Annotated in this window: 51 protein-coding genes, 1 tRNA gene and 1 pseudogene (2 of these 53 only partly in view); 25 read left to right on the top strand and 28 right to left on the bottom strand. The window is 68.5% G+C overall.

The window, feature by feature from the left end; genetic code table 11:
* The 6 genes from CRP45_RS21750 to CRP45_RS21725 form a co-directional block, all read left to right on the top strand.
* Positions 1–54, top strand: the final stretch of a protein-coding gene (locus CRP45_RS21750; protein ID WP_097246574.1) for a DUF397 domain-containing protein. 153 nt of this gene lie to the left of the window's left edge; the window shows 54 of its 207 coding nt (coding positions 154–207); the start codon falls outside the window, past its left edge; the stop codon is at positions 52–54.
* 194 nt (positions 55–248) lie between these two features.
* Positions 249–752 carry a DUF3558 domain-containing protein gene (locus tag CRP45_RS21745; protein ID WP_169810923.1) on the top strand — a complete coding sequence of 168 codons (504 nt, stop codon included), beginning with the start codon at positions 249–251 and terminating at the stop codon, positions 750–752.
* Between the two features lie 16 nt (positions 753–768).
* Positions 769–1,149, top strand: a complete 381-nt coding sequence (locus CRP45_RS33480) for a hypothetical protein (RefSeq protein WP_143861515.1) — start codon at positions 769–771, stop codon at positions 1,147–1,149.
* Positions 1,149–2,477 (top strand): hypothetical protein, encoded by a 1,329-nt coding sequence (locus tag CRP45_RS21735; protein ID WP_097246572.1) that lies wholly within the window; start codon positions 1,149–1,151, stop codon positions 2,475–2,477. The genes CRP45_RS33480 and CRP45_RS21735 overlap by 1 nt, the downstream gene beginning before the upstream one ends.
* A gap of 22 nt (positions 2,478–2,499) precedes the next feature.
* A complete protein-coding gene (locus tag CRP45_RS21730) occupies positions 2,500–3,273 on the top strand; it encodes an ESX secretion-associated protein EspG (protein ID WP_097246571.1) in 774 nt (257 codons plus the stop codon).
* Between the two features lie 160 nt (positions 3,274–3,433).
* On the top strand, positions 3,434–4,591 hold the full coding sequence (locus tag CRP45_RS21725) for a zinc-binding dehydrogenase (protein ID WP_097246570.1): 1,158 nt from the start codon (positions 3,434–3,436) through the stop codon (positions 4,589–4,591).
* A gap of 29 nt (positions 4,592–4,620) precedes the next feature.
* Here the strand turns inward: CRP45_RS21725 and CRP45_RS21720 are convergent, their stop codons facing one another.
* From CRP45_RS21720 to CRP45_RS35310, 6 genes and pseudogenes are all read right to left on the bottom strand, one after another.
* On the bottom strand, positions 4,621–4,995 hold the full coding sequence (locus tag CRP45_RS21720) for a hypothetical protein (protein WP_143861514.1): 375 nt from the start codon (positions 4,993–4,995) through the stop codon (positions 4,621–4,623).
* 54 nt (positions 4,996–5,049) lie between these two features.
* Positions 5,050–5,685 (bottom strand): HhH-GDP family DNA glycosylase, encoded by a 636-nt coding sequence (locus CRP45_RS21715; protein ID WP_097246568.1) that lies wholly within the window; start codon positions 5,683–5,685, stop codon positions 5,050–5,052.
* Between the two features lie 134 nt (positions 5,686–5,819).
* Positions 5,820–7,388: a dynamin family protein gene (locus CRP45_RS21710; protein ID WP_245910283.1), complete on the bottom strand. Its 1,569-nt coding sequence runs from the start codon at positions 7,386–7,388 to the stop codon at positions 5,820–5,822.
* Positions 7,389–7,482: 94 nt separating this feature from the next.
* Positions 7,483–9,345: a dynamin family protein gene (locus tag CRP45_RS21705; protein WP_097246567.1), complete on the bottom strand. Its 1,863-nt coding sequence runs from the start codon at positions 9,343–9,345 to the stop codon at positions 7,483–7,485.
* Positions 9,346–9,362: 17 nt separating this feature from the next.
* On the bottom strand, positions 9,363–10,475 hold the full coding sequence (locus CRP45_RS34705) for a hypothetical protein (protein ID WP_143861513.1): 1,113 nt from the start codon (positions 10,473–10,475) through the stop codon (positions 9,363–9,365).
* Between the two features lie 3,315 nt (positions 10,476–13,790).
* A pseudogene (locus tag CRP45_RS35310) lies at positions 13,791–13,889 on the bottom strand (hypothetical protein); the annotation flags it as partial.
* Between the two features lie 298 nt (positions 13,890–14,187).
* Here CRP45_RS35310 and CRP45_RS21690 point away from each other — a divergent pair.
* From CRP45_RS21690 to CRP45_RS21665, 6 genes are all read left to right on the top strand, one after another.
* Positions 14,188–15,990 carry an Hsp70 family protein gene (locus CRP45_RS21690; RefSeq protein WP_179830955.1) on the top strand — a complete coding sequence of 601 codons (1,803 nt, stop codon included), beginning with the start codon at positions 14,188–14,190 and terminating at the stop codon, positions 15,988–15,990.
* A complete protein-coding gene (locus tag CRP45_RS21685) occupies positions 15,983–18,544 on the top strand; it encodes a LuxR C-terminal-related transcriptional regulator (protein ID WP_097246563.1) in 2,562 nt (853 codons plus the stop codon). The genes CRP45_RS21690 and CRP45_RS21685 overlap by 8 nt, the downstream gene beginning before the upstream one ends.
* Before the next feature lie 42 nt (positions 18,545–18,586).
* Complete coding sequence (locus tag CRP45_RS21680) at positions 18,587–19,717, top strand: hypothetical protein (RefSeq protein ID WP_179830954.1); 1,131 nt, start codon at positions 18,587–18,589, stop codon at positions 19,715–19,717.
* A gap of 176 nt (positions 19,718–19,893) precedes the next feature.
* Positions 19,894–21,249: a S1 family peptidase gene (locus CRP45_RS21675; protein ID WP_067787155.1), complete on the top strand. Its 1,356-nt coding sequence runs from the start codon at positions 19,894–19,896 to the stop codon at positions 21,247–21,249.
* Positions 21,250–21,388: 139 nt separating this feature from the next.
* Complete coding sequence (locus CRP45_RS21670) at positions 21,389–22,633, top strand: S1 family peptidase (protein ID WP_245910282.1); 1,245 nt, start codon at positions 21,389–21,391, stop codon at positions 22,631–22,633.
* Between the two features lie 247 nt (positions 22,634–22,880).
* Positions 22,881–23,762 carry an NRDE family protein gene (locus CRP45_RS21665; RefSeq protein WP_097246562.1) on the top strand — a complete coding sequence of 294 codons (882 nt, stop codon included), beginning with the start codon at positions 22,881–22,883 and terminating at the stop codon, positions 23,760–23,762.
* 168 nt (positions 23,763–23,930) lie between these two features.
* Here the strand turns inward: CRP45_RS21665 and CRP45_RS21660 are convergent, their stop codons facing one another.
* Positions 23,931–24,638, bottom strand: coding sequence for a DUF8020 domain-containing protein (locus CRP45_RS21660; RefSeq protein ID WP_179830953.1), 708 nt, complete (start codon positions 24,636–24,638; stop codon positions 23,931–23,933).
* Positions 24,639–25,108: 470 nt separating this feature from the next.
* Between CRP45_RS21660 and CRP45_RS21655 the strand changes: the two genes are divergently transcribed.
* The 3 genes from CRP45_RS21655 (at position 25,109) to CRP45_RS21645 (ending at position 29,563) form a co-directional block, all read left to right on the top strand.
* On the top strand, positions 25,109–28,345 hold the full coding sequence (locus CRP45_RS21655; RefSeq protein WP_097246561.1) for a (Fe-S)-binding protein: 3,237 nt from the start codon (positions 25,109–25,111) through the stop codon (positions 28,343–28,345).
* Between the two features lie 127 nt (positions 28,346–28,472).
* Positions 28,473–28,994, top strand: coding sequence for an excisionase family DNA-binding protein (locus CRP45_RS21650; protein ID WP_097246560.1), 522 nt, complete (start codon positions 28,473–28,475; stop codon positions 28,992–28,994).
* Positions 28,994–29,563, top strand: coding sequence for a PIN domain-containing protein (locus tag CRP45_RS21645; RefSeq protein ID WP_097246559.1), 570 nt, complete (start codon positions 28,994–28,996; stop codon positions 29,561–29,563). The genes CRP45_RS21650 and CRP45_RS21645 overlap by 1 nt, the downstream gene beginning before the upstream one ends.
* 6 nt (positions 29,564–29,569) lie before the next feature.
* On the opposite strand, the gene CRP45_RS21640 is transcribed toward CRP45_RS21645, so the two are convergent.
* The 5 genes from CRP45_RS21640 to CRP45_RS21615 all read right to left on the bottom strand — a co-directional run bounded on the left by CRP45_RS21640 (position 29,570) and on the right by CRP45_RS21615 (position 33,656).
* A complete protein-coding gene (locus CRP45_RS21640) occupies positions 29,570–30,718 on the bottom strand; it encodes an acyl-CoA dehydrogenase family protein (RefSeq protein ID WP_097246558.1) in 1,149 nt (382 codons plus the stop codon).
* Positions 30,718–31,947 (bottom strand): acyl-CoA dehydrogenase family protein, encoded by a 1,230-nt coding sequence (locus tag CRP45_RS21635; protein ID WP_097246557.1) that lies wholly within the window; start codon positions 31,945–31,947, stop codon positions 30,718–30,720. The genes CRP45_RS21640 and CRP45_RS21635 overlap by 1 nt, the downstream gene beginning before the upstream one ends.
* Before the next feature lie 35 nt (positions 31,948–31,982).
* The gene (locus CRP45_RS21630) at positions 31,983–32,501 is read right to left on the bottom strand and encodes a hypothetical protein (protein ID WP_097246556.1); all 519 of its coding nucleotides are present in this window, start codon (positions 32,499–32,501) and stop codon (positions 31,983–31,985) included.
* 259 nt (positions 32,502–32,760) lie between these two features.
* The gene (locus CRP45_RS21620; protein WP_097246555.1) at positions 32,761–33,018 is read right to left on the bottom strand and encodes a CopG family transcriptional regulator; all 258 of its coding nucleotides are present in this window, start codon (positions 33,016–33,018) and stop codon (positions 32,761–32,763) included.
* A gap of 101 nt (positions 33,019–33,119) precedes the next feature.
* The gene (locus tag CRP45_RS21615; RefSeq protein ID WP_097246554.1) at positions 33,120–33,656 is read right to left on the bottom strand and encodes a YdcF family protein; all 537 of its coding nucleotides are present in this window, start codon (positions 33,654–33,656) and stop codon (positions 33,120–33,122) included.
* A gap of 138 nt (positions 33,657–33,794) precedes the next feature.
* On the opposite strand from CRP45_RS21615, the gene CRP45_RS21610 reads away from it, so the two are divergent.
* Both CRP45_RS21610 and CRP45_RS21605 read left to right on the top strand, forming a co-directional pair.
* Positions 33,795–35,117, top strand: coding sequence for a UDP-glucose dehydrogenase family protein (locus CRP45_RS21610; RefSeq protein WP_067787129.1), 1,323 nt, complete (start codon positions 33,795–33,797; stop codon positions 35,115–35,117).
* 146 nt (positions 35,118–35,263) lie between these two features.
* A complete protein-coding gene (locus tag CRP45_RS21605) occupies positions 35,264–36,694 on the top strand; it encodes a DUF7159 family protein (protein ID WP_483869974.1) in 1,431 nt (476 codons plus the stop codon).
* A 718-nt stretch (positions 36,695–37,412) separates the two neighbouring features.
* On the opposite strand, the gene CRP45_RS21600 is transcribed toward CRP45_RS21605, so the two are convergent.
* Both CRP45_RS21600 and CRP45_RS21595 read right to left on the bottom strand, forming a co-directional pair.
* On the bottom strand, positions 37,413–38,693 hold the full coding sequence (locus tag CRP45_RS21600) for a YibE/F family protein (protein WP_097246553.1): 1,281 nt from the start codon (positions 38,691–38,693) through the stop codon (positions 37,413–37,415).
* Between the two features lie 147 nt (positions 38,694–38,840).
* Positions 38,841–39,776 (bottom strand): AraC family transcriptional regulator, encoded by a 936-nt coding sequence (locus CRP45_RS21595; RefSeq protein WP_067787125.1) that lies wholly within the window; start codon positions 39,774–39,776, stop codon positions 38,841–38,843.
* A gap of 131 nt (positions 39,777–39,907) precedes the next feature.
* Here CRP45_RS21595 and CRP45_RS21590 point away from each other — a divergent pair, with 131 nt between their 5' ends.
* Positions 39,908–40,600: an NAD(P)H oxidoreductase gene (locus tag CRP45_RS21590; protein ID WP_097246552.1), complete on the top strand. Its 693-nt coding sequence runs from the start codon at positions 39,908–39,910 to the stop codon at positions 40,598–40,600.
* Between the two features lie 282 nt (positions 40,601–40,882).
* Here CRP45_RS21590 and CRP45_RS21585 read toward each other — a convergent pair whose 3' ends face one another.
* The gene (locus tag CRP45_RS21585; protein WP_067787124.1) at positions 40,883–42,130 is read right to left on the bottom strand and encodes a pyridoxal phosphate-dependent aminotransferase; all 1,248 of its coding nucleotides are present in this window, start codon (positions 42,128–42,130) and stop codon (positions 40,883–40,885) included.
* A 108-nt stretch (positions 42,131–42,238) separates the two neighbouring features.
* Positions 42,239–43,576: a helix-turn-helix domain-containing protein gene (locus CRP45_RS21580; RefSeq protein WP_097246551.1), complete on the bottom strand. Its 1,338-nt coding sequence runs from the start codon at positions 43,574–43,576 to the stop codon at positions 42,239–42,241.
* A gap of 277 nt (positions 43,577–43,853) precedes the next feature.
* On the opposite strand from CRP45_RS21580, the gene CRP45_RS21575 reads away from it, so the two are divergent.
* A complete protein-coding gene (locus CRP45_RS21575; RefSeq protein WP_067787164.1) occupies positions 43,854–44,303 on the top strand; it encodes a hypothetical protein in 450 nt (149 codons plus the stop codon).
* An 89-nt stretch (positions 44,304–44,392) separates the two neighbouring features.
* Here CRP45_RS21575 and dcd read toward each other — a convergent pair whose 3' ends face one another.
* Positions 44,393–44,992: a dCTP deaminase gene (gene dcd, locus CRP45_RS21570; protein WP_097246550.1), complete on the bottom strand. Its 600-nt coding sequence runs from the start codon at positions 44,990–44,992 to the stop codon at positions 44,393–44,395.
* Positions 44,993–45,084: 92 nt separating this feature from the next.
* Here dcd and CRP45_RS21565 point away from each other — a divergent pair, with 92 nt between their 5' ends.
* Both CRP45_RS21565 and CRP45_RS21560 read left to right on the top strand, forming a co-directional pair.
* Positions 45,085–45,813: a phosphatase PAP2 family protein gene (locus CRP45_RS21565; RefSeq protein ID WP_097246549.1), complete on the top strand. Its 729-nt coding sequence runs from the start codon at positions 45,085–45,087 to the stop codon at positions 45,811–45,813.
* A complete protein-coding gene (locus CRP45_RS21560) occupies positions 45,759–46,262 on the top strand; it encodes an SRPBCC family protein (RefSeq protein WP_097246548.1) in 504 nt (167 codons plus the stop codon). Before CRP45_RS21565 ends, CRP45_RS21560 begins: the two co-directional genes overlap by 55 nt.
* A 65-nt stretch (positions 46,263–46,327) precedes the next feature.
* Here the strand turns inward: CRP45_RS21560 and CRP45_RS21555 are convergent, their stop codons facing one another.
* Positions 46,328–47,017, bottom strand: a complete 690-nt coding sequence (locus CRP45_RS21555) for a TetR/AcrR family transcriptional regulator C-terminal domain-containing protein (RefSeq protein ID WP_245910280.1) — start codon at positions 47,015–47,017, stop codon at positions 46,328–46,330.
* A 69-nt stretch (positions 47,018–47,086) separates the two neighbouring features.
* Here CRP45_RS21555 and CRP45_RS21550 point away from each other — a divergent pair, with 69 nt between their 5' ends.
* Both CRP45_RS21550 and CRP45_RS21545 read left to right on the top strand, forming a co-directional pair.
* Positions 47,087–48,574, top strand: a complete 1,488-nt coding sequence (locus tag CRP45_RS21550; RefSeq protein ID WP_097246546.1) for an FAD-dependent monooxygenase — start codon at positions 47,087–47,089, stop codon at positions 48,572–48,574.
* Positions 48,575–48,928: 354 nt separating this feature from the next.
* A tRNA-Gly gene (locus CRP45_RS21545) sits at positions 48,929–48,999 on the top strand.
* Between the two features lie 1,090 nt (positions 49,000–50,089).
* Here CRP45_RS21545 and CRP45_RS21540 read toward each other — a convergent pair.
* From CRP45_RS21540 to CRP45_RS21525, 4 genes are all read right to left on the bottom strand, one after another.
* Positions 50,090–50,605 carry a hypothetical protein gene (locus CRP45_RS21540; RefSeq protein ID WP_143861512.1) on the bottom strand — a complete coding sequence of 172 codons (516 nt, stop codon included), beginning with the start codon at positions 50,603–50,605 and terminating at the stop codon, positions 50,090–50,092.
* Positions 50,606–50,693: 88 nt separating this feature from the next.
* Positions 50,694–51,734 (bottom strand): ParA family protein, encoded by a 1,041-nt coding sequence (locus CRP45_RS21535; RefSeq protein ID WP_097246544.1) that lies wholly within the window; start codon positions 51,732–51,734, stop codon positions 50,694–50,696.
* Positions 51,735–51,924: 190 nt separating this feature from the next.
* A complete protein-coding gene (locus CRP45_RS21530) occupies positions 51,925–52,275 on the bottom strand; it encodes a hypothetical protein (RefSeq protein WP_097246543.1) in 351 nt (116 codons plus the stop codon).
* Positions 52,276–52,300: 25 nt separating this feature from the next.
* Positions 52,301–52,855 (bottom strand): flavin reductase family protein, encoded by a 555-nt coding sequence (locus CRP45_RS21525; protein WP_097246542.1) that lies wholly within the window; start codon positions 52,853–52,855, stop codon positions 52,301–52,303.
* A 139-nt stretch (positions 52,856–52,994) separates the two neighbouring features.
* On the opposite strand from CRP45_RS21525, the gene CRP45_RS21520 reads away from it, so the two are divergent.
* Positions 52,995–53,297 carry a DUF1905 domain-containing protein gene (locus tag CRP45_RS21520; protein ID WP_067787103.1) on the top strand — a complete coding sequence of 101 codons (303 nt, stop codon included), beginning with the start codon at positions 52,995–52,997 and terminating at the stop codon, positions 53,295–53,297.
* A gap of 242 nt (positions 53,298–53,539) precedes the next feature.
* On the opposite strand, the gene CRP45_RS21515 is transcribed toward CRP45_RS21520, so the two are convergent.
* The 3 genes from CRP45_RS21515 to CRP45_RS21505 form a co-directional block, all read right to left on the bottom strand.
* Positions 53,540–53,917: a hypothetical protein gene (locus tag CRP45_RS21515; RefSeq protein WP_143861511.1), complete on the bottom strand. Its 378-nt coding sequence runs from the start codon at positions 53,915–53,917 to the stop codon at positions 53,540–53,542.
* A 359-nt stretch (positions 53,918–54,276) separates the two neighbouring features.
* On the bottom strand, positions 54,277–54,573 hold the full coding sequence (locus tag CRP45_RS21510) for a hypothetical protein (protein WP_067787099.1): 297 nt from the start codon (positions 54,571–54,573) through the stop codon (positions 54,277–54,279).
* A complete protein-coding gene (locus tag CRP45_RS21505) occupies positions 54,560–54,784 on the bottom strand; it encodes a hypothetical protein (protein WP_067787098.1) in 225 nt (74 codons plus the stop codon). Before CRP45_RS21505 ends, CRP45_RS21510 begins: the two co-directional genes overlap by 14 nt.
* 92 nt (positions 54,785–54,876) lie before the next feature.
* Here CRP45_RS21505 and CRP45_RS21500 point away from each other — a divergent pair, with 92 nt between their 5' ends.
* Positions 54,877–55,668, top strand: coding sequence for an alpha/beta fold hydrolase (locus CRP45_RS21500; protein WP_097246540.1), 792 nt, complete (start codon positions 54,877–54,879; stop codon positions 55,666–55,668).
* Positions 55,669–55,834: 166 nt separating this feature from the next.
* On the opposite strand, the gene CRP45_RS21495 is transcribed toward CRP45_RS21500, so the two are convergent.
* The 3 genes in view from CRP45_RS21495 to CRP45_RS21485 are tightly spaced (at most 4 nt apart) and all read right to left on the bottom strand, a layout consistent with a single transcriptional unit that may run on beyond the window.
* Complete coding sequence (locus tag CRP45_RS21495; RefSeq protein ID WP_097246539.1) at positions 55,835–56,476, bottom strand: TetR/AcrR family transcriptional regulator; 642 nt, start codon at positions 56,474–56,476, stop codon at positions 55,835–55,837.
* 4 nt (positions 56,477–56,480) lie between these two features.
* Complete coding sequence (locus tag CRP45_RS21490; protein WP_097246538.1) at positions 56,481–57,245, bottom strand: crotonase/enoyl-CoA hydratase family protein; 765 nt, start codon at positions 57,243–57,245, stop codon at positions 56,481–56,483.
* Positions 57,242–57,671, bottom strand: partial view of an acetyl-CoA acetyltransferase gene (locus CRP45_RS21485; protein WP_097246537.1) — the final stretch only. The gene runs 1,103 nt beyond the window's last position; the window shows 430 of its 1,533 coding nt (coding positions 1,104–1,533); its start codon lies off the right edge, out of view; the stop codon is at positions 57,242–57,244. Before CRP45_RS21485 ends, CRP45_RS21490 begins: the two co-directional genes overlap by 4 nt.

Raw genomic sequence — 57,671 nt, 5'->3', positions numbered from 1 at the left:
TGGGAAGCCTTCACTATGGCGGTCGTGGACGGTCGGTTCACCCGGCCCGCCTGATCATTCGGGCGCCGAGCGGCCCGCAGACGGCGACCCCGACATCGGCTTACCAAGTCACAGCCCAGGTCCTCATGCTCATGAGCGCAAGTCACGTGACAGTCGGCGTAGCAGGTCGGGCAGTCCGGCATCTGCTACCGTTTGACCAAACCTGAGTCCGGGGCGAGAGGGTGGGGATGAGCCGTCGAATCACGTTGATGTTGCTCGGGGTCGTGCTCGCGTCCGGCGCGGTCGGGTGTGTGGACAACACGAGCGGGTCGCCAACGACTACCAGCACGGCGGCAGCGGCTCTGTTCAATCCGTGCACAGGCATTTCCGATGACGTCGTGCGAGCGGCGGGAGCCGATCCAGCCACCGAAGAGTCAGGCATCGCCGGAGTACATCAGCCAGGCTGGGAAATCTGCGGGTGGACAGCGAAAACGTACTTCATAACTGTTTTCTCGACCGGCCGCACCGTTGAAGAGTTCGAGCGCAAGCCCGGGAATGTCGAATTCCAGGATGTGACGGTCGCAGGTCGTCAAGGTCGGCAATTCAAAGTCGAGGGCGCCTCGAAGGACGACCTGTGCGACGTCCTCTTCCCCGCCACTCAGGGCGTCGTGCAACTGCGGGTCCAAAACATGGCCAGAATGGATGGCGTCGAAGACCCGTGCACTGTGCTGTACCGCGTCGGCGAGTCGATGGTGCCCACGTTTCCGCGTTGATCAGGGAGGGGATCGTATGAGTGACAATGCATTGAAGTGGAGCCAGCTTGCCAGCCAAGCCCGAGCGGGAGAGCTGTACCTTGACGACCAGAATGCCGCGTATCTGTGCGCAAAGGCATGTGACCAGCGACTAGCCGATCTACGGGATCTGCTCAGATTGACCGCTAATGCGCAGAACGTCTCCGGATTCGGAGACTTCAACATGGGCAACGACCTCGTCCAGAAGTTCCTGAAACAGGCCACCGGCGAAGACAATTCGATCGACAAGGTCATCCTCGAACACATCGAGACCGTGCAGAACATGCGCGAGGTCATGGCCATCTCCTTCAAACGCATCACCGGCCAAGACGTCGAGAACGCCGCCCCGATCACCAACGCCACCGAGCAGGTCGGCTGATGGGCAACCCTGCCGCCAGCCTGCAAATCTTCGACCCGGGACAGCTGGGCTCGGCCATGCTCCGCAGTCTCACCAACTGGATATCCGGTGAGGAGCTGCAGCCCGAGGTCGACCCGTACTCGGTGCAGGACAAGTACAACCGCCAGCGCACCGACGTGCGCGACCGGGCAGGCGACGTCGGCTTCCAGGGCGCATACCGGCCCAAGGAGGTACGGGGCACCGACGAGTTCGACCGCGACGATCTCGCCACACTGCGCCGTAGGGTCGATCAGATCAGCATCGAGACCGTCAGCAGCCTGTCCACCACCTGGAACACCATCGCCCAACGGCATCAGACCTCGCTGGACACCTTCTCCCAGGCGATGGCCAAGGCCACCGACGACAGCGTGTGGAAGGGGTCGGCGCGCGACGCGGCGCTCGGCGCGGTCAACGGCTACACGGCGGAGGCCGCTCAGGTCACCAACGCGGCGAAGCTGACCGGCAACAAGCTCGCGGAATTGCAGACCGGGCTGGAACCGACCAAGCAACTGGTGCCGCATCCGCCGGAGCACCGCAGCGGCATCGACAATGCCCGGGCCTGGATCGCCGGGCGTGGCTGGCGCAACGACGATGTCGCCGAATACAACGCAAGGACCGAGGCATTGCGTGTCCTGAAGACCGTGTACGCCCCGGTGGTGCTGGAGACCGACACCAACGTGCCGCAGATTCCACGCCCGGCGCAGACCACCAAGCCGGGTGACCCCAAGGTCGGCCCCGGCCCAGGTGACGGTGGTGGCGGCAATGGTGGCGGTGGCGGCGGAACCGGCACCGGTAACAACGGCGACCAGAAACCCACGGGCACCGAGAATCCCGAACAGGGTTCGCCCGTCGAGGAGAACCCGGACGAGTCGACCAACCCGTCGGGCACCGACAACCCCACCTCGACGCCGCAGTCCACCGACACGACGCCCGCGTCCACCACGCCCGCCTCGACTCAGACGCCGACCACACCCGGCTCCGGCACACCGAGCAGCCCGGGCCCCGGCCCCGGTGGCCCAGGACCGGGGCCCGGCAACCCGAACGCGGCGACGCCGGGTCCTGGCCGCTCGATCCCCGGCACACCCGCCACGGGCGCTCCGGGTGCTCCGGCCGCCGCGAGGTCCAGCGCACCGGGCGCCGGGCGTGCGGGCATGCCCGGCATGGGTGGCATGGGAGGCGCGCGACCCGGCGGCAAGGACGACGAATCCAGCAAGGGCATCCCGGATTACCTCATCAACCAGGAGAACGGCGAAGCCCTCACCGGACTCGACTCGATCGGCAAGACCGTGCCGCCGGTGATCGGCGAATAACCGGACGGACAGGGACATTTCGATGCTCGAGGTACGGAGCTGGCGGTTCACCGCGCTCGAATTCCGGACGCTGTGGGAATCCACCGGCCGTGACGTGCTGCCCTACCCGCTGCGACACCGGCACACCACCGAATTCGCGGAAGACACCATGCGGCTGCGGCAGGCGGCGGCCCGCTCGCTGCACTCGCAGCTCGACGACGGCCTGGTGCGCGCGGTGGAAGTGTTGCTTGCCCCGCAAGCGCGGGTGGAACTCGCCGGGTTCGCGGGCCCGCGCCGTGAGCGCAAGCTGCGCGCCCACGCCGGTGTCCATCACGAACACGGTGCGATCGCCGTCCAAGAGCCAGGCCAGGACCACGACCACGGCGGCGATGTGACGCTACGGCTGCTGCCCGCCGGTGACGTCGCACGCGCCGTGGTCGACGCACTCCCCGACCGCGGACCAGGACGCGGCCGACAGCTCCAGGTCAGCGCGACCGAACTCGAGCAGCCACGCCCGCACGTCCGCGACGCCTGGAAACCCACTCCGCGCGAAGAATTCGAGAAGTTCTTCACCAACGCCATGACCCTCGTCGCCCACGTCGGGGTCTACGCGATGGGCAGCCCTGACAACCGGCACCTGCACGGCCGCAAGGATTTCCAGATCAACGATGTCGAAAATGACGGTCGCTATGTCACTTTCGGCTCTGACTTGCTCACCGTCAAACCCAGCACCGCCGACCGTATCACCGCCACGCTGCGACAGATGATCGCCCGCACCGTCGACGAAGTACGCGGCGGGGTCCACCTTCCGTTCTGAGCGGCGGCGCGACTGCCCACCCTCGACGCGTCGCCGCCGCGCTCGCCGTGGTGGCCTGCACGGTGTGGGGTCGCTGGACGCGTCCCAACGGGCCGGTATCGGTCCGGGGTGGGTGGAGCGGTGATAGGTTCGGCGCGGGGTGGTTCGAGAGGAGTTTCGGATGCGAGCCGCTGTCGTGACGAATACGAAGTTCCAGGTCGAGGAGTTGCCGACGCCCCGGCCGGGGCGCGGGCAGGTTCTGCTCAACGTGGTGCGGTGTGGGATCTGCGGGTCCGATCTGCATGCTCGCACGCACGCCGACGAGATGGCGGACTTGGCGAGCGCGACCGGGTACGACGGGTTCATGCGGTCCGAGCAGAGTGTGGTGCTCGGGCACGAATTCAGCGGAGAGGTAGTCGAATACGGTCCCGACTGCCGGAAGCGGTGGAAGCCGGGGACGAAAGTGGTCGCGCTGCCGATCATTCGGCACGACGGACAACCGCACCTCACCGGACTGACTACGGCCGCGCCCGGCGGCTACGCCGAGCAGGTGGTCGTGCAGGAGTCGATGACCATGCCGGTGCCGAACGGGCTTTCGGCGGAATTGGCCGCGCTCACCGAACCGATGGCGGTGGCCTGGCACGCGGTGCGCAAGGGTCGGGTCGGCAAGGGGCAGACGGCTTTCGTAATCGGGTGCGGGCCGATCGGTCTCGCGTTGATCAGCATGCTCAAAGCGGCGGGCGTTCGCACGGTGATCGCGAGCGACTTCTCGCCGCGCCGCCGCGAGCTCGCCACCGCGTGCGGTGCGGATGTCGTGGTGGATCCGGCCGCCGAATCCCCTTGGGAGGCAGCGCCGAAGAAGGGGATCGGTAGCGTCACGGATCTGCTCGGTCTCGGTTTCGACACCATGCAGCGCCTGCGGCGGGTCCCGAATCTGCCGTGGTGGTACGTCTTTCGGCTGGCGCACACGTTCGACGCCGGACCCGCCGGGCCGGTGATCTTCGAATGCGTCGGTGTTCCTGGCATCATCGACCAGATTCTCACCGCCGCTCCGCCGCTTTCTCGGGTCGTCGTGGTCGGCGTGTGCATGGAAGCCGATCGCTTCCACCCGGCGATGGCGATCAACAAGGAGATCGAGCTGCGCTTCGTGCTCGGCTACGACCCTGGCGAGTTCCGCGACACCCTGCACATGATCGCCGACGGCAAGGTCGACCCGGCGCCGCTCATCACCGGCACCGTCGGCCTGGAAGGCATCGACAACGCCTTCACCGCGCTCGGCAACCCGGAGCGGCACGCCAAGATCCTGATCGACCCGACCAGCTCGGCGGTCACTCCCTAAGTGACCGTCCGAGAACTCGGACTCGGTGCTCAAAGCGTCGATAAGCGGTTGGCATTCCTGGTGTAGGCCTCATCGAACAGGTCCCAGCCGTCGCGGCGTCCGGCTGTGCGTGTCTCGGCCATCCAGCCCGCCTCGACGGCCGCGTCTACGAACGCCCGGACCACGCCGGGCATGTTCAGGTTCAGAAAACGGTTACCGACCCAGATCTCACCGGCAGTGGACACCCCGCCGTCTGGGATATGCCGCTCCCCGTCGGGGCGGAAGATCAGTGACAGGCCTGTCACCGACCCGATTCGCCGCAGCCGAAGTACTTCCTCGCACCCGTCCACATGTCGGTGGTAGGTCTTCCACAGGTACTGCTGCTCACCCACCGTAAGCACCCGGCGGCGAAGCTGTTTCGTCATCACGCGATGCTAAATGTGGGTTCATGGATCCCGCTATCGGTTTATCGAGCGGGATCAAGTCGGGAGATCCTCGGCCATTTTGTCGTCCAAGGTGACGCGGACCAAGGCGGCGGCGAGATCGGCGGCGCGGTCGCGCGGCGCCAAGTCGGCGAGTTTCTCCGGGGCGGTGGGGAGGCCGACGCGGCGGGCGCCGCGGAGGGCGCGGTCGTCGAAATGAGGGCGTGCCCATGGCCAGGTGTCCTGGACTTCGCGCAAGAAGATGTCGCTGCCGGTGGGGCCGATGCCGTCGAATTCCTGGAGGAGGTCGGCGGCGCGGTCGGCGTCACCGTCGGCCGCGGAGGCCAGTTCGCGCAGGTCGCCGTGGTACTGGTCGATGACGCGGTGGGCGTTCGCGCCGAGGCGGGTCGCGGTGCTCTCGTCGTAGCGCTTGTAGTGGGCGCGACCGAGGGCGTCGACCAATTCCTGCCAGTCGGCGTCGGCCACCTTCTGCGGCGTGCCGTAGCCGCTGTCGATCAACTCCTTGGCGGCGGCCACCGCGATATCCGCGGAAATCCGGGTGCTCAGCAGTTCGGCCAGCATTAGCAGTTGGAACAGCGGCGCGGGTTTGTCGGCGAGCTTGATGCCCGCCTCGGCGGCGTATCCGGTGCCCGCCCGGTCCAGCAGGGTCCGGACGACTTCACGATCGCTCATCACGGCCTCCTCGTTCGGGATACCGGTGGCCTACCCGGGACTGCCGTGTCCATGCGCGGGGAGAGGAGACGACCGAATGTCACCCCAACCACGGTGAACGCGGTCGCGGTCACCGTGGGTCGGGTGAGCGCGGGTCAGCGGCGACCCATGCGCATCTCCGGGGCCGGGGGCAGCATGCTCAGCGTGCCCTCGGCGCTGCGGGCGGCGGTGAGGCAGGCGAGGGTGGTGAGCTGGTCGGCCATGGGGTGGCGGGCGCGTTCGCGCCATTTGCGGACAGCGGCGACGGCCTGTGCGCGTTGCGCCTCCGGGCCCGCGTTCGGTGGGAGGCCGAGGCGCAGGTGGGGTGCGATGCCGGAGCCGCCGATCAAACGGTGCAGTTCGGCGAGATCCGCTGGGGGCAGGGTCAATTCGTCGGTGCGCAGGCGGCCGAGCAGGCGCAGTTCGGCGAAACCGTGCACGTCGGCGAGCAGGGTGCGGACTCTAGGCAGCAGCTGGTCGGCGGAGGTGCCCGGATAGGCGGTCAGCACCCTCGCCAGTGCCGTCAGCGCCGAATGCGCCTTGAGTTGGTCGGCGCGCTGGCCGAACTGGACGTCGAGCACCGAGCGCAGCTCGTCGACACCGCTGCGGCTGGTCAATTCCGCGGCGAGCGTCGCGGAGTCGCGGACGCCGAGCCGAATCAGGGTGACGGCCATGCGAATACCGAACATGCCGAAACGCTCGGCCAGCTGGGCGCGCAGTTCCGGCGCGACGGGGAGCGGAATGTCGGGGCGCGCGAAGCGATCCGCCGACAACATCGCCGCGGTCAGCTCGTCGACCGGGACGCTCGCCAAGGCCTGGAACGCGGTGAACTCCTGTTGACGCAGTGTCTCCGCGGCGAACGCGAGCAGTCCCGCGACGGGAATCACCGCCTGGCACAACCCGGTTCGCTCCAGCTCGGTGGCGAAACGGGAGGCGACGTCGCGAGCCGAATGCAGTGCGTCGATGCGTCCCGCGCCGATCTCGTCGGCCCGCGAGACGACGCCGACCACGCCGAGCGGGCCGGACAATCCCGAAGCCCCTTGCCGCGCAGCGGTTCCCGAGCCGATGCGCTCCAGGAAGCCGATGTCGGTGGCGTCCAACCTGCGCAGCAGGTAGACGACCGCGTCGGCGCCGGGGACGGAGACGCTGGCTTCGGCTTCTTCGTCGTCGGGGGTCAGCAGGCGGGCGGTGCGGCGGGACACCTCGCGCGAGAGCGAGGAGGTGCCCGGTGTGTCGATGATGGTGGTGTGGGTCAGCGCCGCGGCGGGCCATTCGACCTCGAGGTGGTCGACCTCGCGCGGGCCCGGCGCGTTCCAGTTCAGCCGTTCCAGGTCGAAGGTCAGGCCGTGCGCACCGCCGCCGCGGCGCACCACGACGTTCGCGGTGGCGCCGTCGGGCGCGTACGCGGTGACGCTCGGGGTCGGGCCGTTGCGATACCAGGTGACCACCCTGGTGCACTCGGTCGCGTCGGTCGGGGCGATGTCCTGGCCGACCAGCGAGTTCAACAGCGTCGACTTGCCCGCCTTCAACGACCCCGCCAGCGCGACACGCAGCGGCTGATCCAGCCTGCGCGCGCAGTCAGCGAGCAGCGCCCTGGGGCGCGGTTCGCGCGCGAACGCCTGCCTGGCCGCGTCCACCAGCCGGTGCGCCTCGACGACGATGCCGGGCGCGACTCTCGTGGTCACCGGCGCCCCGCGGCGCGAACGCCGATTCGGGCCTCGACGGACGTGCACCGGAAGGACGCGGCGCCCCTGGTCGAGCGCGAGTGGGGTGTCGTGATCACCCCGATACCGTACCGAGAGCTCCTCGGACGGGCGCGGCGGCGATGGGCTGTTGCATCGCGTCGGCGTAGCGGCGCAGTTCCGCGACGAAGCGCAGCTGCCGTTCCAGCACGGTGCACCGCTCGGTGCGGCGCGCGGTCTCCATCGTGGCCGCCTCCTGCGCGGCGCGCAGCGAGTCATCGAGGGAGCGGAGGCTGCGCTCGGCGACGCCGCTGTAGTGGTCGCGCAGGGCACGGTGGATGCGGTGCAGGCGGTCCTTGGACTCCTTGCCCGCCTGGAACGCGACGTCGTCGACGAAGCGGCGCACCGCGTTCTTCGCCTCCACCCGGCGGCGCGCGAGGCGGGCCTGCTTGTCGTCGCGAAATGCCTTGCCGCCCACGATGACACCGGCGCCGATGGAGATCGGATTGAGCATGGCCAGCCCTGCGAAGGTGCTGGCGAGACCGACCATGAGCACACCGCCGTAGGAGCCGCGCATGCCGACGAGCAGCTTGCTGGCGAACCCGATGTCCGGTTCCAGATCGGCGAGGGTGCCGGTGATCGGGTTGTCCTCGGCGTTCAATCCGCTCTTCACGTCGGGCAGGTCGACCGCGCCGAAGTGGACGAAGTGTTCGGCGACGTCCTCGGCCAGCTCGATCGCGCGCTTGTGTGTCCACAGCAGGTTGTCGGCGAGCGCGCTGTCGACGGTGCCGGTGAGCCATTCGGAGATTGCGTCCCAGTGCCTGCCCGGATCGTGCTCGTCGATCCACTCCTCGCCGGTTCGGGTCAGGTGGCGCAGGCGATCTCGCAGGTCGTGGTCGACATCGCTTGCGAGGTCGGTGATTCCGTCGGAGAGCGTCTGCTGCCAGGCGGCGGTGCGCCGATGCAGGTCTTCCGCAGCGGCTTTCGCGGCCTGGAGTTCGCGGATCGCGGCCGCGCCCTGGTTCGGATCGCGCAGCGCGACGAGTTCGCTGCCCAGCGCGAGCGCCAGATGCTCCGCGGCGGACTGGATATCGCGTGCGACGGCGGCGCGGGTCGCGGCCTGATCGCGCGCCACCACCTGCTCGCGCAGAAACTGGTACAGCACACCGAAACCCGACTCTTGGCCGAGCTGCGCGTCCTGTAAACGCATGGCGTGCTCGCGCAGCAGCGCGGAGACCGGGATGATCGGCACCTCCAGCCCGGCGCGGTACAGGTGGCCGAGGTTCGCCTCGTGGACCTGACGCCAATGCGGGTACAGATCGGTCTTGGTGAGCAGCAGCGCGACCGTCGGGCACAGCTCGCGGACCTGACGCAGGAAGGCGAGCTCGGGTTCGGTGATCTCGGTGGAGGCGTCGGACAGCACGAACACCGCGTCCGCCGCCGGGACCATGCCGAGAACCGTTGTGGTGCTCGCGTTTCCGTGTCCGCCGACACCTGGGGTGTCGACAAGGACGATGCCGTCGGCGAGCAGCGGGTTCGGCAGTTGGATTTCGAGGCGCATCATCCGCCTGCCGTCGGCGAGCGGGCTGCGGGAATCGATCGTCGGGATCTGTTCGATCGGGACCGGCACCCGGGATTCGCTGCCGCCGCGCGGTTCGGTGAGCAGGAACTGCGCTTGCGCGTATTCGCCGTGCGACAGCGTGGCGGGAACGACCGTTGTCGCGTCGTCGCCGACCGGGCAGATGTCGACGTTCAGCAGTGCGTTCACGAAACGGCTCTTGCCCTGGCCGAGTTGGCCCGCGATCACGATGCGACGCCGCGGGTCGCGGACCCGGTCGGCCGCCGTTTCCAGACGGCCGACGAGGTCGGTGCGACCCGCGGCGCGCGCCGCGGCGATGGTTTCACCCAGTACCGACAGCAGCGGCACTGCGGGCGCGGAAGCAGGTACTGGTGTCCCCATCGCGTTGTCGTCCTCTCTCAGTGCAGGAACGCATCACCCGACAGGTCCGTCGACCCGCCGATCTCGGTGCTCGACTCGCCCTCGGCGAACAGCGAGGTCTCGCCGGTCGCACCGAGGCCGCTGTCGAAGCCCGAACCGAATGCGCTCGAAACGTCCAGCGACGACCAGGTGTTCGCCGTGGTCTCCGCCGTGGATCCGATGCTGCCACCCAGGTCCGAGCCGCCGCCGAGCGCACCCTGCGCGCCGAGCGATCCCGTTGCGTCCGCGGCGCCCTCGTATGCGCCGGACGCCCCGGAGGACAGGTCGCCGCCGAGACCGGTTTCCAAGCCGGCACCGGCGTTGCCCGCGGCACCGAGACCGGTCTCGAGACCGCTGTTCAGGCCCGCGCCCGCATTGCCCGCGGCGCCGATGCCGGTCTCCAGGCCGCTGGACAGACCGGCACCGGCGTTCCCGGCGGCACCCAGACCAGCTTCGAGACCGCTGTTGAGGCCCGCGCCCGCATTCCCCGCGGCTCCGATGCCGGTCTCCAGGCCGCTGGACAGACCGGCACCGGCGTTCCCGGCGGCACCCAGACCAGCTTCGAGACCGCTGTTGAGACCCGCGCCCGCATTCCCGGCGGCGCCGAGACCGGCTTCGAGGCCACTGCTCAGACCGGCGCCCGCGTTGCCTGCGGCACCCAGTCCGGCCGACAGGCCCGACTCGAGTCCGGCACCCGCCTGACCCGCCGCGCCGATCGCACCCTCGAGTCCGGCCGTGAGACCCGCGCCCGCCTGCGTGGCAGCGTCGACGCCTGCGGACAGACCCGCCTCGAGTCCGGTCACCGCCTGGCCACCCGCTTCGAGTGCGCCGCCGAGGCCGCCCGCCAGGTCGGCGCCTGCCGTCGCGCCGGACTCGATGCCGCCGGAAAGGCCTGTCTCCAAACCGGTTCCGAATTCGCCGCCCGCCTCGACGGCGGTTTCGGCGCCGCCGGACACGTCGAACCCGGAAACGCCGCCGACCAGGCCCTGCAAGCCGCCGCCGAGTTCCGCGCCGCCCTGCGCGCCGCTGGCGAGCACACCGCCGAGTTCACTGTTCAGGCCGGCGCCGATCTCGTGCTCCGCGCCGAGCACGGTGCCCAGACCGGCCGACATGCTCGACTCCAGGCCGGTGACGGTCTGGCTACTCGCGTTCGCCCCACCGGACACACCGGACCCGACGCCCGCTCCGGCTTCCACCGCTCCCTGCAACCCGCTCTCCAGCCCGGCGCCCAGCCCCGAGCCTGCCTCGACAGCTCCGCCGATGCCGCCCGCGAACTCACCGCCGAACTCCGCCGCGGTCCCGAGCCCGGCCGCCGCTCCGGCCGCGGCACCCGCACCCAGCGCGCCTTCGACGCCACCGGCCAGTTCGCCGCCGGCTTCGAGCGCGCCGTTCGCCGCGCCTTCCAGACCACCGGCAAGATCGGCGCCCGCGTCGAGCGCGCCCTCGAGGCCGCCCGAGAGGTCAGCGCCGAACCCGGCACCGAGGCCGGTCTCCAGACCGGTCCCCGCGTCGAGCGCGCCGCCCAAACCGGTTTCCAGACCGGCCGCGGCTTCCGCACCCGCACCCAGCGCACCCTCGAGGCTGCCGCCGAGACCCGCGCCCGCATCGAGCGCGCCGCCGAGCCCGGTCTCGAGGCCACCGGCCAGTCCGGCACCGGCTTCCGCGCCAGCACCGAACGCACCTTCCAGACCCGCACCAGCACCCGCGGCCAGATCGCCACCGAAGTCCGCACCCGCGTCGAACGCACCGCCGAGCTCGGTCTCGAGGCCACCGGCCAGTCCGGCACCCGCACCGGCAGCACCTTCGAGGCCCGCTGCGAAATCACCACCGAAGTTCGCGGCCGCGTCGACTGCGCCACCGAACCCGGTCTCGAGGCCGCCAGCGAGATCAGCACCCGCGTCGAACGCGCCCTCGAACCCACTCGACACCGCACCACCCGCTCCGAGCGCACCCTCTACGCCCGCAGCGAGATCCGTCCCCGCGTCCAGCGCACCATCGAAACCGGCGGCGAGGTCACCACCGAAACCGGTCCCCGCGTCGACCGCACCGCCGACACCGGCCGCCAGATCACCGCCGAACCCGGCGCCGGCATCGACGGCACCGCCGAGCCCGGCACCGAAGTCGGCGCCCGCCTCGGCACCCGCGTCGATCACGCCACCGAGACCAGCGGAAAGGTCACCACCCAGCCCGGCGCCCGCGTCGATCGCGCCATCCAGACCGGCCGACAGATCACCACCGAACTCGGTCCCCGCGTCGACGGCACCTTCCAGACCCGCACCCAGACCAGCGCCGGCACCGAGCCCAGCATCCACCGCACCGTCCAGACCACCGGCGAGCTGACCACCGAAGTCCGCACCCGCGTCGATCGCACCGCCCAGACCCGCGCCCAGATCGGCACCCGCCTCAGCACCCGCACCCAGCGCACCATCGAGACCTGCGGAAAGGTCACCACCCAGCTCGGCGCCCGCACCGAGGCCCGCATCCCACGCGCCTTCCAGACCACCGGCCAGATCGCCGCCGAACTCGGTACCCGCGTCGACCGCACCGCCCAGGCCAGCACCCAAACCGGCACCCGCCTCGGCACCCGCGTCGATCGCGCCACCGACACCAGCGGACAAGTCACCGCCGAACTCAGCGCCGGCGTCCAGCGCACCGCCTACGCCCGCGCCAAGATCGGCACCGGCCTGCGCACCCGCACCGAGAGCACCATCGAAACCAGCCGACAGGTCACCACCGAACTCGGTGCCCGCGTCCAGCGCACCGTCCAGACCACCGGCGAGCTGACCGCCGAAGTCCGCACCCGCGTCGATCGCGCCGCCCAGACCCGCGCCCAAGCCCGCGCCGGCTTCTGCACCCGCGTCGATCGCGCCGCCGACACCAGCGGACAAGTCACCGCCGAACTCGGCACCCGCGTCCAGAGCACCGCCCAAGCCCGCGCCCAGACCAGCACCGGCTTCCGCACCGGCGTCGATCGCACCACCGACACCAGCGGACAGGTCGCTGCCGAACTCGCCGCCCGCATCGAGTGCACCGCCGAGACCTGCACCGAGGTCGGCACCCGCCTGAGCACCCGCGTCGAGTGCACCACCCAGTCCGGCCGACAGATCGCCGCCGAGGTCGGCACCCGCATCGACGGCGCCCCCGAGTCCCGCGCCCAGCCCGGCGCCCGCGCCGAGGCCCGCGCCCAACGCGCCGTCCAGACCACCAGCCAGATCGCCACCGAACTCGGCACCCGCATCCAGCGCACCACCCAGGCCAGCGCCCAATCCGGCACCGGCTTCGGCACCCGCGTCGATCGCACCGCCGACACCAGCCGACAGATCACCACCGAACTCACCACCCGCACCGATGGCGCCCTCGAGTCCCGCACCCAGCCCGGCGCCCGCGCCGAGGCCCGCATCGAGCGCACCACCCAGACCACCGGCCAGATCGCCGCCGAGCTCGGCACCGGCGTCCAGCGCACCACCCAAACCCGCGCTCAGATCGGCACCGGCCTGGGTACCGGCGCCGAGAGCGCCACCGAGACCGGCCGACAGGTCACCACCGATTTCGGCGCCCGCGCCGAGGCCCGCATCCAGCGCGCCACCGAGGCCAGCGCCGAGGTCGGCACCCGCCTGAGCACCCGCATCGAGCGCGCCACCGATTCCGGCCGACAGATCGCCGCCGAGGTCGGTGCCCGCGCCGAGTGCGCCTTCGAGGCCCGCGCCAAGATCGGCGCCGAGGTCCGCGCCCGCGTCCACGGCGCCCCCGAGGCCGGCACCCAGACCGGCGCCCGCGCCGAGCGCACCCTCCAAGCCCGCGCCGACCGAGCCTTCGAGGCCCGCGCCCGCGCCGAGGCCCGCATCGAGCGCACCACCCAGACCGGCACCCGCACCGGCAGCGATATCACCGACACCGTCCAACACACCACCGACGGCACCACCGAGACCAGCGCCGACACCCGCGCCCAGACCAGCGCCCGCACCGAGAACCCCGTCGAGCACGCCGCCCAGACCCGCGCCCGCACCGGCAGCGATGTCACCGACACCGCCCAACGCACCGCCGACAGCACCACCCAAACCAGCGCCGAGCGCGCCGCCCAGATCGAGGCCCGCGCCGAGGTCGCCGTTCAGCCCGGTGCCGAGGCCGAGGTCGATGTCCGTGTTCAGGCCCGCACCGAGGTCGATGTCGGTGTTGACGCCGGCGCCGAGGCCGATGTCCGTGTTCACGCCCGCACCGAGATCGATGTCGGTGTTCACGCCGGCGCCCACGTCGACACCTGCGTTGGCACCCGCCGAAGCGCCAAGACCGACACCTGCGGCGGCACCGGCCGACGTGCCCGCCGCGACGATCGCCGACAGCTGCGAGCCGCCGGCGACCAAGGCCGACTCGGCGACCATCGGCGCCACCGCGGCGATGTCCTCCGGCGTCACCGCGGAGAGTCCCGCGGCAGCGAGCGCGCCTTCGGGGTTGGCGCAGTAACCCACCGCGGCCTCGCGGTCGCGCAGCAGGCCGAGGATGAACTCGAGAATCACATTGGGGGTCATCGAGGATCGTCTCCTGGGATCGGCGGACCACGCGATCCGCACTCGTTGGAATGCATTTCACGCTAGGCACGCCTCGCGTTACGGGGGAACGGGGCGGACCCCCACCAATCGCCGGAGCGACCCATTAGGGGCGCGCACGCCATTAGGGGAATATCCCCGCTCTTTCCCCAGCCCCGGTAACGGCGGCCCCTCAGCAACCGACAGATCTGACAGGCCGGATCACACGGCTATCTCGCACAATCGAACAACACAGCAGCGACTACCGGATCCCACGGTTTTCCCCATACGAGGTTCACCAATGACACAGCGTCTGGCGCTCGGCATCAAGGTCGGAGCGTCGAATTCGGTCGCCGTGGCGACGACGGGTGAGATCGGCGACACCCAGGCAGGCCCGGCAGCGGGCGGAGCCGTCGTGAGCCACCCGAGTGTGTTGCGCCTGAGCCAGGGCGCCCCGCCTGCCTTCGGGTCCGGCGCGGGGCGCACCGGAAGACACTCCAGTGACGCGGTGCTGGAAGGGTTTCTGGCTCGGGTCGGCGATCCGGTCGACATCCTGGCCGAAAACGGTTCCGCGCACGCGGCAGAGGACTTGGTCGCCACGGCGGTCACCTGTCTCATCGACGAAATCGCCGATGTCACAGGGGAACAGCCCGGGGCGGTCGTCGCCTGCCACCCGGCGTGGTGGTCGCGGCACACGATCGACGTGCAGCGCGCCGCGTTGGACGCCGCTGGCCTACACGAAGTGACGCTCGTCCCAGAGCCGACGGCAGCGGTGCAGTGGCTCGAGGCCGCGCACGGTCCGCTCGGCGAGGGCGCGCTGGTCGTCTACGACCTCGGCGCGACCGGGTCGACAGTCTCGGTGGTGCGCACCGGAAGCCAGACGGCTCTGCTCGCGTCGCTGCGCTCCACCGACGTCGCCGGTTCGGAATTCGATCTGCTGACCATGCGTTACGTGCTGGCAAACGCATTGCGTGGAAATGATTTCGATCCGTTCGACCCGGTCGTGGAACGCGAATTGTCGGTATTACGAGAGCGCTGCAAAAATGCGAAAGAAGAGCTTTCCATAAATACCGCCACGGTCGTCCCTGTCCGCCTCGACCCGACTTCTCCGGCGGGCGACCAGATCCGCCTGGTTCGCGGCGAGCTGGAAGAGCTGATCCGCGGTCCGCTGCTCACCTCGATCGATCTGATCCGCGACACCGTGCACCGCGCCGGACTCGACATCGGCGATATCAGCCGGGTGCTGTTGACCGGCGGCGGCGGCGCGATTCCGTTGGTCGGCGAGCTGATCTCGAGCGAGTTCGGTCTCCCGCTGGTCGCCGCGCCCGAGCCCGCCAACACCAGTGCGCGCGGTGCGGCCGCATTGGCCGCCGATCTGCTGGACAGTGCGATCGACACCGCCCCGGTCGCGGCGTTCGCCCAGGATCCGGCGACCCCCGCCGCTCCGAAGACCAAGGAGCTGCCCGCCCTCGAGCGGCCCGGCCGTCCCGGCGGCAAGGAGAGCGCGCTCCCGGTTTCCCGTATCCGCAGGCTCACCGGCCGTCAGCGCGCCGCGATCGTCGCGGGCGCGGCCCTGGTCATCGGCCTGCTGGCCACCGGAACCGTCGCGATCGGCACCGGTGCGCACTCCCCGGCGAACTCGCCGACCGCCGAGCAGTCCACGTCGACCGGACCCGCCGACGTCGCGGCCCCCGGCGGCACGGGCGCACCCGGAACGGACGCCCCCGTAGCCGATCCCGGCAACGGCACCCCGCAACAGCCGAAACCCGTTGCGTCGCAGCCTGGTTCGGCACCCAACTCGATCCCCGGCTCCAGCACCGTCGCGGTGGTGAACAACCAGCCCGCGCCCGGGCAACCCGCGCCGGGACAGCCCGCGCCCACCGCACCCGGAGAACAGGCAGCGCCGCAGCCGGCGCCGCAACCCACCCCCGGCCCCAATCCCCCTGCGCCGCAACCGCTGCCGCAGCCCCAACAACCGCAGGCGCCGGACCTCCCCACCGAAGTGCTGACCGAACCGCTCGGTGAGGTGGTGGACGGAGTCGGCGGCGCGGTCGGCACGGTGCTGCGTGCGCCGGGTGAGATCCTCGGGGGGAACGGTGGCTGACACGGCGTTCGACACACTGCCGAGCGCCCGCGACATCCTGCGCGAACTCGACAACACCGAGCAGGAACCGGCGGTCTACCTGATCCGCGGCCGCTCGGGCACCGGCAAGTCCACCTTGCTCTCGGTGATCCGGACGCGTCTGCGCGGACGCGGTATCCCGTTGCAGGACAACGTCGCCGCACCCGGTCCGACGGCGGCGACGAACGGCGCGCATCCCGGCCACGTGGACAGCGTCGACCCGGCCGCGCCCCGCCCGGCGCTCGTCATCGACAATGCCCACACCCTGGGCGCGCCGGAACTGGAAACGCTCTGCGCCGCTGTCGAATCCGGCAACTACACGGCCGTGATCGCGGTGCAGCCGCGCCCGCACGACCCGCAACTGCGCACCCTCGCGGAGACGGTTGCCCGGCGCGGCCGCATCGTCGACCTGCGACCGCTCGGCGTCGCCGACATCCTGCCCTTCGCAAGGGAATTGGGCATGATGGTGCCGCGCCCCGTCGCCCAACACATCCACCAGCAGACCGGCGGTATTCGCGGCGGCGTCGTCGCCGCGCTCACCGCGGCCTGCTCGGCGCGCCTGGACGCCGGGATTCGCGTCGTGGACGAGGCTGTGGCCGACTGGTCGCGCTCGCAGCTGGACAACCTGGAACCGGATCTACTGGAGACTTTGGTCGTCGCGACCACCGGGACCGGCCTGGACTCGAGCGAACTCACCGAGGTGCTCGGCGTCGAATCCACTGCCGCCCAATCGCTCATCGACCGCGCACGCGCCACCGCCCTGGTGACCGACGCCGACCTCTTGCTCGCCCCTGCGGTCGCGCCGCTGCGCACCATGCTCGGCGATCGCAGGTTCGTCGCGGTGCAGCGCAGGCTGCTCACCGCACGCCTCGACGCCGGCCTACTGCGCGACCACACCGCGCTGCTACTCGCCGAGTCCGGCGTCCGCGACCCACGCCTCGCCGAATTCCTCTGCACCGCAGCCGAAACCGCCGGGCGCGAGGCGGTCCGCTACTACGCCGCAGCCGCCTCGGCGGGCGCCGACGCCAATCAGATCGCGCTGCGCTGGGCCGAGGCCGCCGCACGCACCGGCGACGGTGAGACCGCCATGCGGCTGGCCGAACCCGTGCTGGCAAGGGCCGGCGTCGACGGACCCGATCTCGCCGACGCCGTGCGGATCTGCGCGGGCGTCCTGACTCGCCGCGGCCTCATCGGCCGCGCCGCCCAGCTCTACGGCTGGCTCGGCCCGAACCGAGTCGGGCCGGACTGGGCGGTGGGCGCCACCGTGCTGTATCTGGCGGGCAACGTGCCCGCCGCGACCGAACTGTCCGGCACGGCGGGCAACTGGCCGCCCACCCAGGCGGGCGCGCACGCCCAGCTCATCGCGACCGCGCTCGCGAACTCCCTCGCTGATCACGGAAGCGGAACGCCCACCGCGGTTTCCGCGCTCATCCAGGCCGCGCACGCCGACTCCGGCGTCGACCGCTTCCTGCCGTGCACGGCCGTCTCCATCGCGACCCTGCTGTGCCTGAGCACGGGTGAGCCGCGCCGCGCCGGTGACGCGCTGCGCCGGGCGACCACCAGCGGGCTGCGCTGCCATCAACTCCAAGTGCTCACCGCGTGGGCGGCCATGCTCGGCGGTGACGAACAAGCCGCCGCCAACACCGTCGCCGCCTTCGACTGGGACCAGCTCGACGTCCGCGACCGGCTGCTGGCGCACGGCGTCGCGGTCGGCCTTGCCCGCCGCGGCGGCGACCACGCCGCGCTGACCCGCGCCTGGCAAGCCGCGTACCCGCTCTTCGACGACGTCGACGCCGACCTGCTCACCGTGCTGCCGATCGGCGAGCTGTGGCTCGCGGGCATCCGGCTGCGCGACGAACGCCGCATCGCACCGCTCGTCGACGCGACGCTCGCACTGCTCGACCGCCTCGATCAGCCGCCGGCCTGGGCCAACGCTTTCCACTGGTACGGCGTGCAGGCCGCCATCGCGCACGAGAGCCCCGCGGAACTGCTGCCGCACGCGCGCCTGCTCAAGGCCGCGGCGGAAGCCGGCAACCGGCACGCGGCCGTGTTGGTGGACGCTGGCCGCACCTGGGTGCTCGTGCTGCGCGGGCAAGTCGAAGTGAAGCCGGTCGAGGTGGCGGTCAACGGGCTGCGCGAGATCGGCCTGACCTGGGACGCGGCCCGGCTGGCCAGCGAGGCCGCGCTCTCGGCCGCCGAATCCTCGACCGCGACCGCGCTGCTCAAGCTGGCCCGCATGGTGCGCGCCGAGTCCAAGCCGCAGGAACAGCCGGTCCCGCCGGCCGCCGCGCCGCGCGCCTCGAACACGCCGGAGGCGCCCGCCGACGGTGCCGCGATTCTGAGCGAGCGGGAACGCGAAGTCGCCGAACTGGTCCTGCTCGGATTGACCTACCGCGAGATCGGCGCGCGGCTGTACATCTCCGCGAAGACGGTGGAGCATCACGTCGCGCGGATCCGACGTCGGATCGGTGCGCGATCCCGCTCGGAGTTATTGTCAATGCTCCGCGCCATGGGACACGGCTCGTTGCTCGTGTGATCGCCTCGGGGCGGGCCGATCGACGTCGAAACGAGGAATGTGATGGCCACAGGGGTGGGCCTGCGGATCGCCGATGAGGACTGCACCGCCGCGATCGTCACCGACTCGGGCGACCTGCACTACGTCGTCCGGGAGTCGGTCCTGCACATGTCCGACGACGGCGACACCGTGCTCGGCGGCGAAGCGCCGTCGGACCACTCGCACTCCATCACCGATTTCGTCGGCGCGGTAGGCAACCCCGCGGGTATCTCCGTCGACGACGGCGAGGCGTATCGCGCCGAAGACCTGGTCGCCACCGCCCTGTTCTGCCTGATCAACCTGACCACCGAGCACCTCAGCGGCGCGGCCGAGTTCTACGCCACCCACCCCGGCGCCTGGCCCGCACAGCAGGTGCAGTCGCTGCGCGAGGCGCTGGACTATCTGGGCCTGAAGTCGGTGGTGCTGGTCAGCGAGGCCGATCTGCCCGCGGTCGACACCGCCGAACCCGGCAAGTCGTTCGCCTACGACGCGGCACGGGCCGCGCTTGCCTCGGTGCTCGCCACCCCCGCGGGCGCGACGCCGCCGGATCCGAGCGCCGCCGAGAACTCGACCGTGGTGACCGACGTGATCCCCGCGGTGCCCGCGCCCGAGCCCACCGTGCAGGCCTATTCGGCGGCCATGCCGGCGACACCGCTGCCGACCGAGCTGCTCACCGAGGCGACGCCTGCCGAAAAACCCGTGCCGCCAGTCGAATCCGGCGATCGCCGGCGCATCACGGTGCTGATCGCGGTCGCCGCGTTCATCGGCCTCACCCTCGGCGGCCTCGGTGTCGCCGTGCTCTTCCGCGGCGACGAGTCGCCCACCGTTCCGCAGGTGCGCGACGCGCAGTCCGGCACGTCGAGTACCGCCGTGCCGCCACCACCGCCTCCGCCGAGCGCCCCGCCGCCGGTCGCCGAGCCGCCGGTGGTCGTCACCGAGACCACCGAGCCGGAGCCGACCCCCGAGCCACCGCCGCCGCCCCCGACGACCACCGAGTCGACCACCACGCCGAGCGCCACCGCGCCGCCGACCACCACCGTGCCGCGTCGGACCACCACGCGCCCCACCAACCCGTGGTACCCGTACGACTCCGAGAACCCGTACGAGTGGTGGACTCCGCAGTGGCAGCCGCCGGGAAACAATCGCCCCCGCTGATTCGCCGTCGTTTAATAGCGAACGGAAGCGGTTTGTGCCCTAGAGTGAAGCGCTGACCGGTTCGTCCGACGTTTCTCGGCGAATCGGAGTCGCTGGACGAGGACTGTGCGCCAACGGGTTCGCCGCCGACGGCCCACAGATTTAGCTGGCACTTGGCGTGCCGACGAAGGGACTTCATGCGCAAGTTGGTGGCGCGTCGCGCCGCGGTCAAAGCTGCCTCGCTCGGAGCAGCGGCGACCGTTCTCCTGGCCCCCTTGTCCGGCACGGCGACGGCGGAACCCGCACCGCCACAGCTCAGCGCCGACGCCCTGCCCGCGGAACTGGTCGAGGCGATCGCGCGCGATCTGAAGATGACGCCCACCGAGTACCTCGATCGCGCGGCTCGGGCCCAGCAGCTCAGGGAATACGCCCGCGACTTCCGTTCCGAGCGTCCCGATTCCTTCGCGGGCGCGTGGATGGCCGCCGACGGCAAGGCCGTCGTCGCGGTGACCTCGCCGGACGCCGCGAGCATCGCCGCGGCCGACGGCTACCAGACCCGGCTCGCCCCGGTCTCGGCGGACAACCTCGAGAGCTCGCTGATGCAGCTCAACCAGTGGATCACCTCGCTGCCGCGCGAACTGTCCAACGCGATCAACTCGGTCGCCATCGACTTCCTCAACAGCCAGCTCGTCCTCAGCGTCGCGAACACCCCCGCGGGTCACGTGCTGAACCTGCCGACCCTGATCGCCAACATCAAGGTCATCCTCTCGCCAGGCGGCGGCGGCCCGGTCGAGCGCAGGCCGATGGGCGGCGACACCTACATCAGCGCGCCCGGCTCGCTGCACGATTCCTCGCTGCGCAACGTCGATGTCTGCTCCTTCGGCTTCAACAGCATCGACGCGGCGGGCAACGCGCTCAACATCAGCGCGGGCCACTGCGACCCGAACCTCAGCAAGGCGAACCAGGAGGCCGGTGTCTACCTGCCCAACCTGAAAGACCTGCCGAACAGCCCCGAGCTCGGCACCTTCGTGACCGCCACGCTCGGCGGCGAGAACGCGCTGGACTACTCGGTGATCAAGCTGAACGAGCGCGCCGTCCGTGCCGGCATGGACCAGCCCTCGGTGCGCGGCGCCAACGGCACCACGCTGGCGATCACCGGCACCGCCGACCCGATCACCGGCGCTCCGGTGTGCAAGTCGGGCCAGTCGTCCACGTTCACTTGCGGTTTCGTGGTCGCGGACCGGGTCGAGACGCAGCTCTACACCGCGGAGGGCGAGTCCAAGACGATCCGCGGCTTCGCCAGCTCCGCGTGCACCCTCGGCGGCGACAGCGGCGGCGCGATCGTCTCGGGCACCCTCGCCCTCGGCATCACCAGCGGCTCCAACGCCGCCGACGCACCGGACTGCAACGAGGCGAACGTCGCGCTCGCGCCCTACGGCGGCACCGCCACGCTGGGGATTCCGATCCGCTCGATCCTCGCCGACATCGACGCGACGGCGGGCGGCGGGATCGGCAGCGGCATCCAGGTGCGGACCCGACCGAACGTCGGATAACCGATAAGTCCGATTCGGGCAAAAATGGGGTCCCGGTCGGGTGGGAATACCGGCCCGGACCCCATATAGTCTGGTCATGCTCCTGCCACGTATAGGTCAGTTCCGATCCGCTGCGCGACAGACCAGGTTCCGGAAATCAGTGATCGCCGCCTCGGCGGCGATCTTGCTGTTCGGGCCGACGGCGGCAGTGGCGAATGCGGAACCCGCCCCGGGCCTGCCCGCGGATCTCATCGCCGCGGTCACCCGTGATCTGAAGATCTCCCCCGAGGAATACCTGCGCCGCGCCGATCTCGGCCAGCAGGTCGCGGCCTTCGCCACGTCGGCGCAGCGCCAGTACCCGGAGGTCTTCGGTGGCGCTTGGCTCGACGACGCGGGCAAGGCCGTCGTCGCGATCGCGCAGGGGCCCGGCGCGGAGGAAGCACGCAACGCCGCCGCGTCGGCCGGGTTCGAGGTCCGTAACGTCGCCAAGAGCGAGGCCGCGCTGCGTGGCGAGAAGAGCGCGTTCGAGCGGTGGCTGGAGGGCCAGCCCGAAGCGGTCGCCGCCCTGGTGCGCGGCGTCGTGATCGACACCGTCAACAACAGCATCGCGGTGCGGGTGGACCAGGCGGGTCTGCCGATGCCCAGCTTCGTCGACCCGGCGCGGGTCATCGTGATCGCGCCGCCGGTGGCTGCCGAGCAGCTGCCGCAGGGCACCGCCATCGCCGAGGGCGACAGCAGGGCCGCGCTGGCGGGCGGCGACGGCTACGCGTCGGTGGGCGGCGGGAGCCAGCTGCGCTGCTCGTTCGGTTTCAACGGCACCGACCGGGCTGGCAACGTCGTGAACATCTCCGCGGGCCACTGCAACCCCGACCTCGACAACGCCTCGGCCGTGCACGAGCTGCTGCCCAGGGAGCAGCGCGGCGCCCAGCTCGGCGTGTTCCAGAAGTCGGTGCTCGGCAACCAGGACTACTCGATCATCCGGATCAACGACGCCTTCACCGACCGCTTCAGCAACAACAGCGTGCGGGTGCCAGGCGCCGCGCCGGTCGCGATCGACGGTGTGGCCACCCCGGTGGTCGGCGCCCCGGTCTGCAAGTCGGGTTCGCGCACCGGATTCAGCTGCGGCATCGTCAACGCCGTCGACCAGACCGTGCAGGTCGGCGATCGTGAACTGACGCAGAGCTTCTCGGCCAACATCTGCGCCCTGCCCGGCGACAGCGGCGGCCCGATCGTCACCGGACGCCTCGCGCTCGGCATCTCCAGCGCCTCGTCGGTGGCCGACTACCCGATCTGCGAGATCCCCAACCTGATCGGCGCGCTCACCGGCAACGCGCCGCAGCTGTTCGCGCAGCCGGTCAGCGTGGTCCTCTCGGACAACCCGGGGCTGCGCATCCGCACCAACTGACCTTCGAGGTCCACCGAAAGGCCGTCGACGTCCGCGTCGGCGGCCTTCGCTGTTCTCGGGCGTCGTTCGCCGCACACGGCCGGAGCGAAGGCGGAGGTACGCAGAAACGACGCTGCCGGACGCAGTCCGCCCTTAGTCCGCGCACGGCCGGAGCGAAGGCGGAGGTACGCCTTTTTACTGCTTCCAACACCAGTTTTCGCTGCCCTTTCCGATGACCGGGCGGCGGATATTCCGGCATTCTGGACCAATGTGTTTGGTGTTGATCGGCTGGCGCGCACACCCGGACTACCGGTTGATCGTGGCCGCCAACCGGGACGAGTTCTACCTCCGGCCTACCGAATCCATGCGGTGGTGGCCGGAGGTGCCCGGACTGCTCGCGGGGCGGGATACGGGCGCGGTCGGCAGGGCCGAGGGCGATCCGCCCGGCACCTGGCTCGGAGCGACCGTGGCCGGCGCACACAATCGCTTCGCCGCGGTGACCAACGTCCGAAATCCGAATGACGAACGGATCGGTGCTCGTTCACGCGGCGCGCTGCTGATGGATTTCCTGCGCGGCGGCGACGACCGGCATCCTTCTGGCGAATTCCCTGATCCGGAAAGGTACGTTCGCGAGGTCGCCGCGGCGCCCGACGACTACAACGGCTACAACCTCGTCGTCTCGGATCTCGCTGCGCTGTGGTGGCATTCGAACCGCAGCGCGAACCCTCCGCAACCGCTCGCGCCCGGCTTCCACGGGCTCTCCAACGGCGCTTTCGTCACCTCGGCGGAGCCGGTCCCCGGCGCCGAACTGGAAGCGCCGCAGCGGATCTGGCCCAAGGTGCGGGACGGCTTGACCGAGCTGCGCAAGGTGGTGGAATCCGATCCCGGTGCGGTGGACCGGTATTTCGACGTGCTCTCCGATCGCAACGAGGTTCCCGACGACGAGTTGCCGCGCACGGGCGTGCCGCTGGAGATGGAGCGGGCGTTGTCGGCGCGGTTCATCGCCAATGACGTGCACGGCACCAGGGCCAGCACGGTCCTGCTGGTGCGGGAGAACGGGACGTTCGAGATGGCGGAGCGGTCCTACGGCGAGATGGGGGTTCGCTTGGGAGCGGTCTCATTTCACGGCTCGCTGGAACTGCCGAGCTGAACCACATCGAACGCCCCGCCAAGCGGCCGCGTCACACACCCTGTGTACGCGGCACAAAGCCAGTGCCTATGTGAAGCGTGCGAACGCGCTGTGGGAGCAGCTTGGGACAAAACGAAAACCGGCCCGCTCCCCGAAGGGAACGGGCCGGCCGTCCGTGAAGTGCCGGGATCAGTTCGCGGCCTGCGCGGCCTTCGGCTTGTCGGCCCACTGCGTGGTGCCTTCCGGCGCCTGCATGGTGTTGATGAGCTCGATGCCCGCGGCGAGCAGGGTCGGGCCACCGACGGCGATGGTGCCGAGGATGCCGCCGATGCCCGCGCCGATCGGCAGGCCTGCGAGGCAGCCGACGCCGAACAGCGGCAGACCGAACACGCAGCCGACGACCGCGCCGATGGCGGTACCGACGAAGCCGCCGATGGCGGTGCCGATGCCGAACTTGCTGGCGAAGTCGTTCTGCGCGCGCTGGTTCTCGATCGGGGAGGCGATGGGCTTGACCTCGACCGGCTTGTCGAGGGCCAGGTTCTCCGGCTTCTCCGGGGTGAGCTCGAGGACGGTGTTGTCCTTCTTCAGCTCCGGCTTGACCGGGATATCGGTGCCGTTGATGTCGAAGTTCAGCGGCAGCGAGATGACGGTGTTGCCCTTGTCATCCTTGATGTCGACCACGTTCTGCTTGGGCTCGCCCTCGACCGCTGCATCCTTCTCGACCAGCGAGAAGGTTCCCCCACGCAGCGATGTCACGACGGTCTTGTCCACCAGCTTGACGGAGTAGCTGATGGTCTCGGCAGAAGCTGGCGCGGGCTCGGCGTGAGCAGTGCCCATACCCACGGTCATCGCGCCGATGACCAACGCGGCGGCCGCGGTGGTTCTGCGGAAGTTCATTCGGTTTCCAATCCATCATCAGGGTTGTTGTCCGCGCGCCGCTCTTACACACGCGAGAGCTCTCAATCAACCCGAAAGACGGTCGGCCCCTTCGGATTCTCCCCGAGCGGGTGTGAAGACAGGCGTAGCAAACAGAACGCACGTGAGCGTAATCGAACGAGCGCCCAGAAGCGAGATCGATAACAAAATCCGCCGAGTAAGCCTGTCCTTACCGAATAGGACGACTTGCTCGGCGTTTACGGTGGTTACCGGCCGATCTCACGACGAACCCGGAAGATTCTATGTGAGATTGATCACAGGTAAATTTCAGGTCAAGCCCCAGTAAGCAGGGTTAGCCCTCAAATACCGATCGTACGATAGACACCAGAAGTTACCGGTGGGTAACTTACTGGCGGTTACGATACGAGCCAACCGGTGTGGCAGGCCTGCCGCACCAGAACGCTCGTGTTGCCTCAAAGAAAGGTCGCGACATGAATGCCCTGACAGTGACGCTGGGCACGATTGGGGCGACGCTCAGTCTCCTGTGCTGGGCGTCGTTCTTCGGCGGCGTCAGGAACATCGCTCGCACCATCATGGTCGGACAGGGCGCACCGGATCGGTGGCGTCCGTTCTTCCCGCGCTTCAAGCAGATGCTTGTCGAGTTCCTCGCGCATACGCGGATGAACAAATTCCGCACCGTCGGCTGGGCGCACTGGCTCGTGATGATCGGCTTCCTCGGCGGCGCCATGCTGTGGTTCGAGGCATACGGTCAGACCTTCGACCCGGCGTTCCACTGGCCGATCATCGGCGACACGGCGATCTACCACCTCTGGGACGAGATCCTCGGCATCGGCACCGTGGTCGGCATCGGCACGCTGATCGTCATCCGGCAGCTGAACCACCCGCGCCTGCCCGAGCGGCTGTCCCGCTTCAGCGGCTCGAAGTTCGCACCGGCCTACGTCATCGAGGCGATCGTTCTCCTCGAGGGCCTCGGCATGGTCTTCGTGAAGGCCGGCAAGATCGCGACCTACCACCACTCCAACCCCGCGACCGACTTCTTCACCATGCAGGTCGCCAAGCTGCTGCCCGCGAGCCCGGTCATGGTGTCGATCTTCGCGTTCATCAAGCTGATGTCGGGTATGGCCTTCCTCTACCTGGTCGGCCGTAACGTCACGTGGGGCGTGGCCTGGCACCGCTTCTCGGCCTTCCCGAACATCTACTTCAAGCGCGAGGACGACGGCGGCGTCGCCCTCGGCGCGGCCAAGCCGATGATGTCGGGCGGCAAGGCGCTCGACATGGAGAACGTCGACCCGGACAACGACACCCTCGGCGCAGGCCGGATCGAGGACTTCTCCTGGAAGGGCATTCTCGACTTCACCACCTGCACCGAGTGCGGTCGCTGCCAGTCGCAGTGTCCCGCGTGGAACACCGGTAAGCCGCTGTCGCCGAAGCTGCTGATCATGTCGCTGCGCGACCACACCTACGCCAAGGCGCCGTACCTGCTGGCCGGTGGCCGCAAGGACATGGGCGGTGACGAGGTCGGCCTCGTCGATGCCGAAGGCAAGCCGAACGAGGCCGCGCTGGCCAAGATCTCGGAAGCGGCCAAGGCCGAGGCGGAGCGTCCGCTGGTCGGCGGCGAGGACGTCAACGGCATCATCGATCCCGAAGTGCTGTGGAGCTGCACCACCTGTGGCGCGTGCGTCGAGCAGTGCCCGGTGGACATCGAGCACGTCGACCACATCATCGACATGCGCCGCTACCAGGTGCTCATCGAGTCGGAGTTCCCCTCCGAGCTCGCGGGTCTGTTCAAGAACCTGGAGAACAAGGGCAACCCCTGGGGCCAGAACGCCAAGGACCGCCTGAACTGGATCAACGAGGTCGACTTCCAGATCCCGGTCTTCGGCAAGGACGCGGACAGCTTCGACGGCTACGAATACCTGTTCTGGGTCGGTTGCGCGGGCGCCTACGAGGACCGCGCCAAGAAGACCACCAAGGCCGTCGCCGAGCTGCTCGCTACCGCTGGCGTGAAGTTCATGGTGCTCGGCCAGGAGGAGACCTGCACCGGTGACTCGGCCCGTCGCGCGGGCAACGAGTTCCTGTTCCAGCAGCTGGCGCAGCAGAACATCGAGCTGCTGAACTCGGTGTTCGAGGGCGTCGAGGATCGCAAGAAGAAGATCGTCGTCACCTGTGCGCACTGCTTCAACGCGCTCAACAACGAATACCCGCAGGTCGGCGGCACCTACGAGGTCGTGCACCACACCCAGCTGCTGAACCGCCTCGTGCGGCAGAAGAAGCTGATCCCGGTCGCCTCGGTGACGCAGAACGTGACCTACCACGACCCCTGCTACCTGGGCCGGCACAACAAGGTCTACAACGCGCCGCGTGAGCTGATGGAAGCTTCGGGCTCCACCCTGGTGGAGATGCCGCGGCACGGCGAACGGTCCATGTGCTGTGGCGCCGGTGGTGCGCGCATGTGGATGGAAGAGCAGCTCGGCAAGCGCATCAACATCGACCGCGTCGACGAGGGTCTGTCGACCCTGGCGTCGTCGAACGGCTCCGCGCCGGGGAAGATCGCGACCGGTTGCCCGTTCTGCCGCGTGATGCTCAACGACGGTGTCACCGCGCGTCAGGAGAAGGGTGAAGGCGAAGGCGTCGAGGTCGTCGACGTGGCCCAGCTGATGCTGGACGCCATCGAGCGCGTCGAGCCCGCCACGCTGACCGAGAACCTGACCGTCATCCAGGAGCCCAAAGCCGAACCGGAGCCCGAGCCGGAACCGGAGCCCGTCACCGCGGCCGCCGAGGCGCCTGCGGCCGCCAAGGCGGCGCCGACCGGTGGTGGCTTGGCCATGAAGGGTCCGGCCAAGGCTCCCGGTGGTCTGGGTATGAAGGGCGCGGCCAAGGCGCCGGGCGCGAAGGCCGAAGCGGCTCCGGCCGCGGAAGCAGCCGCGCCCGCCAAGGGTCTGGCCATGAAGGGTCCGGCCAAGGCTCCCGGCAAGGGACTCGGCATGAAGGGCGCCGCCAAGGCGCCCGGCGCGAAGGCGGAAGCGGCTCCGGCCGCGGAGGCTTCGACTGCCGAGGCTTCGGCCGCTCCCGCCGCGCCCGTCAAGGGCCTGGCCATGAAGGGTCCGGCCAAGGCGCCGGGCAAGGGTCTGGGGATGAAGGGCGCCGCGAAGGCGCCGGGTGCGAAGGCCGCGGCGGCTCCGGCTGCCGAAGCCGCTGAAGCTCCCGCCGCGGAAGCGCCCGCGGCCCCGCCCGTCAAGGGTCTGGGGATGAAGGGTGCGGCCAAGGCGCCCGGCGGTAAGGGTCTGGCGATGAAGGGTGCCGCGAAGGCGCCCGGCGCCAAGGCCGCTGCTCCGGCTGCCGCCGAACCGGCCGCGGAAAGCCCTGCGGCGGAACCGGCTTCGGCACCGGCCTCGGCTCCGGCTCAGGCTTCGGCTCCCACCGAAACCAAGCCGACCGTTCCCGCCAAGGGTCTCGCCATGAAGTCCGGCTTCAAGCGCCCCGGGCCCAAGGCCCCCGGCGCCGCCGCGACCCCGGCCCCCGCCGAACCGGCTGCCGCCGAACCGGTTTCCACTGAACCGGCCCCGGCCGCCGAAGCCCCGCAGCCCGCACCGGAGCAGCCCACCAACGGCACCTCCGGCAACGGCTCCGCCGTCGCACCCCCGACCGCCAAGCCAGGCGGCCTCGGCTTCAAGTCGGGCGCGAAGGCCCCGGGCCGCAAGAACTGACACGGCCCCCAACTGAACACAGCACTCGGCCCGGGTTCCCTCCGAACCCGGGCCGAGTGCTTTATACGGAACTGCTATCCGAACGATTCGAAACGAGTTACGATTCTTTCGAAAGGAGGCCGCGGCGATGACGTCCGAAGCCCTGATGCAGCACACCTACCTGCCCGAGCCAACCGAAGAACTCGCCCCCGTCGTGAGCTTCCTCGAAGCCCACGAATCGCGGCGCGGTGATCGCATCCGGCCTCGTTACCTCTTGGTCGGCGCCGACGAGCACGATCAGGTAGAGGTTCCGGAGTCAGTGCACCGCGTCCTTGTCCAAGTCGTCGCAGCACTGCGCGAGGGCAAGGCGGTCACCGTCGCTCCGCAGAGCATGACGCTGACCACCCAGCAGGCCGCCGACCTGCTCGGCGTCAGCAGGCCGACGGTCGTCCGTCTCATCGATGCGAACGAGATCCCTTCGGAGCGAACCGGATCCCGGCGGCGCGTTCTGCTGACCGATGTCCTCGCCTACCGCGACGAGCGGAGGAAGAGGCAGTACGAAGCACTCGCCGCAAGCTCGGTCGAGCTCGACGAGGAGGACGATATGGAGGCCGTGCGCGCCGAGCTACGCGAGATCCGCAAGGAGGTCGCGAGAAGACGGCGCGGCTGATGTTCGGCGCGGTGCTCGACACCTGCGTCCTCTGGCCGAGCCTGCAGCGCGACTTCTTGCTCTCGCTGGCGGTCGAGAATCTCTATCGGCCGCTCTGGAACGACGCCATCCTGGCCGAGCTCGAACTGCACGAGGAGCGCAAGCTCATCCGTCGCGGCACGGATCCTGCGACCGCGCACCGCCGTGCAGCCGGTCTCGTCGCGGTGATGACGAACGCCTTCGACGACGCGCTCGTGCGGGGTTGGGAACCCCTCGAGGGTTCGTTCGGTCTACCCGACCCGGGCGACGAGCATGTCGTCGCCGCAGCGGTCGTCGGCAGCGCTGGGGCGCTGGTCACCGAGAACTTTCGTGACTTCCCCGCATCCCTGATTCCGACCGGCCTGCAAGTCGTCGGCGCCGCCGAGTTCGCCGCGAACACCTGTGCCGTCGACCCGGCCCGTGCCCTGGCGGCCATCCAAAAGATCTCCTTGCGGCGCCGCGACCCAGCGCAGACGGTCGACCAACTGCTCGACATCCTCGCCACCCGCTACAAGATGCACGAAGCCGTCGAACTCATGGTCGCCGCCTGAGCGGACCTAAGGCCTGGTCAATCGCGCGTAGCGGGCGCGGTGGTCGTCGGTGGTGCCGAATTCGCGTTCCAGGGCGGTGAGGCGTTTGAAGTAGTGGCCGATGGCGAGTTCCTCGGTCATGCCCATGGCGCCGTGCAGTTGGACGGCGTTCTGGCCGATGAAGCGGGCCGCGCGGCCGATGGTGACCTTGGCGGCGGAGAGGGCGCGGGCGCGGTCGGACGGGGCGGCGGAGAGGGCGTGGGCGGCGAGGTGGGCCGCGGCGATGGCCTGCTCCAGTTCCATGTACATGTCGACCATGCGGTGTTGCAGGGCCTGGAAACTGCCGATCGGCACGCCGAATTGCTGGCGCTGCTTGGCGTATTCGACGGTGTCGGCAAGCACTTTGCGCATACAGCCGACCGCCTCGGCGCAGATCGCGGCGATGGCGACGTCCACGGTGGGTTCGATCACGTCCCACGCCGTGCCTTCGGTTCCGAGCAGTGCGTCGGCGGGGAGCCGGAATTCGGTGAAGGTGAGATCGGCACCGACTCGGTCGTCGATGGTGCGGTAGGAGTGCACCTCGACACCGGCGGGCGGATTCGCCGCGTCGAATTCGGTGAGGAACAAAGAGATTCCGGCTCGATCGCGCCGCTCACCCGCGGTGCGCGCGGAGACGAGCAGGTGGGTCGCCAGTGGAGCGCTGGTCACCACGCATTTGGCTCCGTCGAGCACCCACGAGTCGCCGTCTCGGCACGCGACGGTGCCGACGTCGTGCAGCGTCGGACCGGAAGTCGGCTCCAGCGACGCGAACGCGGTCCGAACATCGCCGGCGACGATCCCGCGCAACACTTCGTCCGCCCGCGCTCCGCCGGATCGCTCCAGCAGGCCGGCGCCGACCACAACGGTGTCGACGAACGGCTCGACGACCAGCGCACGTCCCAATTCCTCGGCGATGACCATCAATTCGACTGCGCCGCCGCCCATTCCATCGACCCGTTCGGGCAGCGTCGCGCCGAGAATACCGAGTTCCTCGGCGAATCCGCGCCAGACGGCGGGCTGCCAGCCCTGCGCGGATTTGGCTGCGGCCCTGCTCTTCTCCAGGTCGTAGCGGACGCCGAGGAATCCGGCGACCGCGTCGCGCAGCAGCTGCTGCTCCTCGGTGAGTGTGAAGTCCATCAGAGCCCCAATGCTGCTTTGGCGAGGATGTTTCGCTGAATCTCGTTGCTACCGGCGTAGATCGATCCGGCGCGGTCGTTGAAGTAGCGCAGCGGCGCGACGGCCTGCCAGTCGGCGCCGCTATGGTAACCGTCTGCGGGCGGCGTGAATTCGGCGATCGGCCCGCCCGGCGCGGTGGCGTGCGGCTGGTAGACGCGCCCGACCGTGCCCGCGGCGTCCAAGGCGAGTTCGGTCAGTTGCTGACTCAGCTCGGTCGCAAGGATTTTCAGCATCGAGGAGGCCGGACCCGGATCCTTACCCTGCGCCATCGCCGAAATCGTCCGGTACTCCAGCACTTCCAAAACATCGGTGCGAATCCTCGCGTCGGCCAAGCGCAGCGCGAAAGCGGGATCGTCGATGAGCGGATTGCCGTCCGGGCCAGGCTGCCGCGCCGCCGCCTCGGCCAGTTCCTGACCCATGACCTGCAACATCGGCGCCGCCGCGCCACCGCGCTCGTGCACGAGCAGGTACTTCGCCACCGTCCAGCCGTCGTCGATGCGGCCGAGCACGTTGCCCTTCGGCACCCGGACGTTGTCGAAGAACACCTGGTTCTGCACCTGCTCGCCGGAGGTCATCACCAGCGGCCGGATCTCGATGCCGGGGGTGTTCATGTCGATGAGCAGGAAGGTGATGCCCTGCTGCTTCTTGCCCGTGCGCGAGGTGCGCACGAGACAGAAGATCCAGTTGGCCTCGGTGGCGTGCGTGGTCCAGATCTTGCTTCCGGTGCAGACGAAATCCTCGCCGTCATCGATCGCCGCCATGCTGAGCGAGGCCAGGTCCGAGCCCGCTTCCGGTTCCGAATAACCCTGGCAGAAGAAGATCTCGCCGGTCAGGATGCGCGGCAGGTAGAAGGCCTTCTGCTCCGGCGTGCCGAACGCGATGATGGCGGGCGCGACCATCCGGATGCCCATCGGAGACAGCGTCGGCGCGCCGGCGAGCGTCGACTCCCTGCTGAAGATGTAGTGCTGGGTCAGGCTCCAGTCGCAGCCGCCGTGCTCCACCGGCCAGTGCGGCGCAGCCCACCCGCGCTCGTGCAGAATCCGCTGCCACTCCATGCTGGCCTCGTGGTCCGGATATACGCTCGTCGCCAGCCGCCCCGCCCGCCGCAACTCCGGCGTCAGCTTCGCGTCGAGAAAACCCCGCACCTCGTCCCGAAAGGCCAGATCGGCCGCTGACCAGTCGTAATCCATCTGTCCTCCCGGCGGGGGTATGCCACGGTGCACCACTATTGGCCACCGGCCAACATGCCCCCAATGTAAGCCCCACGCTCGCCGGAAATCAAACTGAAGCCACCCGCCCGCAGTTTGGCGGCAGCGGGCCGACTTGCCTCCCCGCGGCGCCGGCGCGCCGTAGCGGAGTATGGCGCGCTGTAGAGGCCCTTGGCGAGGGTCGGCCAGGAGGACTCGAAGTCGTCCTGCCGGTTGCCCCAGGAGTGCGTGCCGGTGTCGCGGTAGACGAAGGTGGCGGGGATGCCGAGTTGGTTGAGACGGTTGTCGAGGTTGCGGGTCGACCAGTTGACGCCCGCCTCGATGACGCTGCCGATGGCGGCGACCTGGGGCGTCTCTTCCGGCGGCTCGAGGCGGAACTTCCCGCCGGGCAGGTCGTAGATGCCGGGGATGCCGTTGCCTGTGGAGGCGAAACTGTTTGCGCCGCACAGTTTCTCGGCGTTGCGGATGGGGTCGTTCGCCGCGGCACTCACCAACGCCGCCAACGCGACCCGCAAACCGTTCCGGTGGTATCCCATACCCTCCCCTGACGCGTCTCGCGGAACTGATCGAAGATCAGCTCGGTCGCGCTACCGTAGGATGAGCCGCAACGAAACCCCTTGCCCAACTTACACTTTCACGACCCCGACGTTCGCCCCACACAAGGCGGTGAGGTCATCCGGATCGGACGTGAGGATCGTCGTGGGACCTGGTGCGGCGAGCGCAGTAGCGCAGAGCATGGCGTCGATCGCGTGCTCGTGGCCGTGCAGACCCGCGCGACCGAGAAGGGGTGGCCCCTCATACCCCGTCCGTCGCACGTTGCGATGCCCGCGCTTGATCGAGCTGATCACGCAGGGCCTGCACCTCTTCCTCCGTGACGGGCCCGTGCTCCTCCTCGGCGACGGCGACGATCTCGTTCAGGTTGTCCCGTTCGATCTGCCTTGCCACCGCTGCGGCCACATCGCTGGAGAATCTGGATGGCCCGCTGCGGGCGCGAGCGGCATCCGCGACGTCTCTCGGCATGGTGATCGAATACTCGCCGGTATTCTCACTCATGCGACTTATCCAACCGATGATTTGCCCTCCCTGCCAGCGAATCAGGAAAGAGGGTGGCCGACTTCGATGACCGGGCCGTACGGTCCGGGTTCGGTGACCGGTCAGCAGTCCTCGAAGAACGCCTTCGCGTATCCCGCCGACTGATAGACGTAGTCGTACGCCCATCGGAGCACCGAAAGATCCGGCTCCGGATCGACGAAGAGAAGCTCTCCGTCCCAACACTTTTCGAGGATGTACCGGGCGCGGGAGATGTGCGGGGTGAAGGTGACGACGATGACGCGGCGCCATCCTTCGGCGCGTGCCCGGCGAGCGAGTTCGCGTCCCTCGCCGCGGGTGGTGCGCGGGGACGGGTCGAAGCAGATGACGTCGAAGCGGTAACCGCCGTGACAGATGCGGTTCATCCGCGCGCTGTACTCATAGGGATCGGAGAACAGCACCCGTGGCGCGTAACCCGCCGCGGCAAGGCGCAGCCCGAGCTGCTCGCGGCCGTCGTGCGCGCCGCCGAGCACCAGGATCGCGTCGGCGGCCGCAGGCGGGTCGGTGCGCGGCCGGACGTAGACCGGCCAGAGCGCGACGACAGCGACGACGAGCACCACGACCAGACCGATCACGGCACGTGTCACCGAACGTCGTCGCACGCCCCCGATCGTATCGGCACCGCATCACCGCAGGTCACCGCCGTCGAACAGGGGCTGTTTCCACCTGTACACCTGCTGTTGCCGTGACCCTTGCCTCGCTGACGTGGCGCGGCCATCGTGGGGGCTTACCAATCGATCATGCGATGCACAGTCTTCGGAACCGGGTACCTGGGGGCCACGCACGCCGCCTGCATGGCCGAACTCGGGCACGACGTGATCGGGGTGGACGTCGATCCGGGCAAGGTGGCGAAGCTGTCCGACGGCGTGGTGCCGTTCTACGAGCCCGGCCTCGAGGAGGTGCTGCGCCGGAATCTCGACGCGGGCCGACTCAGGTTCACCACGTCCTATCCGGAGGCCGCCGCGCACGCCGACGTGCATTTCCTCGGCGTCGGCACGCCGCAGAAGAAGGGCGAGTACGCCGCCGACCTGAAATACGTGCACGCCGTGGTGGATACGCTCGCGCCTATGCTGGAGCGGCCCTCGGTGCTGATCGGCAAGTCGACCGTTCCGGTCGGCACGGCCGCCGCGCTCGGCGCGCGGGCCAGGGAGCTGGCGAGCACCGACGTCGAAGTGGCGTGGAATCCGGAGTTCCTGCGTGAGGGTTTCGCCGTGCAGGACACGCTGCGCCCCGACCGCCTCGTACTCGGCGTCGATCACGCCAGAAACAACGCCGCCTGGGTCGAGGACCTGGTGCGCGAGATCTACGCCGATCTCATCGCGGCCGAGGTCCCCTTTCTGCTGACCGATTTGGCCACCGCGGAATTGGTGAAGGTCTCCGCGAATGCCTTTCTGGCGACGAAGATCTCGTTCATCAACGCGGTCTCGGAAGTCTGCGAGGCGACCGGCGCCGACGTCACCGTGCTCGCCGACGCGCTCGGTTACGACGCGCGCATCGGCCGCCGATTTCTCAACGCGGGCTTGGGTTTCGGCGGCGGTTGTCTGCCCAAGGACATTCGAGCCTTCATGGCGCGCTCCGGTGAGCTGGGCGCGGATCACGCCGTCGCGTTCCTGCGCGAGGTCGACAACATCAACATGCGCCGTCGCACCAAAGTGGTGGACATGGCCGCAAAGGCTTGCGGCGGTTCGCTGCTCGGCGCGAACGTGGCCGTGCTGGGCGCGGCTTTCAAACCGGAATCCGACGACGTGCGCGACTCCCCCGCGCTCAACGTCGCGGGCATGATCCAATTGCACGGCGCGGTGGTGACCGTGTACGACCCGAAGGCACTGGAGAATTCGCGCCGGGTCTTCCCCACCTTGAATTACGCGACCTCGGTGGCCGAGGCCTGCGACCGCGCCGACGTGGTCCTCGTGCTCACCGAGTGGGACGAGTTCACGGCGCTGCGTCCGCGAGATCTGGATCGGGTGGTGCGCGGCAGGTCGATCATCGACGGTCGTAACTGTCTCAATCGTGCCACCTGGAGAGAGGCGGGATGGGTGTACGCCGGACTCGGCACACCGTAAAGTTGCCTGGCGAGGCCGCGCCGGATTTCCCGATCCTGCCTGCCTCGTGTGCGACTGAGCGCCGCCGGTAGGGTCCCGGGAGCGGGTCGCGTCCTTGGCGACGCGAACTCGCTTTGTCGTGAAGCGTGAAACGAGATGGGCAGCTGATGAGTTCGGTACTGGGAGTTTCGGTGGGGGCCGGCGCTGTCCGTATGGCGCGACCACACGCCGGCAATCCCCCCGGCCACGTCACGCCCGACGCCTTCGACCTGCAAACCATTCCGGTAACCCAGCACCGCGCCGAAGAACTCGCCGCCGAGGCGGTCGGCGTCACGCTGGCGACCCATCAGATCGGCGCGACCGCGTTCGCCTATCGCAGCGAACAGCAGGCCAGGGCCGTCCGCGCCGCCATGGCGCGCCAGCAGATCACCAACTACGAGCTGGTGCCCGAGGTCTTCGCCGCGCTCGAATTCGCCCAGGCCACCGGCGATATCCGGGGCATCTCCTCGCTGGTGGTCTACGACCTCGGCAGCACCGGACTCTCGGTGAGCGTGGTCGACACTCAGACCAGGGAGGTCAGGCACAGCGAGCGCACCAGCGACATCAGCGGCGACTACCTGGATTCGCTGATCCGCGAACAGCAGATCGCCTCGGGCCGCATCGCGCACCCGCAGGATCCGGCGGGCCTCGCCGCGCTGGACGCGCTGTGCCGGGAGGCCAAGGAGCAGCTGTCCAGCAACACGGCGGTCGCGCTGCCCAGCGAGCAGGGTCTGGTGCTGCTCGCGCAGGAGAATTTCGAATCGCTGATCATGCTGGCCATCGAGTCGTCGGCGCGGATGGCTCGGGATGTGATCGTGCGCTCCGATCGTCCGGTGCACGGTGTGCTCGCGATCGGCGGTTGCGCCAGGATTCCGCTGATCGGCAAGGTGCTGGAGCGGTGGATGGGCGTGCCGGTCATCGTGCCGGAGAGCCCGGAGACGGTGGTCGCGCGCGGCGCTGCGCTGCTCGCGAGACCGGTCCGTCCCGCGGCCCCGGTCGGTCAGCCCGCTCCCGCCGCGAGCCAGGCGCCCGTGGGCGGCTTCCACGACGAGGATCTCTCACCGGCCTGGTTGTCCGCGCCGCCCAAACGCCGCCCGAAGCGCCCGAAAGGCAGGCCGCAGCCGGACGACATCGACGACATCGACGGTCTCGCCGACGACTGGCTCGCCGCCAACCCGCGCCGCCGCGAGAAGCGCGAACTGAACGGCGCCGTGCTGACCGTCAGCGCGTTGGCCGTCGTCGCCGCGATCGGACTCGGCCTGGGCTATGGACCCCAAGTGCTGGAACGGGATTCGCAGAGCAGCGAGGGCTCGACGTCGGTCTCGCCGAGCGGCGTGCCGCGCACCACCACCCTCGATCCGCAGATCGCGGTCGCACCGGCCACCACGACGGAGACCGAGGAATCGATCGCCGCCCCGCCCCCGCGCCGCCAAACCACCACGACCCCACCGCCCACCCAGGGCCCGAACACCTTCGTCGTCCCCGGCCTCCCGCCGATCGTGGTCCCGACCATCCCGCCCGAGGTCTTCCCCTTCCCGCCACCTCCGCCCCCGCGCTGAACCCCGCGCGCCCGCAACCCTGTTGACCCCGTGCGCCGCCGCTCCGTCGCCGCGCGCGAGGACCGCAATCATCGCCGGTCAGCTCACCTGCCGACTCGCCACGCCCTCGCCACTCCCGCCGCAGGTCGGACGACATGCACCGCCCCGCCGAGGCGATCCCGCCTGAGTGCGAACCATCGTGCGCCCGTCGCCACCGCCCTGGGCCCTGCGCGCCCGTACCACCCGTGCGCCATGTCGATGCAAGAGCCGTCGCCGCCGTCGGCCAAAGGACCGTGCGCCGTCGCCTTGTCGCGGTGCGGGACCGCCAGCTCGGGTCAGCCTGACCTGCCGACTCACCGCGACGCGAGCCATCGCCGCTCGCCCGCAGGTCGGACGACATGCGCCTCCGAGGCGATCGCAGCCAAGGTCTGATCGCCGTGCGCCGCCGTCTCCCGCCGCCGATGGACAGCGCCTACTGGATCCGCGCTCTTGCTCCTCTAGTTCGGCAGGACATTCCGGGTACATGCATCGACCTCCGTGACAGGGCACGCACGCACCGCACGTCAACAGTGATGGCGACACGCGACCCCGCCCGCCGCCACCGGACGATGCCACCTCGAGCCATACGGGAGCCGCACTCCCCCTGCGCGGTAAGCCATCCCGAGCGTGGCGCAGGCATCGACCTCCGCGGGCCGCGAATACGACCTGTCGCCCACGCCACAGCGCGAGCGCCCACCGCTCACACCCGCGAATGCCGCCCGTGCCGCGGGGCGGGTGCGGGCACCTTCTTGTTGTGTCCGAACGGACGCGCGAGCAGCGCCGCGATGCCGGTGGTCAGCGGCACAGAAAGGGCCAGCGCGATACCGCCGACCGAGGAGCGCGCGATCTCGATGGCGACCGCGTCGCCTGCGAGCACGTCGCGGATCGAACGCCCCGCGACGCTGAACAGCAGCAGCAGCGGCAGCGCACCACCGGCGTAGGCGAGCACCAGGGTGTAGACGGTGCTGGCGATGTGGTCTCGGCCGACCCGCATGGCGGCAGTGTAAACCTCGCGGCGCGAAGCGGATTCGTCCAGCGCGGCCAGCTCGAAGGCGGCCGAGGCCTGGGTGATGGTGACGTCGTTGAGCACACCGAGCGAGCCGATGATGAAGCCCGCGAGCAGCAGACCGGTGATGCTCACGTGCTCGATATAGGTCGCGACGTTGGTGTTCTGCTCCTCGGACAGACCGGTGAGATGAGTCATCTCGATCGCCAGCCAGGACAGCCCAGCGGCGAGCAGCATCGCCGACAACGTGCCGAGCAACGCGGAACTGGTGCGCAGATTGACGCCGTGCGCGAGATACAGCACGGCGTAGAGGATCAGCGACCCGGCCGTCAACGCGACCGGAATCGCCGGCTTGCCGTCCAGCAGCGCGGGCAGCAGGAACATCACCAGCACCGCGAACGCGAACACCAGACCGATCAGCGCACGCACGCCGCGCCAGCGCGCCACCACGATGATCACCACCACGAAGGCGAGCGCGATCAGCGTCAGCGGCAGCCCGCGCGAATAGTCCTCGAAGGAGTACAGCGGGGTGCCGGTCGGATCGGTCTGCCGGACGATCCGGATCTCGTCACCGGCGCGCAGATCGGGCTGCCCCGGGCCCGGCGCGATTTCCAGCAGCGTCTTGTTTCCCGCGTGCGGACCGGAGTCGATGGTGATCAGGCTGCGCTGGCAGGTGTAGGCGTTGGTGCGCGGCGGCTCGGGCTTGTCGGCGAACACCTTGCCGATCGACGGACTGCCGCACGGCCCCACGTCCTGCGCGACGACCGTGCCCGCCTCGGTCACCACCGCGCCGCCGCCCGCGTTCTGCATCGGCAGCGGAATCTCGACGTGCTGACGGCTGGGCCACAGCCAGATCGTGGCGATGACGGTGAGCACGCCGATGACGGTGAGCAGCCCGACCACGACGCGCGCGGCAGTATCGCCGATCGCGATCGGGCCGGAATGATCGTGGTGGTGGTGATGGTGATCGGTCACCGAACTCCCTGTCCGTCGTGGCCCCGGATGCTCGCGCCGGACGGCAAGAGCTGACTCCCCCGAGGCAACTGCGCGGTGCCGAGCATAAAGGATGTCGTTTTCAAGATCAGGCTCCCAACCACCACCGGGACACGACCGAGCACCTGTTCACGCTCCGAGATCAGCGATGGCGCGGAAATCGCTGGGGCGGACACCCCGGTGTCGTTTGAACGCCGCACTGAAACCGAAAGCGTCCGCATAACCGACGGCCTTCGCCACCTGCGCCACGGTGAGACTCCGGTCGGCCAGTAACTCCTCCGCCTCATCCATCCGGCATCCGGTGAGATACGCCAGGGGCGACTGCCCCATGACCTCGGAGAACCGCCGTGCGAACAGCGCCCGCGATACGCCCGCCTCAGCGGCAAGCGACGCGACCGTCCAACCGGCGGCAGGCTTTCCGTGCATGGCCGCCAACGCCGGTCCGACCACCGGATCGGACGGCCCGCGATACCAACCCGGCGCGTCGGCGTCCAGCTCCTCGAACCAGGTGCGCAGCGTGCACACCAGCGCCCAGTCGAGCAGCCGGTCCATCATCGCCTGCGCTCCGGCCGGACGCCGGGCCGCATCCGCGGCGATCGACTCCATCCACTCGCACACGTCCACGTCATCGGTCACTACCAGGACGGGCGGCAGAGCGCGCAACAGCCGTTCGTGTCGTCGGCCGGACGCCCGATAGGCGCCGACTATCAGAGCGGTCTCACCCGTGGGGTCGTTGCCCCAGCGACCGCCGTCCAGCGCGGAATCGCATTTCGCGTCCGGAGCGAAGCAGGCGACCTCGTACTCCTCGTGCGGCAAGGTGACCGTCTCCGCGCGGTCGACGAGGACGAATGCCTCCGGGCCGCGCACGATCGCACTGTCCCCCGCCGTGATCCGACGCTCCAGACCGCCAGGCAGCAGCAGCGTTCCCCCACCGCGCAGCACGGTGACCATGGTCAGCGGCGCCTCGTCGGCGAACCGGATGCTCCACGGTCCTTCCAAGACCGCGGTCGTGACCACAGCTCCTTCGGCACGGATACCGCCCAGCAGTTTGCTCAATGGGTCCACACCATCGAGGGTAGACGAACTCCTATCAGATGTAGACCTTTACCCATAGATCGTCCATCGCCCGGGGTGTGAAATTGACCCAGACCGCACAACCGATCGTCCGAGACTCCGGACCCCACCGAGGAGGCCCCGTGCCGCACAACCCGACCGTGGACCCCGCGACCACGCGCACCGCGCTGGTCGTCGTCGCCCACCCCCGGCCCGATTCGCTGACCGCCCATATCGCCGAACTGGCCACCCGGCGGCTCACCGCGGACGGCTACCGGATCGACCTGCTCGACCTGCACGCCGAGAACTTCGACCCCCGGATGACGGCCGCCGACCTCCCGGAATGGGGGAACCGGGAGAAGGCCTACTCCCCCGAAGTCGAGAACCATATGCGGCGCATCCTCGCCGCCGACGTGATCGTCGCAGTGTTCCCCGTGTACTGGATGCAGGTCCCCGCGATCCTGAAGGGTTGGATCGATCGGGTGTGGAACTACGGATTCGCCTACGGCCGTAGCAAACCCAGGCTCGCGGGCAAGCGGATGCTGTGGCTGGGGCTGGCGGGCGTGGCAGACGACGACGCACTCGTCGAATTCATGCAGGATGCGCTGAGCGCGCAACTCAACGACGGTATCGCCTACTACTGCGGTTTCACGCATTCGTCGGTGGGGCTGTTGCCCGGCGCCGAAGAAAAGCGGCAGCGCCTGGATGCCGCGGGCAATCTGCTGCTCGACGAAGCCCTCACCGGCGCGGTCCGCGATGCCCACTATGCGGGATTGGAAAACCGGGCACTGGGCTTCGTCGACGATTTCCTTGCCGCCGACCGGGTCCCGGCCTGACCGAAGGGTTGTCGCGCAAGAGCGGGACGGGGCGGCGGAGAGCAGGGGGATGTCTCCGCCGCCCGCAGGCCGGCGGCCCAGGGGGGTAGGCGGCCGAACCCGAGGCCAGGTTGCCCAGGGGGGGTAGGCAACCCGACCGGGCACTCGAAGTGCCAAGAGCCACTGTACACAAAAGTTGCTCTTTTGCGCTAGCGGGTCTTCAAAACTCGCTTCTATCCATACATTCGGTATGTTTTCGACCCAGAAGCGGGGCGATTAGGCCCTGGAGACCCGCGACGCAGATCACTGTCGATAGCTCGCCAGGAAGTTGCCGAATCGCTCGATCGCGACCGCGAGGTCGCGGGCCCACGGCAGCGTGACGATCCGCAGATGATCGTGGTTCGGCCAATTGAAGCCGGTGCCCTGCACCATCAGGATCTTCTCCTGAAGCAACAGATCGAGAACCAGCTTCGAATCGTCGTGGATGTCGTACACATTCGGATCCAGCCGCGGGAACGCGTAGAGCGCGCCCTTCGGCTTGACGCACGACACACCGGGAATCATGTTCAGCCGCTCCCACGCGACGTCGCGCTGCTCGAGCAGCCGCCCGCCGGGCAGGATCAGGTCCTCGATGCTCTGGTGCCCGCCGAGCGCGACTTGAATCGCGTGCTGCGCGGGCACATTCGGGCACAGCCGGGAGGAGGCGAGCAGGTCGATGCCTTCCAGGAACCCCGCGGCGTGATCCTTCGGGCCGGTGATGGCCAGCCAACCCGAGCGGTATCCGGCGACCCGGTAGGCCTTGGACAGGCCGTTGAAGGTCAGGCACAGCAGGTCGGGCGCGAGGCTGGCCAGCGAGATGTGCTTGGCGTCGTCGTAGAGGATCTTGTCGTAGATCTCGTCGGCGAGCAGCAGCAGCTGATGCTTGCGCGCCAGGTCGACAAGCTGCTGGAGCACCTCGGTCGAGTAGACCGCGCCGGTCGGGTTGTTCGGGTTGATCACCAGCAGCGCCTTGGTCTTGTCGGTGATCTTCGACTCGATGTCGGCGACGTCGGGCTGCCAGCCGTTGGACTCGTCGCACAGGTAGTGCACTGGGGTGCCGCCCGCCAGGCTCGTCATCGCCGTCCACAGCGGATAGTCCGGCGCCGGGATCAGCACCTCGTCGCCGTTGTCCAGCAGCGCCTGCATGGTGATGGTGATCAGCTCGGAGACGCCGTTGCCCAGGTAGACGTCGTCCACGTCCAGTACGGGGAAGCCGGGCACCAGCTCGTAGCGGGTCACGATGGCGCGCCGGGCCGACAGGATGCCCTTGGATTCCGAGTAACCCTGGGCGTAGGGCAGCGCGGCGATGATGTCGCGCATGATCACGTCGGGCGCCTCGAAACCGAACGGCGCCGGATTGCCGATGTTCAGCTTGAGGATGCGGTGGCCCTCCGCCTCCAGCCGTGCCGCGTGCGCGTGTACCGGTCCACGGATCTCGTAGACGACGTTCTGCAACTTCGTGGACTGCTCCAGAACGCGCGGCGGATGGTGGGGGAGATGACTCGGGCTCACCTTCCCATGGTGCCATCCCCCTGCAAGGGGAAATTCGGCGCTGCCGACGAAGCATGTCGACCGCCGCAACGGCCGCAGCAAAGGCGGAGCAACGCTTGTCAGGCCGCGTCAGGTCGCGGGATTGCCAGGTGGGATGCCCTTGGCCGCGGTCGAGCCGCAGAACTCCTCGATGCGTTCGTCCAGGTGACGGGCCTCGGTCGCGTCGCGGAACGCGGGCTGCGCGATCCGTCTTCGCACCCCGGTGAGCCGCTCCTCGAGCTGGGCGATGCGCTTGTCCTCGGCCAGCCCGAGCACCGGGTGCAGTGCCTCGGCTGCGCCGTCCAGGCTGCCGTTGATCAGGTGCGCGGCCGCGCTGTCCACCCGGGCCAGCGCCTCGGCGCCGTACGAGCGCTTCTCCGATGGACCGTTCGAGTAGAGGTCGATGGCGCGCTCGGTCGCGGTGAGCGCGGGCTCGGCCTGGCCGAGATGGATGTAGGTGGCGCCCGCGTAGTACTGGGCCTTGGCGTCGGGGAATCCGAAGACGCCGCCGATCTCGTCGTGCAGGTCGTCGGTGGCGGCCACCTCGCGCGCCTCGTCGGCGGCGCGGATGCAGCGGTCGGTGTCGGCGGCGCTGCCGATCTTGGACCAGATCCTCGCCTCGATATTGAGCAGCCGGACCTTGGCGGTCGCCGAATCGGCGAAGTCCTGTCCGCTCTGCGCGAGCAGCACGGCCCGGCGCGGACGCTCCGACCAGTATTCGATGAGCGCGTGCATGCCGCGCGTCCAGGCGCGCAGTCCGTTGTGCCCGCATAGCTCGGCGTAGGCCCATGCCGCCCTTGCCTGTTCGCCCGCCGCGTCGTAGTAGCCGAGGTCGGTGCTCGCGTTCGCGAGCAGTCCGGACAACGTACCCGCGAGCAGGTAGAGGTGGCTGGTGTCGGCCGGGCGCTGATGTCCCTCGAGCAGTCGATACACCCGGCGCCGTACCCGAAGCATCTCCACCATCATCGGAACCGGCGGAATATGCACGTACTCGTTCGCGATGCGCGTGACATCGGCGTCGAGCTGTTCCAACGTGGACGCACCCACATTGGTGCTCTCGGCCCGGCCTGCGTGTTCGCTGGCCTCGTGGGCAGCCGCCATGATCAGATCCCTCTCCGAAATCGCTGCTAACGCATCACCTCTCATCGCACCGGCGTCTATGAGAGCAAGAAGGTCCGCGTCGCTCGAATAACTCGTACGCGCCCCCGCTGCGGAACGCACGTCGAATCCGGCGGCAGATCCATCGACCGGCGATTCGCCGATCAGCGCCGCGAACCGTGCCCGCACAACTTCGTCGGACCTGGCAAGGGATGTATCGAGCGCGGCTTGGTTGACGGGACGCGGATGGACTCGGCTGCCCCCCGCCTCCCACTTGGACACCAGGCGTTCGTGGACACCGAGATGCGCCGCGAATTCCCGGATACTCATCCGCTTGGCATCGCGAAGGGCGCGGGTCTCTCTCCCTGACCAGTGCCGGATCACGGTGTCATCCCTTCCGCACGAACTTTCATCCAGGGTACGAGGGCGAAGTGGTGACTGCCACACATAATTCGCAGTTGCTATGGGCGCTGCGCGATTCGGCGGCCCAGGTCGGCGAGGTTCTCTCGGTCAAGGGCAGCGGATTGGCAGTAGAAGGCGGGCATGGGGGCGATGCCGAGTCGCGGTCGATGGCCCGACCCTGGTAGCAGGAGGCAAGGAGTTGGCCGTGAACGTGGACAAACTCAGAACAGTGGAGGATTGGGTGGCGTTCTACCGGCACGAGTACGGGCTACCCGTAACCGAGCGTGGCGGTTTCGTGATGCTGCCGATCAGCGGCCGAGTCTGCGTCGTTCACCTGCCGACCGTCCGAGCCGAAAAGGTCAGGGCGGCACTGGAACAGCAGGGGACGAGGGGTCCCATGCTGGCCAGGCAGATCCGATGGAGCTTCCTTGCCGAGCCGGACAGCCGTCCCGGCGCGCAGGTGCTGGAGGTGCTGAACCGTCTGGATATCGGAATACCTGCCATCGGCAGTGCAGTGATGTTGCCGACGGGGCTCGGACGCTTCACCCGGGAAGGGTGCTTCTGGGTGAACCCGCCGAGCCGCGGCGACACGCTTCCGCCGCTGTCCACCGTCGTCACGACGGCGCTGGCGGTGGGAGCGGGCGGCGGGGACTGAATGCGTCGTCGGTCCTCGCCGCCGATCGGCGGCCGAATCCGCCTCCTTTGTTGGCAGTCGGCGGGGCGGATTCGGTCGTGGGTCGCGACCTACCGCGATTCCGCGGCGTCGACCACCTCGGTCGGCAGCGGGAAGTTCAGGTAGGAGCGCGACGGAGTCGGCCCGCGCTGGCCCTGGTACTTGGAACCGGCGACCGCGCTGCCGTACGGGTGCTCCGCGGGGCTGGTCAAACGGAACAGGCACAGCTGGCCGATCTTCATGCCCGGCCACAGCGTGATCGGCAGGTTCGCGACGTTCGACAGTTCCAGCGTGATGTGGCCGCTGAAGCCGGGATCGATGAAGCCCGCCGTCGAATGCGTGAGCAGGCCCAAGCGGCCGAGACTCGACTTGCCCTCCAGCCGTCCCGCCAGATCGTTCGGCAGCGTGCACACCTCCAGCGTGGAGCCGAGCACGAACTCGCCGGGGTGCAGCACGAACGGTTCGCCGGACGCGGGCTCGACCAGGCTGGTCAGCTCGTCTTGGCGCTGCGCGGGATCGATGTGGGTGTAGCGGGTGTTGTCGAAGACGCGGAACATCCGGTCCAGGCGAACGTCGATACTCGACGGCTGGATCAGGCTCTCCAGCAACGGCTCGACCCCGAGACGCCCAGCGGCGATCTCCGCACGGAGGTCACGATCGGAAAGCAGCACGGCACGAGCGTAGCGTTCGGCGAATCGGGCCGTTCGGCGGGCGGCTGCCGTTCTTCAGTTAATTCTCAGCGCGAGCGGGCAACCTAGGAGCAGTGACCTCGAATCTCCGCAGAACGCTGCCAACGATCCCGACGCTCGTCGCGCTCGGCGTCCTGCTCGCGGCGTTCATCACCGTGCTCACCCGCAACGTGCTCGACAGCAGCGGGCTCGCGACGATGGACCCGGAGCTCTCGGGGTGGGCCGTCGACAACCGCAACGGGGTGCTCACGCCGACCGCGCAGATGGTCAGCAACTGCGGTGACACGTTGTCCATGACGATCCTCACCGTGATCGTCTGCGCGGCGCTGCTGCGCGAGCGCGACCGGTTGCGCGCGGTGCTCATCGCCGTGACCGGGCTCGGGGCCGCACTCATCGTCGCGATCGCGAAGAGACTCGTCGGCCGGGAACGCCCGCCCGTGGCCGATCGCCTCGCCGTGGAGAACAGCCTGTCCTATCCGTCCGGCCACAGCACGGGCACATTCGTGGTGGTCGGGATCGTGGCCATCGTGCTCATCCCCAAGCTGGCGCACGCGGCGGCCAGAGTTGGCGCGGCGCTGACCGCCGTCCTGTTCATCGCCGCCGTCGGCGCCTCCCGGGTCTACCTCGGCGTGCACTGGCCCACCGACGTGCTCGCGGGCTGGTCCATCGGGGCGCTGTGGATCCTGCTCTGCCTGGCCGTTTTCCGCTACCTCACGCTGCGCTCCCGGGCCGCCGCTACAGTCGATCCGTGCCGCGAACAAAGCAAGTCTCCGACAGCATCGTCGTCGCGATCGACCCGGTGACGGCATACGACCGCGTCAGCGACGTCACCCAGATCCACCGCTGGAGCCCGGAGAACACCGGCGCGCTCGTCGCCGAACCCGGCGCGCCCGCCTGCGTCGGCATGCGCTTCGTCGGCACCAACATCCGCCGCGGCGTTCGCTGGTCCACCGGCTGCGAGGTCACCGCCGCCGACCGCGGCAGCCGCTTCGCGTTCAAGGTCCGCCGCTACGGGCTGCGCAAACCGGTCCTCCCGGTCGCCATCGCCAGCTGGGAGTACCGCTTCGAGGCGGTGCCAGAGGGAACGCTGATCACCGAAACCTGGACCGACGATCGACGGGGTTGGCCCGATCTGCCGACGCTCTGGTTCGACAAGATCGCGACCGGCAAGCCCGGGTTCGCGGAGTTCCAGCGTGGGAACATTCGGCGGACGCTCGAGCGGTTGAAGGCGGACTTGGAGAGCGCCGCCTGAACCGCGCGCTCGCCGGCCTTGTGCAGGCTTGCGTGTGAGCGAGCCAGTCGGCGGCGGGACCTCGGCTACGACCCAGGTGCTGGAGCTGCCGCTCGGCGCTCGTCTGCCACGTTGATGCCCGCGAGGATGACGCGCAGGCCATCGGCGAACTCCGCGTCGGTGTCGCCCGCGAACACCTCGGTCACCAGCTGAGCGGTGAGCGGGAAACGGTCTGCGTCGACCAGGTCGGCGAGCCGCTCGGGCAGGTAGGGGTCGCGGTCGCCGTATTCGCCGCCGGTGCGCGCCTGTTCTTCGATCACGAAGCCGACGGTGTAGTGCAACAGGATTGGAAAGACCCGCGCGGCTCGTCGTTTCGAGAATCCTGCGTCCTCCAGCGTGCGCAGCGTCAATTCCACCGTGCGCCACATTGATTCGTCGCTGATATAGGTGCCCGCCAGCACCTTCGCCCCGTCGCGATAGCCGAGCATGGCGCGCCGCAGCCGACCCGCGAGCGCGACGAGCCAGTCCCGCCAATCCTCGCCACGCCGCGGCGCCTCGACGTCCGCCACCGCGGAAACGAAGACGGACCGCGCCATCACGTCCAGCAGCTCCCGCTTGTTCGCGACGTGCCAGTACAGCGCGGGCGCCTGCACGTTCAGCGCCGCCGCGACCTTGCGCATGGTCAGGCCGTCGAGGCCGACCTCGTCGAGCAGGGTCAGCGCGGCATCCGCGATCACCTCGGGGTCCAGCTTCACCTGACCGGATTTGTTCGACACCTTGACAGCTTAACAACGTTCTTGCTCTCCTTAACAACGTTAAAGATTTAACGTTGTTAAGGAGAGGTTGTGGACACGACCGATGTGGTGATCGCCGGAGCCGGACCGACGGGCCTGATGCTGGCGTGTGAACTGCGGATCCTCGGGCTGGAGGTGGCGCTCCTCGACGCGCTGCCCGCGCGGACCGGGGAGTCTCGGGCGGGCGGCATACACGCCAGGACAATGGAAATCCTCGATCAGCGCGGCATGCTCGACGGTGTACTCACACAGGGGCGGCCGCTCCAGGCCGGTCACTTCGCCGGAATCCCGTTGGATTTCAGCGATTTCGCGACTCGCTACCCCTTCACCCTGGTGCTTCCGCAGTCGCTGATCGAACGCGAACTGGAAAGGCGCGCAGCAGAACTCGGCGCCACCGTGGCGTGGGATTCGCCGGTGCTCGGGTTCCGCCGAGACGACTCCGGGGTGGAAGTCGAGATCGGCGGCGCGCAGGGCGTCCGTCGATTGCGCGCGGCCTACCTCGTCGGCTGCGACGGCGGGCGCAGCGCGGTGCGCAAGCTGGCAGGCATCGAATTCGCGGGCACCGACGCGACGATGACCGGCATGCTCGCCGACGTCGAATTGGCCGAGCCACCCGCCGAGCCCTTCTTCGGTCGGCGGCGCGGCGCGGGCGACTACTCGGTCGTCGAACTCCAGCCGGGCTGGTACCGGCTCATCGTCCAGCGGCACGACCGGGTGCTCGAGCGCGGCGCGAAACTCTCCTTCGCGGACTTCCGCGCCAACTTCCTCGAGATCACGGGCGAAGATTTCGGCATGCACAGTCCCCGCTGGGTGTCGCACTACGGCGACGCGGCGCGGCAGGCCGCCCGCTATCGCGCCGGTCGCGTGTTCCTGGCGGGCGACGCCGCGCACATCCACTATCCGGCGGGCGGTCAGGGACTGAACCTCGGTGTCCAGGACGCGGTGAACCTGGGCTGGAAACTCGCCGCTGTGCTACGCGCCGACGCACCCGATTCCCTGCTCGACACCTACCAAGCCGAACGCCATCCCGTCGCCGCCCGCGTGCTGCACAACACCCGCGCCCAAACCGCTCTCTCCCGCTCCGGCCCGCACACCGATGCCTTGCGCGACATCGTGGGCGAGCTCATCGCCTCCGACGAGTTTCGCCACCGCCTCGGGCTGATGATCACCGCACTGGACATCCGCTACGCCACCGGCTGCGACCACCCGCTCGCCGGCCGCCGCGTGCCCGACGTGGACCTCACCACCGCCGCAGGCCCAACCCGCGTCCACGAACTCCTCCGCCCCGCCCGGCCCGTCCTGCTCCGGCTCGGCGAAACCCAGCCGCTGGACACCGAGTGGAACCGCTCTGTCGAGGTCGTCTCCGCCCGAAGCCACGTCGCCCACTGGACCATTCCCGGTCTCGGCGAAATCCCGACGCCCGCCACCGTCCTCATCCGCCCCGACGGCTACACCGCCTGGGCCACCGACGATCCGAGCGCCGACGGCCTTGGCGAGGTTCTTCGAAACTGGACCGATTTCGCGGCTCACACCCGCTGAATCGAACGACGGGCCGGATCCGCGCACGCTCGACGGATCCGTACCGTAGCCCTGCGCCCTGGTCGATCACGTCCTCCCCGCGCATCGATCGACGCAGACGGCCCCACCACCCCTTTCACGCAGGCGATCATCCTGCGGCCGCACGCAAGGTCACGCCGCCGGGATGGACGCACTGCGAGGTGCGCACACCTATCGCGACATCCACGCGGGAACCCCGATCACGGGCACCGGCTACCTCGAATGGGTCGATTGCGAGTAGCGCCTCCAACAGCCGCCGCGGACCCGACCGGCAGGTGTGGAAGTTGACCGCCACAGGGCCGGTTCTGATAGAGTCGCGGACGCGTCTACGCACACGCCGATGTAGTTCAATGGTAGAACTTCTGCTTCCCAAGCAGACAGCGCGGGTTCGATTCCCGTCATCGGCTCCGCTTGTGAGACAACGTGTTCGCGCTGGCTCCTCTGCCCCGAAGAACGGGCAATGCCACTAGGCAGCGGTACGGCCCCTCGATATTCTTGGGCAGTCCGCAGCAGATGCTGCGCAATCCGCCGTTCGGCGTCACCGGTGGCCCGCCGGAAGATCAGCCTGGCCCGCACGTCCCCCGAATGACAGTTCACATTGGTACGATCTCGACATCCCGATAGTGATGCCGAGAGGTGGGACGCCGTTGGCCCGGCACCCCACCAGGTGGGCTAGCTAGCCCGCACTCGGCGGACAAAGACAAAAGCAAGCCCCGGCGATCACGAAAGCAACGATCAAGCAGATGCCGTAGTCGACTGGGGCCTCTTGCTTCCTCCGGCGATGTTTCGCCCTCTCACCACCTCCTCCGTGGGCGCGGTGCCTGGACCAATGTCCGCCGCACCTCGGCAGAAGGTACATCAAACCCTACTTGAATCGCCACGAGATGAGCGACCGAGCTCCACCGCTCCGGGCGCTTCACCAGGACGCCATCCACAAAACGTTGACATTTCATCCACGGCACGCTGGCCGCATCATCCACAGCTCGAATTTCAACGTACACAAAGGGAATGACTCCTCGCGATCAAATGCGTGACGGTGCCGAACTATCTCATCCTCGCGAACGAGTACGCCCAACTCATCAAACAGGCGCGCTGGCACTTGGTGGTCGACTGCCGAGCTACTCCGAACTCCCTGCGCTGCAAGGTGTTCCCAGATAGTTATTCGTGAAGCCGTCCACAGCCGACGATCACGCGACCTCATCCGACCTGTGCCGCGCCGCGGTACAGATAACTCACTCCGGACGAGCGCCTTGATGACATCCCGCGGCAGCCTTCATCTGCGGGCCTCGATGAAGAGCTCAGCGGCTCGTCGGCGTCAGTAATCCGTTCCAGCGCGCTTGAATGGTGGGCGGACTCGTCACCACCTACAAGCTGCGATCGCAGAACTCGGCAAAATCCGCCAAACGGCGATAGAAGAGCCCATCGCGCGAACTGGCGCTCACCGAAATCGCTGGCCAGCCGGAGCCAACCCAGGCAGGAGCCGACTGTTTTGTAAATTCACAAGATGGCGTCGAAGTTACGGACAACTCGATCCACGGTCGCTATAGCGTCCAATGCGTCCGACGCACGCAGTGGCAACGTGCCCAAGACCCCCGCTGGATCGACGTCGCAGCGGTGAACAATCTGGTTGCGACGTCGCACCACAACGCTCAGATCGGTCATCGCCACCTTCGCATCCGAGCCGAAAGCAGCCGTCCAAATTTTACTGACCCCAACCATAGCGAAAGCGCTCGCGATGTCGTCCGGCTTCTGGAATGTCTCTGTACTGAGTCGGGAGTTGATCGCAGCCCTAGCTCGCAACTCGAACTCTACTGGGCTGGCCGCAGATATAAGCTCACTAACCGCGCCGAAGTGCAGGCCAATACGCGACGCGCTCCCCGGGGTTCGAGAACCGGCGAGAATATCGAAGGCCATATCGAGTACGACATCGTGAGCATACGAGTCAAGGGCTGCGACGCTCTGGACCAAGGCGGCGCGGTACATGTCGGTGGCATCGATTACGCCGTCGGTCATGCCTGCGATTGACTCGCCTAAGCCGACCATCTCGCGCGCGCGACCATTGTTTGCCAGAAATGCCGAAAACCTAATCGTAGGCATACCGTTACGCAGTCAGCTTGATAATCCGTTCCGCGAGTTGCTGGAAGGTCTCACGGAACTTGACGATATTCACTTCCTGCGCATCCCAGACGTTACCCCGCCTCTGCAAATCGTCCTTTGTCAGCGCAAATACGGGCTTTCTCAAGTGCTGCGAAGATGCAATTAGCGTATTGAAGTCCTGTATCTCCGCTAGCCGATGATTGTTAGACATCCCCACTGAGTGGTAGTGCTCAGCCTTCAGCATCAATTCTCCGCGCTCCAATGAAGGCACAAGAATCTCTTTGACCGCGGCATCTAACTTGTCAAAGTATTTCTTAAAAGCCTCAGTAGGTCGACCGCTTTTGATCCGGAACCGCTGCACCAAGACTCCGAGGAACTTCAGGTCTGGTTCCGGGAACGGGTAGTCGGCGTCAGCGAGAGTGTCAAGCTTCGCTGCACGCTGCGCCCAGCTCAGCCATCGCGGTATAACCCGCGAGAGTGAATCCACTGCCATCACGGAAAATACATCGGGACTGCATGGAACCAGGAAAAAATCTGATGTGGCCACCAAGTTCTGATTGATCGCACCTAGTCCTGGGCTAAGGTCAAGCAGAACATAGTCGGCACCATAGCGATCGGCAGTGATTTGGAAGAGATGCGTAAAGCTGCCAGGGAGATTCCTGAGACCTTGTAGCGACTCAGACAATTGTTGCGCGATACCAAGCGATGTCTCGTCTTCAGACAATGCTACATGGCCGGGTATCAAAAAGAGACCTGACTGGCCTTCAACTTCGACACATTCGACCGGCTTCAGAGCAACTGGACGAGATTTGAATGCGGGCTCCAGGGCCTCTTTTAGGTTCCGTCCTGGATTGTCCTTATAGAATCTTTCTAGAGCATCCTCGCCGCTCAAGTCAAGCACCATGCCCGTCAGATTGCACTGGGGATCAGCATCAACCATGATCACCTTCTTGCCCAGCGAAGCCAGCATCCAGCCGAGGTTGAAGCACGTGGTTGTCTTGCTCACTCCGCCCTTATTGTTAAATAAGGCGATGACCTTAGCCAACGATAGACCTCAATTCTGCTCGGACAGGCCAGGTGATCATCATATTCCATCACCACTCGCCGTTAGCAACGGGACGACCGATTCTGCACCGCCCCAGTTTTCCTAACCAGACAGCGCGGGTTCGATTCCCGTCATCGGCTCCAGTGTTCGAAACCCGCTGCCTCGCAGCGGGTTTCGTCGTTTCTGGGGGCTACTCCGTCTGGGCCCAGGCGGCGACCGGCATGGTGAGGTAGATGCCGAAGTCGGTGAGGGGGGTGTGGGCGGTGATCGCGTCGTGGAGGGTGTCGACGCGGGATTGGCGGGTGGCGGCGCGGGAGTCGAAGTACTTGGAGCGGATCTCGATGACCGCGTCTAGGCCGCTGCGGTCGTAGGGGCCGAGGGGGCGGAAGCGGAGTTCGACATCGCCGGGTTGGAGGTCGCCGTCGTAGGGCTCCTCGGGGCACTCCACGGCGAGCGAGACCAGGTGTGGGAGGTGCTCGGCCAGGGCGTGCAGGGTCGACTCGGGGACGTGGGGCGCGTAGGTCACCTCGACTAGGGGCACCGGCCCAGGGTAGAGCCGGGAGTGGTCAGCTCGCCACGTCGGCGATCTCGCTCGGTTCGGCGTGCAGGCGGCGGAAGCGGCTGCCGTGGAAGACGAGAGGGTCGATGTCGTGGCGGGTGGCGAGGCGGTGGATTCGCAGGATGACGACGAGATGGTCGCCCGCGGGAACCTGCGCCTCGTGGACGCCCTCGATCCACGCGGACGCTCCGTGGATGAAGACGGCGTCACCGGTGCCGCGGTGTAATTCGCTGGCGCGGAAGCGGTCTCCGTCGCGGGTGCCGAGCGCGCGGGCGGCGTCGGTCTGGTTCGTGCCGAGCAGGCTGAGGCCGAGGTGAGACGCGGTGGCCAGGCGCGGCCAGGTCGAGGAATTGTGCTGCACGCAGAAGGAGACCAGCGGCGGATCGAGGGAGACGGGCACGAAGGTACTGACGGCGAGACCGTGCGGTGTGCCGTCGACCTCGGCGCAGACCGCGACGACACCGCTCGGGAAGTTCGCGAACGCGCGACGCAATCCCGTTCCATCGGTGGGGGTTTCGAAGTTGTACCGCAGGAGGTCCGCGAAGGTCGGTGGGGATGTCATCACCCCACGATGAACCCGATGGTCGGCGTACTCACGGGTTGCGCGCACCGCGATCGAAATAAGGAGAACCGGCGGCGGTGTCGGTCCGGCTGTTGCGCAGGGCCGGTCCGATGTCGGACCGCACCGTTACAGTCACCACGTGGCTGGTTCGCGGTATTCGTTCACGGCGCGGGTGTGGGAGCACTCCGGCGAGGGCTCCTGGCATTTCGTGTCGCTGCCCGAGGAGATCGCCGACGAGATCGAGGAGCGCTACGGGCACCGATCGGGTGGGTTCGGTGCGGTCCGCGTGCACGTCAGGATCGGCGCGAGCACGTGGTCTACCTCGTTGTTCCCGGACAAGAAGCGAGGGACGTACGTGCTGCCGGTGAAGAAGCCTGTCCGGATCGCCGAGGATCTCGTCGACGGCTCACACGCCGAGATCGATCTGACGATCGCCATCTGACGCCTCGGGAGAGGTCGACGGGCACAACTCCAGGCGAGCGACCGCGTCGAACGTCCGTCCCCGAGGCGTCACAGGCACAACTCGGGCCGAGCAGCCGCATCGAACGTCCGTCCTCGAGCTGCGTCCGGGAGTGCACCTGCTCTTCGGCAACCGGTTCCGCTCCGATCGGTCGTGGCCGCACGGGTGGCCACCAGGAGATCGGTGAACCGCTCGCCGCGGTCGCGTGGCCGCGTCCCCGGCCCTCAGAATATGCACTCCTGCACCATCCGCTGGCTGGCGGTGCCCACCCGCGTCCGGTCTTCGGCGCTGAGCCCGAGCAGCACCGGATCGACGGGGCCGCTCAGATCCGCGGCGAGAATCCTGCGCAACCCGTCCTGAGAGATCTTCTCCTCCACGTAGATTCGCGCGACGCACTCGGATTGCTTCGGGGGCAACCCCTTAGCGGCCAGCGCCGTGGCGATGTCGGCCTGGCTCAGGTCCCCCGCGGGCAGGGCAGGTGCCGTGGACGTGACCGACGGCGCACTCGTGGTCGACGTATCCGACGCCGTGCTCGTCTCGTCCCCACAACCCGCCAACAGCGGTAGCGCGACACACGCCACCGCGATCACCGATTTCCGCACCCGATCAGATATACCCGCCCCGCTCGTTCGCGGGTAGCCAGGTGCTCATGTCCGTTGACAGCAGACCGTGCCTCCCCGTTGCAGGGTACTCATGCGGAGAACCACACCATCCGCAGGCAAACCTGTCCCCGCCCCCGCCCCCGGGATGTGCGCTTGTGCGGTGACGGCACACGAGCAGACCGTGCCTTCCCGTTGCAGGGTACTCATCCGGAGAACCACACCATCCGCAGGCAAACCCGCTCCCGCTCCCGCCCCTGGCACGTGCGCTTGTGCGGTGACGGCACACGAGCAGACCGTGCCTTCCCGTTGCAGGGTACTCATCCGGAGAACCACACCATCCGCAGGCAAACCCGCCCCCGTCACAAGTCCATCGCGGCGCGCAACGCGGTGTCCAACCGTTCCAGCACCTCGGCGTCCATGTCATCGATGCGCTCGGCGAGCCAGCCGCGATAGATGCGGCCGATATTGCCCGCGTGCACCCAGCCGCGCCCTGGCACCTGGACCGCGAGGATGTCCTGCGGATCCTGGTCGAGCAGTTCGGCGGCGATCAGCCATTGCCGTGGGGAGTCGTTGATGCCGTCGCTGCTGATGAGCACGACGGTACGGCGCCGTGGCGAACCGTGCGGGTGATAGCTCCACAGTTCACCCCTGCGCACGCATCGCCTCCTCGGCGGCGGCCAGCTCCGCCTCGTCGGCCGCGGCTTCCGCCGCCACGTCGGTCACCGGACCGACGCCCGTGCGCACCGCTTCCCGCCGCGCTGCCTTGGAAATCCACGCCGACGGCGACATGCCTGCCCTGGCCGCCGCCTGTTCCGCGAACGACCAGGCCGCCTCGTCCAGCGAGAGGGTGACCTTACGCGTTGCCATACCATTTATCGTACCCGCGCACGAGCACTCTGCCAGCGGAAACGCGGATGCCCTGATACTGTTGGCGCACCGCCAACAGACGAAGGACGAGCATGACTGCGTGGAACCATCACCGAGTCGGCACGGGCGAACCGCTGGTCCTGGTGCACGGCGTCGGCAGCCGCTGGCAGATCTGGGAGCCGATCATCGACACGCTCGCCGCGTCTTTCGACGTGATCGCTGTCGATCTGCCCGGCTTCGGGCGTTCGGACCCGTTGCCGCACACCACCGTCGACGAACTCACCGACGCGCTGGCCGAGTGGCTCGCCGCGCAGGGCATCGAGCGTCCGCACCTCGGCGGCAACTCGATGGGCGGGCTGATCGCATTGAAACTGGGCGCGCGCGGGCTGGCCCGCTCGGTCACCGCGTACTCCCCGGCCGGATTCTGGGACACCGCGGGCCGGGTGTGGTGCCAGCAGTCGCTGGGCAAGTCGGTCGTTCTCGCGCGCACTCTGCGTCCGCTGCTCCCGAAGATCCTCGGCACGGCCGCGGGCCGCACCGTCTTCCTGTCCCTGATCTTCGGCAAGCCGTGGGCGGTGGACGCGCAGGTCGCGATCGGCACCGCCGAGGGCGCGATCGAGTCGACCGGTTTCGCCGAAGCGCTGGCCTCGTTCACCGACGTCCGCCTGCCCGAAATCGGCGCGCTCGCAGACATTCCCGTCACCGTCGCCTGGGGCAACCGCGACATCCTCCTCACCTACGCCACCCAGCACCGTAGGGCGCGCGCGGAACTGCCCAACGCCAAGCACGTCACGCTGCGCGGCAGCGGGCACTCGCCGTACTTCGACGACCCAGAAGGCTGCGCGCGGCTGCTACTGGACCAGCTGGATGCGCACCGCAGGTAGCGCACACCCGCTGGCCCGCGTGTCGCCGCCGACCGAATGTGGCCGCCACCCACCCAGTCCGACCGAAGGCCGCCTTCGGTCGATCCCAACCGTGGGTGACATTTCGAGCGAAGGCGACATCCGGTCCGTCTGGCTGGCTGGGAGGCACCTTCAGTCGGGCTGACATTCACACCGGGCGGGGGTCGAGAAGGGTGCCGGGCGGCGCTGTGCCGAGTAGGACACGGACGGCATTGGTCCAGCGCTGCTGCAGGATTCGGTTTCGCTCCACATTGCCCGTCAGCAGCGCGCGCATGGCGAGGCCGGTCATGATCTCGATGGTGAACTCGGTGATCGTCGGCACCCGGGGATCGTCGGGGAACTCGGCGCGGAAGATGTCGCGGATGCTGGTGTGCATCAGCTCGAAGAGGCGCTGTTCCAAGGGCAGGAAGGCCGCACGCAGTTCCGCGTCGGTGCGGGCGCCGACCCAGATCTCCAGTGCGGCAAGGAAAGACGAACCGCTGAACATGCGCATGGTGAGCTCGACGGCGGTCGCCAGTCGATCGACGTCCTCGGGGATCGCCGCGAATTCCGTTGTCAGCTGCGCCAATCGGCGCGCAGCAAGATGTTCGACGGCGCCGGCGAGCAGGTCCGGCTTGGTCGGGAAGTGGTGCTGCAACGTGCCGCGCGGGACTCCCGCGCGGTTCTGCACCTCGAGCGTCGTCGTGCCCGCGTAACCGACCTCGACCAAGCTCTCGATCGCCGCGTCCAGGAGCCGGGTGCGCATCCGCGCGCGGCGCTGCGCCTGCGTCTCCCGGACGCGTTCCGTCATCGGGTCAGCGCCCCTGCCACTTCGGTTCGCGCTTCTGCGCGAACGCCAGCGCACCCTCGGCGGCGTCCTTGGAGAACAGCGCGGGCAGCGCGATCTCACCCTGCTTGGCGAACGCCTCTGCCACCGTCCAGTCCGGCGACTCGTCGATGATGCGCTTGCTCGCGGCAACGGAAAGCGGTGCGGCCGCGACGATTTCGGCGGCAAGCTCCAGCGCGCTCGACAGCGCGGCGCCCGGCTCGGTGACCCGGTTGACCAGCCCGAGCTGATACAGCCGCTCGGCGCCGATGCGGCCGCCGGTCAGCGCGAGCTCGGCCGCGATGGGGCGCGGCAGGCGCTGGGTCAGCCGGAGGACACCGCCGCCCGCGGCCACCAAACCCCGCTTCACCTCGGGGATTCCGAACTGCGCGTCCCGCGCCGCGACGATCAGATCGCCCGAGAGCGCCAGCTCGAAACCACCCGCGAGCGCGAAACCCTCGACGGCCGAGATCATCGGCTTGGCGGGCGGTTTCGCCGCGATACCGAGCGGGCCGCGGCGCTGCGTCATCGGCATCTCGCCCTTCGACGCCGCGACGAGATCCATTCCCGCGCTGAAGGTTCCGCCCGCGCCGGTCAGCACGAGCACGCGCGCGTCGGCGTCGGCCTCGAATTCGTCGACGGCCGCCTCGATGGCCTGCGCGGTGGCGAGATCGATCGCGTTGCATGCCTCGGGCCGGTTGACGGTCAACAGCGTGATCGCGTCGCGGCGTTCGACGAGTACCTGGTCGGTCATCGGAGGGTCCTCTCGGTGCGCAGGGTGAGCTGGTCGGCGGCGGTGATCTGGGCGCTCGCGCCGATCGGATCGCCGTCGGTGAACGCCGCGATGGTCTCGGCGTCGGAAACCCGAACAAGTATGCGTGCGCCCGTCGGATTCAGCGCGCTGATCACCACCGCCTCGGGTTCGTCGGTGTGCTCCGGCGCGGGGCCCTTGCGGTAGGCGACGGTGTAGGCCTCGACGGTCGCCGGGCCGGTGTAGCCGGGTGCGGTCTCGCGACGCGCGTCTGGCACCTCGGCCTCGACCGCGCGAAACAGGTTGGCGGGCGGGCGAGTCGAGTAGACGCCGACGCCGTGCTTAGTGATGTACCAGCCGAGCGCGGTCGTCAGACCGTAAGAGCCGGGATCCTCGCGCAGCCGTGTGGCCAGGGTGACAATGGAGTGC

It is taken from the genome of Nocardia amikacinitolerans (genome assembly GCF_900215415.1).
Classification (GTDB): Bacteria; Actinomycetota; Actinomycetes; order Mycobacteriales; family Mycobacteriaceae; genus Nocardia; species Nocardia amikacinitolerans.
The sequence above is the reverse complement of the archived record's forward strand: the minus strand, read 5'-3'. Positions and strand labels throughout refer to the sequence as shown.

Excerpts from the sequence above, each read along its gene's own strand:
- CRP45_RS21495 (WP_097246539.1), bottom strand. The coding sequence starts at position 56,476 with ATGACGGAACGCGTCCGGGAGACGCAGGCGCAGCGCCGCGCGCGGATG.
- CRP45_RS21650 (WP_097246560.1), top strand. The coding sequence starts at position 28,473 with ATGACGTCCGAAGCCCTGATGCAGCACACCTACCTGCCCGAGCCAACC.
- CRP45_RS21500 (WP_097246540.1), top strand. The coding sequence starts at position 54,877 with ATGACTGCGTGGAACCATCACCGAGTCGGCACGGGCGAACCGCTGGTC.
- CRP45_RS21610 (WP_067787129.1), top strand. The coding sequence starts at position 33,795 with ATGCGATGCACAGTCTTCGGAACCGGGTACCTGGGGGCCACGCACGCC.
- CRP45_RS21720 (WP_143861514.1), bottom strand. The coding sequence starts at position 4,995 with ATGACGAAACAGCTTCGCCGCCGGGTGCTTACGGTGGGTGAGCAGCAG.
- CRP45_RS21675 (WP_067787155.1), top strand. The coding sequence starts at position 19,894 with ATGCGCAAGTTGGTGGCGCGTCGCGCCGCGGTCAAAGCTGCCTCGCTC.
- CRP45_RS21490 (WP_097246538.1), bottom strand. The coding sequence starts at position 57,245 with ATGACCGACCAGGTACTCGTCGAACGCCGCGACGCGATCACGCTGTTG.
- CRP45_RS21730 (WP_097246571.1), top strand. The coding sequence starts at position 2,500 with ATGCTCGAGGTACGGAGCTGGCGGTTCACCGCGCTCGAATTCCGGACG.
- CRP45_RS21725 (WP_097246570.1), top strand. The coding sequence starts at position 3,434 with ATGCGAGCCGCTGTCGTGACGAATACGAAGTTCCAGGTCGAGGAGTTG.
- CRP45_RS21630 (WP_097246556.1), bottom strand. The coding sequence starts at position 32,501 with ATGGGATACCACCGGAACGGTTTGCGGGTCGCGTTGGCGGCGTTGGTG.
- CRP45_RS21540 (WP_143861512.1), bottom strand. The coding sequence starts at position 50,605 with ATGACCGACGGCGTAATCGATGCCACCGACATGTACCGCGCCGCCTTG.
- CRP45_RS34705 (WP_143861513.1), bottom strand. The coding sequence starts at position 10,475 with ATGTCGGCCGGTCTGGGCACCGTGCTCGGCGCGGAGCACGAGATCGGC.
- CRP45_RS21665 (WP_097246562.1), top strand. The coding sequence starts at position 22,881 with ATGTGTTTGGTGTTGATCGGCTGGCGCGCACACCCGGACTACCGGTTG.
- CRP45_RS21580 (WP_097246551.1), bottom strand. The coding sequence starts at position 43,576 with ATGAGTATCCGGGAATTCGCGGCGCATCTCGGTGTCCACGAACGCCTG.
- CRP45_RS21645 (WP_097246559.1), top strand. The coding sequence starts at position 28,994 with ATGTTCGGCGCGGTGCTCGACACCTGCGTCCTCTGGCCGAGCCTGCAG.
- CRP45_RS21620 (WP_097246555.1), bottom strand. The coding sequence starts at position 33,018 with ATGAGTGAGAATACCGGCGAGTATTCGATCACCATGCCGAGAGACGTC.
- CRP45_RS21745 (WP_169810923.1), top strand. The coding sequence starts at position 249 with ATGTTGCTCGGGGTCGTGCTCGCGTCCGGCGCGGTCGGGTGTGTGGAC.
- CRP45_RS33480 (WP_143861515.1), top strand. The coding sequence starts at position 769 with ATGAGTGACAATGCATTGAAGTGGAGCCAGCTTGCCAGCCAAGCCCGA.
- CRP45_RS21705 (WP_097246567.1), bottom strand. The coding sequence starts at position 9,345 with ATGGGGACACCAGTACCTGCTTCCGCGCCCGCAGTGCCGCTGCTGTCG.
- CRP45_RS21680 (WP_179830954.1), top strand. The coding sequence starts at position 18,587 with ATGGCCACAGGGGTGGGCCTGCGGATCGCCGATGAGGACTGCACCGCC.
- CRP45_RS21605 (WP_483869974.1), top strand. The coding sequence starts at position 35,264 with ATGAGTTCGGTACTGGGAGTTTCGGTGGGGGCCGGCGCTGTCCGTATG.
- CRP45_RS21635 (WP_097246557.1), bottom strand. The coding sequence starts at position 31,947 with ATGGATTACGACTGGTCAGCGGCCGATCTGGCCTTTCGGGACGAGGTG.
- CRP45_RS21690 (WP_179830955.1), top strand. The coding sequence starts at position 14,188 with ATGACACAGCGTCTGGCGCTCGGCATCAAGGTCGGAGCGTCGAATTCG.
- CRP45_RS21655 (WP_097246561.1), top strand. The coding sequence starts at position 25,109 with ATGAATGCCCTGACAGTGACGCTGGGCACGATTGGGGCGACGCTCAGT.
- CRP45_RS21735 (WP_097246572.1), top strand. The coding sequence starts at position 1,149 with ATGGGCAACCCTGCCGCCAGCCTGCAAATCTTCGACCCGGGACAGCTG.
- CRP45_RS21640 (WP_097246558.1), bottom strand. The coding sequence starts at position 30,718 with ATGGACTTCACACTCACCGAGGAGCAGCAGCTGCTGCGCGACGCGGTC.
- CRP45_RS21660 (WP_179830953.1), bottom strand. The coding sequence starts at position 24,638 with ATGAACTTCCGCAGAACCACCGCGGCCGCCGCGTTGGTCATCGGCGCG.
- CRP45_RS21715 (WP_097246568.1), bottom strand. The coding sequence starts at position 5,685 with ATGAGCGATCGTGAAGTCGTCCGGACCCTGCTGGACCGGGCGGGCACC.
- CRP45_RS21505 (WP_067787098.1), bottom strand. The coding sequence starts at position 54,784 with ATGGCAACGCGTAAGGTCACCCTCTCGCTGGACGAGGCGGCCTGGTCG.
- CRP45_RS21525 (WP_097246542.1), bottom strand. The coding sequence starts at position 52,855 with ATGACATCCCCACCGACCTTCGCGGACCTCCTGCGGTACAACTTCGAA.